The organism is Kriegella aquimaris (assembly GCF_900103215.1).
GTDB lineage: Bacteria > Bacteroidota > Bacteroidia > Flavobacteriales > Flavobacteriaceae > Kriegella > Kriegella aquimaris.
This window is the reverse complement of sequence record NZ_FNGV01000011.1, coordinates 1-57,671: the sequence shown is the minus strand read 5'-3', so window position 1 is coordinate 57,671 and position 57,671 is coordinate 1. Positions and strand designations below refer to the sequence as shown.

Sequence of the window (57,671 nt, the reverse complement as noted above, 5' to 3'; positions counted from 1 at the left end):
CCTGGAATATCGATTTTTTTTCCATTCTCAAAAAGAAAAGGTGGATAAAACCCATGGCAGCGCAAGTGGTCATAATAGCCAAAATGATGGTCCCAACCGTGGCGTTGCATACGTTCTGGGGTTGTAGCGAAACCCCACTCCAATTTTCCGAACTGAGCCGTAATATACCCCGCCTTTTGGGCGACCTCTCCGAGGAAAATTTCGTCGTTCTCGGCAGGCAAAGCAACGGTGTGAATCTTCGACTTAATTTCGTCAAGGGTCAGGCCATTGTCCAGTTCTTTGTATATACCAGCTTTCACAATGGTCATGGCATCGCCACCATGGCAATCATGCATACCGGTCAGCAGGCTGGCCCTCGCCGGAGCGCAATACATGGCGCCATAGGCCCTATCAAAACGTATGCCTTCGGTGGCTAATTTGTCAATATTGGGGGTAGTAAACAGTTTCTGACCGTAGGTACCCAACATACCACGACCCATATCATCAGCGTAGATGAGAACCACATTGGGTTTTTCCGTTTTCTCTTTTTGCGCAAATACCGCCACGGGTACAGTTAATAATATAAAACCAAGTATTACTTTTTTCATTTTTATAGTTTCAAATCAAATGCGAGAAAAATTCAGGATAAAGTCGCCTCAGAGTCTAAGACCATAAATTTAGTGGACATCAATAAAATCATGTATTCCAGCATAAATTTTATGTGTCTAGAAGTACAACCCATTGAAACACAAAGTAGATATGAGTACGCTCTAGGCGGAAACTATTTTTATCAACGTTTTACTGAATACCCCTGTTCTTGGTATTTTTTCAAAGTCGTCTCCATTTCCTTAATAACATCGGGATGTTTCTCATAGATACTATTTTTTTGAGCTGCATCTATATTCATATCGAATAATAGGGCAGGCGTTTCAAAATCTTTATATCCCCTTAATTTTTTAAAGGAATCGGGCATATTGGTATGTTGCCCTGAAGGTTTGTTTATGTAGAGCCATCGACCTTTTCGAAGGCCCCATACACCGTCAAAAGTATTATGCACCGTTGCTTCTCGTAGCGGTGACTTATACTTCTTGCCACTTACAAGTGGTAAAAGATTATAACTATCAGGCGCTGCTTTTTTAGGTAATTCTGTATTTGTAATTGCGGCAAGTGTGGCCATAATGTCTACTTGAGAAATAACTTCTTTAGAAACGGTTCCGGCTTTGATTTTTCCAGGCCATTTAATAATAAAAGGAACATGATGACCGCCTTCCCAAACGTCTCGTTTCAAACCTCTAAAATCACCCATGCTAAAATGGCCATATTTCTCGCCGCGTTCAAACGCATACTTCTCTGGCCCGTTATCGGCCGTAAATATGACAATGGTGTTTTCTTCAAGACCTTTTTCCTTTAGTGCTTTCATGACCTGACCAACTACCCAATCAGTCTGATAAACAAAATCACCGTAAGGACCTGCTTCCGATTTACCTATAAATTCTTCATTTGGAATTATGGGTGCATGAGGCGCGGGCAATGCGAAATAGAGAAAGAAAGGCTTGTTTGTTTCCTGCTGTTTAATATACTCTACTGTTTTTTCGGTAAGTGTTGGAAGTACCTTATATGGATTCCAACCTTCGACCTTCGGTCCGGGCCGGAATTCCCATTCGCCTTCATTGATGTCAAAACCTACTTTATGTACATCCATAACCGCAGTTGGCAACTCAATAAACCTATCATTTTCCATCCATGCGTAGGGAGGGAAATTAATAGTACCATCCCCGAAATAATAATCGAAACCTCTGTCTAACGGTCCACCAGAGATGGGCTGGCTCCAATCTATATCTTCGGGCCGGTAAAATTTTCGCTTTTTATTCCATTGAAATACTTCGCCGGTGGGTTCGTTCTTGAATTTCCAATTCCAGCCCAAATGCCACTTTCCAATGCTAGCGGTTTTATAACCGTTGTTTTTTAAGACTTGAGGAAGCGTAATATCCGATTCATCAAAAAAAGGTTCGCCAAAAGAGTTTACGATACCGTGCTGTCTACGCCAGTGATAGGTACCTGTCAACAATGCATATCTGCTGGGCGAGCAAATACCCGAAGAACTGTGGGCATCTGTAAACCGCATACCTTCGGAAGCCAATTGATTCAGATTAGGGGTAGGTATTTTAGAAGCATCGTTCTGACATTGCAAGTCGCCGTACCCCATGTCATCGGCATAAATAATAACGATATTAGGTCGTTGAGAATAGACTTGGGCAATTGACACTACAAGCAATGTAATTGTCAAAAGATAGAATTTTGCGATAAATGTCTTCATATTATTATTCTAAAATGGGTGTTGAAAATACTATAAATTTATAGCAATACCCTATAAAAAACTAGAAGACCTAGGTCTCGCTACAATCTGAAAAACCACCATGATATGTAGAAATATAGAAAGCGTTGCACGAACAGTTTAAAGCGCCGCTAAGACTATAATCTGGCTCCTATACTGGCCTCAAACTTTCAGTTAAATAGACCAAGCTTTGCCGCCAGACATTTCATTCAGGTCTCCACAGGCTATATATTGTCCTGGGATTGGATCATATGCCAAAACCTCTTCCCCTACATATTCCGTGCATTTGTAGCCCCAAATGGTCAAGTCCCTAATATTTTTGGCAAATGGCACACCTTCTGCAGTATTGCCAGTTAATGCCTTTCTCATTTCAGGAGCTAAGTCATCTGCGGTCAATTCGCTTATTACCTCCTTATTGGAACCTTTTAGCGCATTGGCCGCCAACTGGTTCAAAGTTGCTTTGAATTGATCCTTTTGCTTCGGAGGCATCACCTCCTTCGCAAAACTGTCTAAAAAAATATGCACGTTTACTTCCGACGCCGATAAAGTATTGGTTTTCGGAAGTATTGCGTCTACCAACCCCCTAAGTACCGTGCCCTGGTCTAGGCTAAGAAATTGTGGCACCCAGACATTAGCTTTGGGGTCATTACAACTTTGTAAAACGCTCATAAATGTCGGTGCAGCTACTACATAGCCCATAGACATTCCTATTTGCATCAATGCTTTTCTTCTATCCATTATATGTTTCCTTTTTTAAGTTCTTGCGCCGCATGATTGGCCGCCCTTGCAGAGAAGGCCATATAGGTCAAAGAAGGGTTGACACAGCTTGAAGAGGCCATAAAAGCACCATCGGTAACGTATACATTGGGTACTTCATGCACTTGATTATGACCGTTCAGTACCGAGGTTTTGCGATCTCTACCCATACGGGCGGTACCCATTTCGTGAATACCATGTCCTATATTGTATTTGCTGTTGTTCGTTTTGATATCCTTAAATCCAGCATTTTTCAACATTTCCGCTGCCTGAACCACAATATCTTCACGCATTTTGAATTCATTGTCCCTGATTTCGGCATCAAAGGTAACCGTCGGCAATCCCCAGCCATCTAAATTGTCATAGTCCAAAATCATACGATTGTCTTGGTAGGGTAAAATTTCTCCAAAACCACCCACACCCATCGTCCAACCGCCAGGTTTGAGAATCGCATCTTTAAGCTCTGCCCCCATGGACAGTTCGGCTACGGCATCTTTCCAATTTTTACGGCTTGCCCCTCCTTGATACCCGAAGCCTCGAATGTAATCTTTGCTTTTTGAATTGGCATCTATATTCTTAAAACGGGGAATATATATTCCGCCCGGCCTACGGCCTTTATAATATTTGTCATCAAAATCTTCGATTTTCCCATTTGCACCCGCACCCAAATGGTGATCCATAATGTTTCTACCTATTTGGTCGGAATCGTTCCCCATTCCATTGGAGAAACGGTCTGATTTCGATTGCAATAGGATAGAGGCTGATGCAATTGCAGAGGCACACAAGAAGATAACTTTGGCGTTGAACACCAGCTCTTCTTTGGTCAATTGGTCAATTACTTTAACGCCCGTAGCTTTTTTAGTATCGGGGTCATAAATGACCTCAGTTACAATGGAATCAGGTCTTAGGGTAAGGTTACCGGTACGTTCGGCCGCTGGTAATGTAGAAGAGTTGCTGCTAAAATAACCACCAAAGGGACACCCCCTGGAGCAGCGATTTCTGAACTGGCATTTTGTACGCCCTTCAAACTCCTTATCTCCCGTGATATGGGCTATTCGGCCCGATGTAACGATTCTCCCGTCCAAGTTTTCATAAACCTTATCCCTAAAGTGTTGTTCTACACAGTTCAACTCCATCATTGGAAGAAACTGCCCGTCAGGCAGTTGCCTTAGTCCCATTTTCTCTCCCGAAACCCCAATATAACTTTCTACTTTATCATACCATGGGGCGATATCTTTATATCGTACAGGCCAATCAACACCATGGCCATCATTTTTGTTGGCCTCAAAATCAATATCGCTCCAACGGTAGCTGTGACGCCCCCAAGTTATAGAACGTCCTCCAACATGGTAGCCGCGCATCCAATTAAAAGGTTTGGTTTCATTATAAGGGTGCTCAAGGTCATTCACAAACCACTTATAAGAATCGGCACTCCTTCCTTTGTTTGTTCTACTTTGCTTGGGTCGTTTCGCTTTTTCCGCAATAGAAATTTCGTTGCCATGGGGAAAGTCCCAATCATCCATGTGGGCCGTAGTGTAATCTTTAATGTGCTCGACCATTCTGCCCCGCTCGAGCATCAAAGTTTTTAGTCCGTTCTCACACAATTCTTTGGCTGCCCAGCCTCCGCTGACACCGGTACCTACCACAATGGCATCATAGGAACTTTGTTCCTCGTTGAAATAAAACTTCCCCATTTTTTGTTTACTATTTTTATGCGTTAGAGATTTGAAATATATGTGCGATCCTATTTCTTTTTTTTCTTTTTCACCCTTAAACCAATATCGGGCCTAGAAACTTTTTGTGTCGCTTTGCGCATCACATAGGGTTCCCATTTGGCACGCACTTCCTCCCATTTTTGTAAAGTACGGGTCGGGTACCATGCCGGCCATCCTACCCTATTAAAATCATAATTTTCCTGATTTTTGATTACCCATTCATCTACGGTCGAATACGGATTCTTTTCTGGGAAAATACCCGTTGCCCGAAATTCTTCGGAGACCCCTTGATCCTTGATTACATTCATGCGCCAATTTTCCAATTCGGCCAACAGCTCTTTTTTAACCGCTGCATATTCGGGATTATTAGCGACGTTATGTACCTCATATGGGTCATTCTGTAGGTCAAATAACTCAATTTCAGGTTTAGAAGGCGCGAAAAACAAAGCTTGTTCTGGAGAGAGTTCTCCTTTAAGGTTCATAATATTCATTTCGGCCAACACCGGGTAAGCACCCTCTTTATATTCATTGTATTGTAGATAAGGTCGCTCGGGCATTAAATTTAGAATGAGTTTGTATTCTTTTGAACGGATAGACCGCATAGCATCATGGGTCTCATCCATTTTATCTCGAGCGGCAAAGGTGTATTTTCTAACTTTTATTTCTTCCCCCAAAAGATCTTGACCGTGCAAGGGAACAGGTGGAGTGATCCCAGCAGCTTCAAGAATAGTAGCATCTATATCAATTGACATCACCATATCGTCATTTACCTGCCCTGGTTCAACCTTGCCCGGCCAGCGCATAATCATCGGAATTCGTGTACCACCATCGTACAAAAACTGCTTGCCCCGAATGTGGCAACGGCCATGATCACCAATAAAAAAGACGATGGTATTTTCTGCCAAGCCTTCTTCCTCCAAACGTTTGAGTAACGCTCCCACTTCTCGGTCTACCAATTGCATCTGCTCAAGACCGTTGGCCCAATCACGACGGATAAAAGGAGTATCTGCATAATACGGGGGCAACGCTACATCTTTTATATCGATGGGCCGTTGCGGATCACGATTCCAAGACCGGTGCGTACCGCCAAACGTTATACGGGCAAAAAAGGGTTGGCCCTGTTTTCGGTCAGACCAGTCATTGGTGTTCATAAACAGCTCTTCTTTCGTGTCAGGAAGAAAGTTCATATCAGTTTTATAACTCATTAAAGTCGTAAAATAGCCAGCCTCTTCAAACAGTTTGGGAACCGGTTTGATACCATACGGCAATGGTTTTTTATGATGTTCCCTGTGTTGGTTGGCACCAATATAATTTTGATAAAAACCGGTCATCATAGCCGATCTCGAAGTAGAGCATACCGGGGAAGTAGTAAAGGCCCTATTGTAGCGAATGCCTTCGGAAGCCAGTTTATCAACATTTGGCGTATAAATTCCTTTGGTTCCGTAACATGAAAGATCCGGACTCCAATCTTCAATGGTAATCCATAGAATATTTGGTCTATTATCTTGCGCCTCAACGTTGGTATTCTTGAAAAAAAACAAGACAAATAGTGCTATAAAAAATTTAAACCCCAAGTAGTTCATTTTGCTTTACGTAATTATTTTATTGAAATATTTTTATGATGGGACAAGGAAACAATTTTAAACAAAAGGAATGTATTTATAGGTACATGAAATGTATTCATAAATAAAAAGGTTTTCCAATCTATAATTATGATTTCAGGCCCGACTTTTATGTTCACACAAATCTTATTCAAAAAAAGGAATCATGGATTCACCCGAACTGTCAATGGGATATAGTGCATCTTCCTTTTTTAAACGAGTCTTCATCTGCTTTACCATATTTTTAAGTTTGGCGGGTTCAACAGCTGCCAAATTCTTTTGTTCATAGGGGTCTTTGGAAAGATTAAAAAGTTCATACTTCACTTTTTCTACGTTCATTTCTGGGTAGTAATGATATACCAACTTCCAATCGCCATTGCGATAACTTGTAAAATAACTGCTTCGATGTTGATGCGGAAAATGCATGAGAAACATTTCAGGTTTCTTCGTATTTCTATTCCCTTTTAAATTCTCACCTAAAGAAAAACCATCTACGGCATATTTTTTAGGAGTTTCGATGCTTAACAAATCTAAAATGGTAGGATAAATATCCATAATGGTTCCCATTTGTTCTTGAATGGCATTTTGTACAATGGGCAGTTTTTTCTGCCAAATATTATTCACATCCGGTTTTGCCCAAGCCGCGATAAACGGTACGCGCATGCCGCCTTCATAATGTGTTCCTTTTTTGCCCCGTAATGGGGCCGAACTCCCTACTTGGTACATATTTCCAATCGGGGCATCGGACCCGTTGTCACCAACAAATAACACCAGCGTATTCTCTGCAATTCCCACTTCGTTCAAAACATCTAAAAGGTCTCCCAAAGATTTATCCATACCTTCTACGAGTGCCGAGAACCGCTGTTCCGTTTCACCGTATTTCATGGAAGTATAATTTTCAATGAACCGCGAATCGGTCATAAAGGGAGCGTGCAGCGCATAATGGGACATTTCTAGAAAAAAGGGTTCTTTGCTTTTGATCGCCTTCTTAATCTCCTCTTTCGCCTCTAGCGTTAAAGCTTCGGTGAGAAAGGTTTCGGTGCCATGATATTTCTCCAAATTCGGAACCTGATAATCTAAAATCCCGGGTTTTATTTTCGTTCTTTTGTAATTGTCCATACCCAAATAGCTCCCTGGTTGTCCCCAAGACCCGCCTCCTACATTGACATCGAACCCAAGGTTTAATGGGTTTTCCCCTTCTGACCCCAAAGGACCGAAATGGGCTTTACCCAAGAAAATAGTACGATAACCATCCGCCTTTAAAACTTTGGGCAGTGTGGCGTTATCGGCAGCTTTCAACCCTTTCCAATTCCAGTCCATGGGGCCAAACTCTCCTCGATTATTTTCGCTGGGCTTGATCCATTGTGTGGTTCTATGCCTTGCCGCATTTTGACCCGTCAAAAGGCTAGCGCGAGAAGGAGAGCATACACTTTGTGCATAAAAAGTAGAAAAGCGCGTACCCAGTTTAGCCAACCGCTCCATATTCGGCGTTCTATACCAATCATTGAGCGGGTGCTTTTGCGGATTTCCATTTTTGTCGGTCAAAAAAGGTACAGAAGTATCCATCAGCCCCATATCATCTACCAAAAAAAGTAAAATATTCGGTTTTTTCTGAGCGGTACCGTATATAGGTAATATGACTAGGGCTATAAGACAAATTCGGAAGTAAATCGATTTTAGTTTCATTTGTGCCATGTTTTTAAACTGAACTTTTTCTATTGATTCATACCAAGAAACCCTTTGTTCCCTTTTAATTTCAAACGTTTATTGGAATAAGGGTCTGAATTTAAGGTATTGGTATGGTTCCCATTGTAACTATTTCTTAAAATCTCAACATCCTTACAATTTTGAAAATCGAAAATAGGCGCATTTGGGTAGAGCGAGGGAGCATCAGTTGTTTTCTTGATCGTATTACCTGAAATAAGCAATCCGTCTACCCGATCGGCCCAAACGATACGATTATCAAACGTCTCAATGGTATTATTCTCAAAACGGATATTTCGGTCGTACAATTCTGTTTTATCAAAAGTTTTTCCCAAACGGGGCGTAATATATAAAATGGCGTGCTCCATACCACTATAAGCACAATATTTAAAATGGTTGTTACGAATGACAACGTCTTCGACCGCTCCTGATTCGTACCAGAAATAAGTTTCGCCTCGAAAAAAGATGGAAGACATCATCGATGAAAATTCGTTGTTCTCTATTACCGTTTTCTTGGGTGTTTTTAAAACTACATTTCTGGCTCGATGGTCTTTTATGGTACAGTTTCGCATAGTAAAGGTAGGGTTCCATGTTTTGTTTTCAAGCACATCACCACTGGTCAAACCATCGGGTAGTTTATTTTTGAATCGGAGTTCTGTAAACCGGTCATTAAGAACAGATACGGCGACCACTACATTTTCAGCAGCCCTTTTTGGGCTCGGATTTTGAATAAACCATATATCATCGCCCACACCTGCAAACTCAAAACCCATTTGTTCGAAGTGCTTTAAAGCGACACGAACCGTATGGTCATCTAATATTTCATCGACTTCTACATAGGTACCATGCACGTTGGTGCCATCATCCAACATATGTTTAAAAGTACAGTTCTCGACCAAAATATCACCTTTGCAATTGCAAAAATGGGTGGCATCGGCAATGGTAGAGACTACTCGATCAGAACCTTCACGTACATAGATACCACAATCTAATATCGTGACGTTTTCAGTGCGCTCCATTAAAAATCCCATGCCCAGGGCATGGTGGATCGTGATTCCCTCAAAATGAATATTCTTCGACGATTTAACATGAAAGGCTGGCGCATATCGGTTATGGTCGTGATCACCTTTGGAATGCAAGACGGAACCGACTGGGGGATAGTGCTTTAATTTTTCATGGAAACGAAGTGTCCCATTCAGTCGTTGCTCCACCCATCTCGGCCGACTCGTCATATCCCACGCTCCATGCGATACACGTTTATGCAAAGGATCAAAGGCAAGGGTACTACCCAATTCTGGAAATGTGAATCCGTCTATATTCGGGAACTGCACTCGACCATTTTTCAGTTCCCAAGAATAGCCTTTGGTAAAAGGTTTGATATCACGCCAACCCTCTTCTTCGTTTACGGCCAGGACTTCGCCCTGAAAACTAAAGGGGATGTCCCAATCCAGAGTCAAATTTTTGACGGTCACTTTCCCACAGTTATTGAATTGAAACGGAGCGACCTGACCATGAAAGATAAACTCGGCACCATTACCTACAATTTCTACAGAATCAAAGTCTTCAAATAAAAAAACAATATTCTTTAGACCATTGCCATGGTTGGTGATATACGTATACTTTTGTCTGGCATAATCAGGTAAAAAAGTGTATTTCGCCTTTTCAAACACAAGCTTTACTTCCTTTTCTGAAATGTCCTTTAAGGCCGTTTGAATGACTGGTGTCATATCGCCCACCTGATACGGGATTTCTATGGTTTTTTGAGCATATCCGTTTACTGCGTTCAAAGCTATCGTCAAAAATAGAAGTAGGTATCTTTGTTGTTTATGAATCATTTTTTATTTCACTTAAGTTCTATGTATATTCTATGCTTTAATCTAGGGTATCATAAATCAACACCTGTGCCTTGTAGGGAAGAATCATGATCCCACATGATAAGCCAAGGATCAGAAGTATCTTTTTGAAATGTTTTCATTTTTTGCTTCATCGATTCCAGTACCTCCCCATAATCTTCATCATAGGCCAAGTTCACAATTTCACCAGGATCGGTATCAAGGTTATATAATTCGTATTCAGGCCGGAAAAGATAATCTTGTAACTTCCGTTCACCGAAATATTCCCCATGCTTGCGATAAACACTCTGCCAGGTAGACGACGCCCATAAATCGGAAGCAAAAGGATACTCTAAACGCCAGGCAATATTCCAAATGAGTTTGTAATTCTTATTGCGAATTACCCGCATAGGGTAGTACATGGTAATTTCGTGAAAGGTATGGGAGGCTTTTACTTCATCCCATCCCAGAGGAGATCGTTCACCCACAATTTCTTTGAACGACCGACCGTGAAACGCAACATCGGTAGTTTCGATATCGGCCATATCCAAAATTGTCGGCGTAAGGTCAGCCCATGAAATCATGGCCTCGTTAACCGTTCCTTTCGTCTTTGCAGAAGGATCTTTGATAATACAAGGAAGTTTTATACCCGGTTCATAAACGGTGGTTTTTGCTCCCGGAAAGGCCATTCCATTATCGGAAATATAAATAACAATGGTGTTATCGGCTTTCCCGGCTGCTTTTAACATTCCCATTAATTTGCCGAAACCGTGGTCAATTCTCGAAATACTCTGATAGTATTGGGCTATTTCTTCACGCGTTTCTTGGGTATCGGGCAAAAAGGAAGGTACTACCACATCTTTCGGGTCATAAGTCACTGTCTCCACACCGGCATACCCTTCAGCCTTATTTCCAAAACTATTGGGTTCGTTCCATGGTTCTGACTGAAAGGGTGCTCCACGATGCGGATCATCAGTACAGAAATATAGAAAAAAGGGGTTGTCCGATGACAAAACGTCTTTACACTTTTCTGCCATTTCCACAGTATTTCTAGGGTCAGCCTCCAAAACTTTCTGAAAATGGTAGACCTTTTCCGGTGCTACATGGTATTTACCGATACGGGCAGTTTCATACCCCTCTTTTTCGAGCAATACCGGCAACGAACGCACATTGTCATATGTACTAAAATGATGATAGTCGTGCACATGTCCGTACGAACCTGTTGCATGACCGTACATTCCAGTTAATATTACCGACCTACTTGCCGCGCAACTGGCGCTCGTACAATAGGCATTGGTGAAGCGCACACCTTCTTCCGCCAGCTTGTCTAAATTGGGTGTTTTGATAACCTTATTTCCGTAAGACCCCAGTGCATCTGTACCGTGGTCATCTGAAACAAAAAGAATAATATTTGGTTTGGCAGCCTGGCCCTCCGGTGCTTTTTCTTCGTTTTTATCTACACAACTAAAAATCGACAATACCGAAAACACAGTAATGGCTATCTGCGGAATACGCATATACTTTTTTAATACTAACATTTTGTTTGCAATTTTTATAATAATCAAGGTTTGCAATTTTGCTGGAGCAAATCAATTCAATTATGATGAAAGACATGTTGGCGTGAATTTATAAAATGTATCTAAGGGTTCACAAAATGGAATTTTCGCCTTAGACCCAAAATGATTGTGTTCAATTTCTAAAACTTGATCTATTACAGCCCGTTTTCTGAAATGATATTTGTAAAGGCAATAACCCAATGAATCTTAAAATTTAATAACTACACCAGCAGCATATTTACAGCACCTCTTGTTATTTCAAAGGCACAAACCCGGGATTCTCCGCTTTAGGTATCGGGGCATCGGTTCGTGTCCTCCACTCTTCTAACATAGTGAATAGCTCTTTTGCTTTTTCAGGCTGTGTATTGACCAAATTGTGCTGCTCACCTAAATCTTCATCGAGATTGTAAAGTTCCAAACCATCATCTTCAAAATAATGGTGTAGTTTCCATTTGCCATAGCGCACCATTGAACCGGGTCGTGTTCTAAATTTTGGATCCCGATTCTCATTTTTAGCCGCAACTGCCTGTAGATAAATTGGAAAGTGCCAAAACAAGGGTCGATCATCCCATTTTTTACCTTCTACCAAGATAGGCAGTAAGCTTTTTCCATCATTTTCTTCATCGGGTATTTTGATTCCGGCGACTTCCAAGAGGGTTGGAAAGATATCTAAATTGGAAATGGGAGTTTTATCTTGTTTGCTTTCCTGAATTTTTCCTTCCCAAACAAAAAAGAACGGAACGCGAATACCTCCTTCGTAATAACTTCCCTTTCCCGCTCTAAGCGGATGCTGATTGCTGACGGCGAAAAGCCCTCCATTATCGGAAGTAAATACAATAAAGGTGTTCTTTAATTTATCGGTATCCTTTAAAACATTGATCAAGCGCCCGATATTATCATCAAGATTCTCGATCATCGTAGCATAGTCTACATTACTTTGACCTATGGAAGCCCTCTTTTTCTTGTATTTTTCGACCAGTGAAGGCACTGGTTGAATTGGAGTATGCACAGCGTATGGGGAATAATTGATAAAAAATGGTTCTTTTACTTTGCTAATAAAATCAATTGCGCCGTTCATAACCACATCGGTTAATCGCTCGCCCTCGGCCGCCTTCAAGTCTACATTTTTATAGGGGGGATAATAACTGGAGGGGTGCCCTGCATGGCTACCGCCAATATTTACATCAAAACCTTTTTCTAACGGATTTTCAGAAATGTGCCATTTTCCGGCATGACAAGTGGCATAGCCGTTGGACTTGAAAATTTGGGGGAGCACTAAGAAATTATCAGGCAGAATGGTGGTATTGGCAATGGGAATTAGTTTTCTATCCTTAGATTTCCCTCTGTCTGAGTTTCCGACCGTAAAAATACCATGGCGCTGTGTCCACTTTCCGGTCATCAAACTGGCCCTACTTGGCGCACAGTTGGCCGCCGAGGCATACCCATTAACAAACCACGTTCCCTTCTCTGACAGGGCATCGATATTGGGAGTTTCATAAAACGGAGCATCGGCAAAGGAAACATCCTTCCAACCCATATCATCGATATTGATGATTAGAATATTCGGTTTTGTGGAAATAACCTCCATTTTTTGATTATCCTCTTTACAGGCATATAAAAGCAAACTTAGGATGAGTATGGAAAGGGAATGTCGTATTGCTCGCATTACATTATGAATTTGGCGGTATTCGTTTTTAGTACATTGAAATATTCAACATGTGTCTTTAATAGCCGTCTTATCAAACCGAAAAATCGACCTTGATAATCTTCTTATTTCGTTCTTTTGCCTTAATCTTTTCATAGGATTTTTTTACTTTCCTATCCGTATCTTCTACAACAATGGTGTACTTGCCTGGTGCAAACACCTTAGGTTTAAAACTGCTAGTGGCCAACCGAACGCAATAGACCAACGTGGCATTAGCATCATAAATCGAAACTACAGGTGTCGTTTCGTTCGCTATTTGTAGTTTGGGCAACCATGCAACAGGTTTACGTGCATAATTATCTTCTTGTTTTATGGTAATGGGCCAACCGGCATTTTGAACGGCTTCGCCCTGCGTCGGGTCTACAAATCTCGACCAACAATCAGTTTTAATGGTTCTATCGGTTTTGTTGAAAGTTACCATGCCATAGCCCGTTGCCCTATCGTGAAGTATTTCGGGCTGATGTCCTGTTTTATATGGATTAGCAACAGCCTTAACCGTCATTTTATTACCAAATCCATCAACATGGTTTCCCGTGTAGGCGGGATTTTGATAAGTATGTTCGGCACTATTTACCGCTGGCCAAAACCTTCTAGGCCAAATATTATTGAGTGCGGGACCGGCAAATGCATGGCCGCTATCCCCATGCTCGTCAACGCCGTATTGAATGAAACTGCCTAAATGTTGATCACCCGCAATATGAAAAGCAAAACACTTTCTTATTATTGTTACCGCTTCATCGCGCTTATTCGCAGGCCATCCATTCGAATCCATATCTGCCGTAGGCTTATCACCCAGCACATATTCCCCTTTTTGAGGAATATGTAGAGAAGGCACCACCTCATCTGTTTGGGCCTCCTTGGGCAGTGTCGCAACCGTCGCAAAATTAGTCTGTGACAACACTACTTTCATTTGTGCGTCATTACCCCAGTCTTCTACCCATTCTTCTAGAAACTTCTGCTGCCGTTCCCCGAGCAGTTCGGCCTTCAAATTTTTATGCTCCTTTATATCAAAATCCGGATTTTTTATAAACCCGTTCCATACATCAGCTTCTTCTGGCAGCACATGCTTTGGGGCCGATTTAAATTTTCTGTCCTCTAAAATGGCAAAACTGATTCCTCCGTAGTTCCATTGGGTATAGTACACCCCAATACCCTGTTTTACCGGTGTAGCATCAAAAGGATCCGGCAAATGACTAGTTTGTGTGAACTGTACCATGTTTACCCAATCGGCAGCCATTTTATACCCGCCCGAGTCTTGGGCCGATGCCCCAAACCCTTCACTGACATCAGCTTGTTTACCTTCTTCACCCCACACATTACCGTGATACACATCGTGGTCATCGGGAATAATCGCACAGGGCCGGTGTCTAAAAACATCGCGATACGACCATCCGAACATATACCATTTACGTAGATAATCAAGACATGTTTTATCAAAATCACCACGGTACATAGCTCCAAAACCGCCTGTGGCTTCATAGAATTGATCACCAAGAAATAGAATAATATCAGGGTCCAGTTTTTTTGTATTCGATGGAATATCGTTGTCAGGGAAGCCGTAGTGAAAATTGCAACTGAATACCGCCGTTTTTATTTTGTTTTTGGCTTGGGGCTCTTGGGCGATGGTTCCATGATAATAATAGGTTTCAATTCTATTTCTTAATGGAAGTTTTACCCGAATTCGATACGGAACATCTTGGTCTTTAGTCCAATCGTTGATGGAAAAATTTACTGCCCTACCAATATGTTCAACTTGAGCCGTAGCCAAAGTTTTCCATGCACTTCCTTCCTTAATTTGAAAATCTACGCCATGGTCTCTGATAGCCTCTATAGGAGCCATTTGGGATGTCAACTTTAATTTTCGGTTGTTAAGCGTATATTGAGCGAAGCATATGGGACCAAAAGATTGCTCTTCATTCAAGCGAAGTTCTTCGGAAGTGATGGTCCAATCGCCAAAGGTTACCGATGGGGCCAAATCTTCGGCATTCTTTTTTTCTTGGGGACAATGGGCCAATAACGCAAAATTACCCGTTAATTCGGATGAAGAAATATTGATTGCCGCACTTTCGAAATAAATTTCTTTGGTTTCAATGGCCGTAAGCCAAATTTTAAGGGAACAGGTATCTCTATCGGGATTTGCCTCAATCAGTAATCCGAACTTCTCAGGAAGTGAATTCAATTTTGTTTTTAAAATAGTCTCCCCTACTTGAAGATTTCCGTTCGGTTTAAGGCCTATATCCAGCCCCTTACCAAATACGGCTGCCGACCGATAGTCATCAAAAGGCCCTTTTGCCCCCAAACGAATACCCAGGCATCCATCTTCAAGCGAAGCAAATTTTCCATTTATAATCTCAACCGCCACCGAAGTAGTGAAAGCAATATTTTGTTCAGGTTTTTGTACAGCTAACAAATGTAGGTTTCTATTGGCCGCGGTAACATCGCATGTAACTTTTCCATCTTTAAGAAGCCAATCTTGCAATCTGTTCCCCCAATATTGAGGACCGACCCATTTCATATCAGGCCAGTTTTGCCAATCACTTTTAAAACTGACACCTCTTGAAAATGGCCATACTTGAAATTTACTATTGGTCAATACGGAAGGTGAAACGCAGGGTACGATAGCACCCAACATTATTTTTTTGAGGGAATCTCTTCTTTTCATGGTCATAAATTTAGCCCAAAAAAAGCGCAAGAGCCAGTAACTTATAAAATAACAATTGGAATAACCCGATGTGACTTATGAAGCGTTTGTTGTTGAACAACGAGATTGTACTTGCTGCAGCCCTCTTTGATGCCATGATTGACTTCAGGAAGAACTAGGTTCATGGGTGGTGTCAGCCATGCTTTGTTCATTTGACGTCTATAAATTTTTATCGTGATATCTTTAATCAAACCGACTCTCGGTGAAAATACTTTATTATATTTGCCACACTTTTTACGTTTGCCCACGTGGTGAAATTGGTAGACACGCTACCTTGAGGGGGTAGTGTTCGCAAGGACGTGCTAGTTCGAATCTAGTCGTGGGCACCAGGCCTCCTAATTTTTAGGAGGCTTTTTTATGGTCTTTATAATCCATCATTGTAGGGCATAGTAAAACGCTATTTTTCTTTAAATTTAGGTTCGCAAAGTACTTTTAGATTTGCATCCACTGAAATAGCAGCCTTATTAACATAATTACAAACTCTGCAACATTTCACGCAATTGTATTATAATTCTTCCGTTTTCCTGTATTCTATCGTAACTATTGTTATTTTTATGTGCTAAGGTTGGATTGCTAAAGCCTAGCGTATTTTTCATGATCAAGGCTTCAATTAAATTTTTCAAACAAGATGGTTAAGAAAATTACTCTAAAAATTAACGTTTCTAAATGATTACCACTCGTATTTTAGTGTATTTTTGTTTAATGTTTTATAAAAATAGATGAACACTGTAAAGACAAGTTTCAGCATTCGCGACTTGGAACACCTATCGGGAATCAAGGCCCATACCATACGTATATGGGAAAAACGATATGGTCTGTTGCAACCCGAAAGAACTGACACTAACATACGCACCTATGGCTTGACTAGCCTTCAAAAATTGCTGAACATCGTTTATTTATACAATGATGGATATAAAATATCGAAGATTGCAAAAATTTCGGAAGAGGAAATTCCTGCTTTGGTCAATGAAATACAACTTAATAAAAATAGCGATAATCAAATCATAAATGAATTCAAGTTCGCCATGGTGAATTATGATCAAGCTTTGTTCATGAACACCTACAATACACTTTTATTGAACAAAGACTTTCATACTATTTTTTATGATATTTTTATCCCATTATTTAACGAAATGGGGTTGTTGTGGCAAACGGATACGATAACACCAGCTCAAGAGCACTTTATTACGGAATTGATTAAACAAAAAATTCTAATCAATACCGAAAAATTCCAACAACTCGAACCTTTTAAAACAGATAAGGTATTTGTACTGTTCTTACCTGAAAATGAAATTCATGATATTGGGCTACTTTTTATAAATTACGAGATAGTAAGAAGAGGCTACCAAACAATATTTCTTGGGCCAGCGGTTCCTTTAGAGAATCTCGCGGGCTTAATGGAACATTTTCAGAATGCATGCTTCGTTTCCTACTTCACATTACAACCTTCCGAGGATAAGATTGAAAAGTATATTCATGATTTTGTGCAAATGGGAAATAATTATAATAATCCTAATTTCTGGATTCTAGGAAGGCAAGTACAATTTTTGCAAAAAGAAAAATTACCCGAAACAATATCTGTTTTCACCTCAATTGAACAACTTGTAGATGAAATGTAAATCAGTAAGGTCATAAAAAATGAGTAAAAAAGTCGTCGTCATCGGCTCAGGGTTTTCATCACTTTCCGCGGCATGTTATCTTGCCAAAAAGGGTTTTGATGTTTCCGTATACGAAAAAAACAGTACCGTAGGTGGCAGGGCAAGGCAATTGGTGATAGATGGCTTTACATTTGACATGGGACCAAGTTGGTATTGGATGCCCGACATTTTCGAAAAGTTTTTCAATGATTTCAACAAAAAAGCTTCGGATTATTACGAATTAAAAAAATTAGACCCCGCCTATAAAATTTTCTTTGCCGACAATACGATTTCGATTGGAGATACATTGGAGAAAATAAGTGTAGAATTTGAGCGTATCGAAACCGGAAGTGCCGATCACCTCATGAGGTTTATGGCCAAGGCACAAAAAAATTATGAAATAGCCATTAACAAAGTAGTGTTAAAGCCAGGTATTTCGCCATTTGAATTGATTACTAAAGATACCATTGTAAATGTTGATCAGTTCTTTAAATCTATCAGTTCCGAGGTACGAAGAAAATTTAAGAATCCGATGTTAATATCCGCCTTGGAATTTCCGGTGCTTTTTCTTGGTGCAAAACCCAGCAATACGCCATCGTTCTATAATTTTATGAACTATGCCGATTTCGGATTGGGAACTTGGCACCCTAAAGGCGGAATGTATGAAATAATCAAAGCCCTTCAAAGTCTTGCCGAAGAATTGGGCGTTTCGATTTATACAGATCATTCCGTGGAAAAAATTAATGTAGAAAACGGAAAAACAGTCGGTATAGTAACCAATGGAAAAACAGTAGCTGCCGATGTGGTGCTCAGCGGCGCAGATTACCACCATTCCGAGACGTTGTTGGATAAGGAGTACAGACAATATTCAGAAAGTTATTGGCAAAAAAAGACCTTTGCCCCTTCTTCTTTGCTTTTTTACATTGGTTTTGACAAGAAGCTAAGGAATGTTAATCACCATAATCTTTTCTTCGACACAGACTTTGATGCCCATGCCAAGGAAATTTATGACAATCCCCAATGGCCTTCCGATCCCTTGTTTTATGCCAATTTTCCTTCGGTTACCGATAAAAGTATGGCACCAGCGAACTGTGAAACAGGTTTTTTTCTAGTACCCATAGCGCCTGGTCTAGATGATACTCCGGAATTAAGGAAACAATATTTTGATATTGTTATGAAAAGATTTGAAGAAAAGACAAATCAAAAAGTAGGCAACCATATTCTTTTTAAACAGTCATTTTGCGTTAACGATTTTGTAGAAGAATACAATGCATATAAGGGAAATGCCTACGGCTTGGCCAACACACTTGACCAAACAGCCTTTCTGAGGCCCAAGTTGAAAAGTAAAAAAGTAAAAAACCTGTATTTTACAGGCCAACTAACGGTACCTGGACCCGGTGTTCCACCTGCTTTGATATCGGGTAAGCTAGTTTCTGAATTAATCGCGAAAAATAATTTATAAAAGAATGAAGTCGATTTTTGATACGGTGTCCTACGATTGCAGCAAACTGGTTACAAAAACCTATAGTACTTCGTTCGCTTTGGCCACAAAAATGCTAGGCACCTCAATTCGGTCCGATATTTACAATATTTATGGTTTTGTTCGATTTGCCGATGAAATAGTCGACTCTTTTCATGATTATGACAAAGAAAAACTATTTGATAAATTTGAGGATGATTTAAAAGAAGCATTAGAGGAAAGAATAAGTTTAAATCCGATCCTAAACGCTTTTCAGCATACCTATCACGCTTACGGTATTCCATATCATCTTGTAGATGCGTTTATGAAAAGTATGCGCATGGATCTCACTAAAAATGTGTATGCAACCGACGAGGAGTATCGTGAATATATCTATGGTTCAGCCGATGTCGTGGGGCTGATGTGCCTTCAGGTATTTGTAAATGGAAATCAAGAAACCTATGAAGAATTAAAAGATTCGGCCATGGCGCTAGGTTCAGCTTTTCAGAAAGTCAATTTTTTGAGAGATTTAAAAGCTGACTTCGAAAGCCTTAACCGCTCGTATTTTCCATCTACGAATTTAGCTCAACTTGACGAAGCCTCTAAAAATCAAATAATTGAAGAAATAAAAAATGATTTTAAACTGGGATATTCTGGAATCCTACAATTACCGACTGAAGCTAAATTTGGAGTTTATACAGCTTATCGCTATTACTATTCCTTATTACGAAAATTACAGAAAACACCTCCGCTAGAAATTATGAACACCAGAATTAGAGTGTCCAATCATCATAAAATAGGACTATTGGCCCATTCATACGTCCACTATAAACTAAATTTGGTCTAACATGACAACAGGGTACTGGATATTAATTTTTTTCCTGACATTCTGCGCAATGGAGTTTATGGCGTGGTTTACCCATAAATACATTATGCACGGTTTTTTATGGAGTCTTCATAAAGACCATCATAAAAAAGATCACGATTCATGGTTCGAAAGAAATGACACTTTCTTTATCTTCTATGCTATAGTAAGCATGTCTTTCTTCAGTGCGGCCGTCTACAAAGGCTTTTGGTTCGGATGGCCTATTGGTTTCGGTATAATGGCCTACGGTGCCATATATTTTTTAGTACACGATATATTTATACACCAACGCTTCAAGATATTTAGGGATGCACCCAATCGATATGCCAAGGGTGTTCGCCGCGCACATAAAATGCATCATAAACATGCAGGTAAGGAAGAAGGAGAATGCTTCGGAATGTTGATGGTACCCTTCAAATATTTTAAGAAGGGCTGATGAAGTATCTTTATCTGCTATTAGATTTAAGCTCGTTATCGGTTCCTTTTTTGTATAGTTTTCATCCTAAACTAAAGTTATACAAAGACTGGAAATCCATAGGTTTGGCGCTTTTTAGTACCATGTTCATTTTTATCCCTTGGGATGCTATTTTTACCAGCAATGGTTTCTGGGGATTCAACGAAGCCTATTATCTAGACTATCGTCTTCTTGGGCTTCCGATTGAAGAATGGCTATTTTTTATCTGCATTCCTTATGCGTGTATTTTTACCTTTTATGCGCTCTTATACTATTTCCCTAATTTAGGCCTCTCTGCGAAGAATACTAAAATAATAAGCCTTCTCATAGCCTTCTTCCTAGTTGTGCTGGGAATTGTCTACCATGATAGATGGTACACTTTTACAGTTTCGGTTTATGCACTTTTTTGTACGTTGGCAGCACAAAAATGGAATCCGGGATTACTCGCCAAATTTTATCCGATTTTCGTAGTGATTCTTTTGCCTTTCTTTCTTATCAACGGTACGCTGACAGGAAGTTTTATTGTAGATGAAGTCGTATGGTACAATAATGATGAGAACATAGGGTTACGGCTTTTTACTATTCCCGTAGAAGACACAATTTATGCCTTTGCCCTATTATTGACCAACCTGTTTCTTGTCGAATTTTTTAAAAAGCGACTATTCCGAAAGTAGGGAATCTAGTAATGTGGTTACTTTCTTATTGTCCCAATCTGATATGGCCGTTTGGTGAACAACAATGAAGCCATTCTTGTCTAAAATGTAAGACCCCGAAGGCTTGAGCAGTGTAATCGGGCTGCTTTCTCCTATAATTTGATACGTTATCGGAAAGGTGTAATCATTTTTTTCCATAAATTCCACTACAGGAGTATTTTCTTCATCCGTAATAATATAGAAATCCACCTTGTCACGATACCGGTCATATAACTCTTGAATGTCATTCAATTGTGCCACGGAAGGCAGCTGCCAAGTCGCCCAAAAATTTATAAAAACGACCTTTCCTTGAGATTTTTTAAAATTGAAGTAATCTGAACTCTCATCTCTTAATTTCCAATCATAATCGGTAATGCGATTTCTATTGGTCGACTGAATAATCGTGGGCTCCGTTGCGAATATTCTATTAAGCAGCACCTTTCCATAATAGCCTAAAGGCGTAACAAAAAATGCAAGTACTACCAAAATAGGTAATATATTAAGTACTTTCTTTTTTGTTATTATCACAAGACTGGATTTTACTAATTAACTGGATATATATTCATTTCAATAAAAAACTGATTAACATCCCAGAGCGACATATATCTTCATACCAAAAATATATCCCTAAAAAATAAAAAAACTCCCAATGATGACCATTGGGAGTTTTTTATAACTTCACGGCATCTTTTTATGCATTCTCCCTTTGAATAACATTCAAGGCAGATCCTTCATTAAACCAACCGATCTGCGCATCGTTATAGGTATGCAACGCTATAATGGTGTCTTTACTACCATCAGCATGAACCACCTCAATGGTCAATGGTTTGTTCGGTGCAAAATCTGCAATATCAACAAAGTTAAACGTATCGTCCTCTTGAATGAGGTCATAATCGTTTTCATTTTTGAAGGTAAGCCCAAGCATTCCCTGTTTCTTGAGGTTCGTTTCGTGAATACGGGCAAAAGACTTAACCAATACAACCGCAACACCCAAATGTCTGGGCTGCATGGCCGCATGCTCTCTTGAAGAACCTTCACCATAATTATGGTCTCCCACTACAATGGTCTTGATCCCTTTAGCCTTGTACGCCCTTTGTGTATCAGGAACTCCACCATATTCGCCAGTAAGTTGATTTTTTACAAAGTTTGTTTTCTTATTAAAAGCATTTACCGCACCGATTAGGGTGTTATTGGCAATATTATCTAAATGTCCTCTAAAACGCAACCATGGACCCGCCATTGAAATGTGGTCAGTGGTACACTTGCCAAAGGCCTTTATCAATAATTTTACACCTTGTAGCTCTTCAGGTTTGATAGGCACAAAGGGACTTAATAATTGTAATCGTTCCGAAGTCGGACTAACCTTTACTTCAACACTAGAACCGTCTTCTGTAGGTGCTAAATAACCAGCGTCTTCTACATCAAACCCTTGTGGAGGTAATTCAATACCTTTTGGTTCCTCCAATTTCACCTCTTGGCCATCTTCGTTAAGAAGTGTATCGTTCATTGGGTCAAAATCCAACCTTCCTGATATGGCGATAGCAGCTACCATTTCCGGTGAGCCTACAAAAGCATGGGTATTCGGGTTACCATCCGCTCTTTTCGAGAAGTTACGGTTAAAAGAATGCACAATGGTATTCTTTTCATCCCCTTTTAAATCACTTCTATCCCATTGCCCAATACAAGGACCACAAGCATTAGTAAAAATTGTTGCTCCAAGGTTTTCAAAGATTTGGAGAAGACCATCCCTTTCCGCTGTAAAGCGTATTTGTTCAGAACCAGGATTAATTCCGAAATCTGATTTTGGTTTAATTTTCTTATCGACCGCTTGTTGTGCAATTGAAGCTGCACGGGTCAAATCTTCGTATGAAGAATTGGTACATGAACCGATTAACCCCCAATCAACTTGAATAGGCCAGCCATTTTCTCTTGCCTTGGCTCCCAGTTGACCTACAGGAGTAGCCAAATCTGGAGTGAAAGGTCCATTAAGGTGTGGTCGCAACTCATCAAGGTTGATTTCAATTATTTCATCAAAATAAGCCTCTGGGTTCGCATATACTTCTGGATCAGCAGTTAAATGTTTCCTAACCTCATTTGCGGCATCTGCGATATCACTTCGATCGGTAGCCCTTAGGTAGCGCTCCATAGAATCGTCATAACCAAAAGTAGAGGTTGTTGCACCTACTTCCGCTCCCATATTACAAATGGTTCCTTTACCGGTACACGATAGATTCTTTGCACCCTCACCAAAGTATTCTACGATGGCTCCGGTTCCTCCCTTTACCGTAAGTATTCCGGCAACCTTTAAAATAACGTCTTTTGCAGAGGTCCAACCTGAAATATTACCGGTCAATTTTACTCCGATCAATTTGGGGAATTTCAATTCCCAGGCCATTCCGGCCATTACATCTACGGCATCCGCACCACCGACCCCGATGGCTACCATACCCAACCCACCGGCATTAACCGTATGTGAGTCGGTACCGATCATCATACCTCCGGGAAATGCATAATTTTCCAAAACCACTTGGTGTATGATACCTGCACCGGGTCTCCAAAAACCAATTCCGTATTTATTAGATACAGATTCCAAGAAATCAAAGACCTCTGCGCTCGTACTGTTGGCAGAAATCAAATCGGCCGCGGCACCACTCTTTGCTTGAATCAAATGATCGCAATGCACGGTAGTAGGAACAGCAACCTTTTGCTTGCCAGCCTGCATAAACTGCAATAGGGCCATCTGCGCTGTAGCATCTTGACATGCGATACGATCGGGAGCAAAATCCACATAGTCCTTACCCCGTTCAAATTTCTTTGTAGGGTTTCCTTCCCACAAGTGGGAATATAGAATTTTTTCGGAAAGTGTTAGCGGCTTACCAACGATATCGCGAGCCATATCAACCCGCTTGGCCATATTTGCGTAAACCTCCCTAATCATGTCAATATCAAATGCCATTATCTTATAAGTTTTTGGTTACTAAAATTCTTTAAAATTAATAAAATCCAAGGGGCAAATAAAATTTTTCCAAAGTATTACCGCTATTTTGAGGAATTATTGAATTGAACCCTGTTCTATTATTAAAAATTCAGCATAAAGCCCAACCAATGGCGACGATAATCTTACGAACGAAATCTTTTGTACTACATTAGTTTATTGATAATATCTTCTTCGGATATACCCTCTGCTTCTGCCTTGTAATTTTTTATAATCCGATGTCTTAAAATCTCCATGGCAACCGCTTGAACATCTTCGATATCTGGAGAAAACTTACCGTTGACAGCTGCATTGGCCTTGGCACCCAACACCAAGTTTTGGGAAGCTCTTGGTCCCGCTCCCCAATCAATGAATTGCTTTACAAAATCGGACGCATCAGGTTGATTGGGCCTGGTGCTGTTCACCAATTTTACGGCGTACTCAACTACATTGTCCGGTACTGGAATTCTTCGTACCAAGTGTTGCACTTCCAAGATTTCCGATGCACTGAAAAGTACATTGACTTGCGGTTTTTCGTCATTGGTAGTACGCTTTACAACTTGCATCTCTTCGGCTACCGATGGATACTTAAGTTCTATAGCAAACATAAAGCGGTCAAGCTGCGCTTCGGGCAAGGGGTATGTACCTTCTTGCTCAATAGGGTTTTGTGTAGCGAGAACAAAATACGGTAATTTTAAGTCATGACGCTTTCCGGCGATGGTCACCGAGCGCTCTTGCATCGCCTCTAAAAGTGCTGCCTGGGTTTTTGGAGGAGTACGATTGATCTCATCCGCCAAAATAATATTGGAAAAAATAGGACCTTGAATAAACTTGAAATTCCTATTTTGATCCAATACCTCGCTCCCAAGAATATCGCTGGGCATAAGGTCTGGGGTAAACTGAATACGTTTGAAATCGAGCCCCAAGGTCTGGGCAATAGTATTTACCATTAAGGTTTTAGCGAGCCCCGGAACTCCGATCAGCAGGGAGTGTCCACCGACGTAGATTGAAAGTAAAATACGGTTTACGACCTCATCTTGTCCAATGATGACCTTGGCAATTTCTTTCTTGAGGTCAGCATGCTTTTGTACAAGATTGGTAATTGCAGCTACATCTGACATACTTAATCTTTGACCCAGTTATTGGCGAAATCACATTCTTGATTGCTTTCGCTGACACTAATGTACGTATCGTCAATATGTTCGTCCATCCACTTTTTAATAGCCTTAAATTGCTTTTCGGTCAATGCCAGTTTCTGAATTTTAAGATAATCTTTCGCGAAATCGGCTACATGCTCATCATAGCGATTGGTCACTTTTAAAATTTTGTATTTTGGACCACCTCCCCTAGGGTCTTGCTCTAAAATAGGATAGGAAATATCGTTGTCTTTTAAACTACGAACCTGATTGTAAAGGGTTGGATCCATGTTGGTAAGCTCAAATCTAGATCCATAATCGATAGGGTTACGCAACAGACCACCATCGAACTTTGTTTCCTTTTCATCAGAGAAATTCATAGCGGCCTCTGCGAAGGTAAACTTGCCCTCAATAATATTCTTTCGAATGCTGTCAAGTTCTTTCTTTGCTTCGTCCAATTTGTCTTGAGAAATTTCCGGTTGCATCAAAATATGGCGTAAATCGATTTCTTGACCCCTTATTTTCTCAACATAAATAATATGATATCCGAACATGGTCTCAAAAGGCTCTGAAATCTCACCTTCCCTTAAGCTAAAGGCGGTATCCTTAAATTCCTTTACATAACCCGATTGTTTTGTAACACTTCCGATAAAACCGCCATTGGGTTTTGACCCCGGATCTTTAGAATACAAAATCGCCTTAACACTAAAACTCGCATCATTATCTTCTATGTCTGCTTTAATGCCATTCAATTTATCGATGACTTTTTGCTTTTCTTCCTCCGAAGCTTTAGGTTGCTTTACGATTTGCGCAATTTCCATCTCGGCTCCGAATACGGGACGTTCGTCTTCCGGAATTTTATTGAAGAACTGTCTTACCTCTTCAGGCGTAATCTCAATCTCGGAAATAATACTCTGCTGCATTTTCTCGGAAAGCATGCGCAGTTTATTGATTTTATTGATGTCTTCGCGAAGACTTACCTCATCTTCCTTTCGGTAAAACTTCAATAGTTTCTCCATAGAACCTATCTGACCGACGAAGCCTTGAATTTGTCTATCTGTAGTGGCACTTACCTCATCGTCGGAAACCAAAAGACTATCTTGAACCGCTTGGTGAGCGTATAGACGATCTTCCATCAATTTGCCCAACAAAGAACACTTGGTTACGTTTTCGACCGAAGCACCTTGACTTTTTAAATCGATCAAAGTTTTTTCGATATCCGAATCCAGAATGACATAATCGCCAACAACTGCGGCTATGCCGTCAAGCTTTATTTTCTCATAAGTTTTGGAAGTATCCTTCACAACCCCCATGTCTGCTTCAAGTACAGGTTCTTGTGGTTCCACTTGGGTATCTGGAATTTGATCGGACTCCTGCCCCATAACAAATCCAGAAACGGCCAAACAACACATCAAAAAACTAGTTCTCCTCATCATATGTATATACTTCAAATTCATTTTTCCTTGTAGCTTCATCAATGATTTCTGTTTCCAATCTTCGCATATAATTCAATTTCCTTCGACTCAACAAAACTTGTTCAATCGTTGGCTGTATAAATGACAAAGGGGCAATTTCATTGACCTCACGAACATCGATAATCTTCCCCAAATATACCCCTAATGAATCCTCCAATTCAAAAAATTGTGATTTTTTTAAGTATCGCCCTTCGTTTTCCAGCGTCAATGGCGGCACTTCTTCTAGCACTCTAGACATCCCTATCCAAATCGAATCGTTAAAATTCAGCTTTTTAAATTGAACGCCTATCGAGTCTAAATATGAAACGTCATCTTCATCGAATCGCTTCATTTTTTCAATTACCGTACTCTTGTCCATAAATTGAACAGGCAATTCGATAAAGCGCAACTTCACCAATTTTTCTTTGAGCTTAAAGTTTTCCTTCTCTTGTTCATAAAAACTTTGCAGCTGTGCATCGGTCACTACAGAATCACTTCCTTGCCCTACTAATGCCTCTGCATAGGCCCTGGTGTAAAGATCTGTACGGTAATCGGATACCAAAGCATCGAATTCGGTCAGTTTCTCTTCCGGAAGATTGATTTTGGCTTTGGCAAGCAATAATTGCTTTGAAGCCCAATTGTTGATATAGTTGACTACCAATGAGGCACTATCTTCCTTAGACATACCCTTGCCCAGAAAAGGCGATACATCTTTCTTGTATAAATAGGCATCTCCTACACGAGCCAAAGGCTGGTCATCTACCCTTTCTTTCCATAAAGAATTGCACGAAACGATTATGCCAGTAGTCAATACTGCTACTACTATGCTACGCACTTTAAAGAAATCTATAATTTGAAATGGAAAAAACATCGGGCAAAAATACTAATTAGAATATCGTGTACAAGCAATATAGACTTTCATTAACACATTTTTGACGGCCATGGGCTTAATTTACTACATTAGTGTGACAAACTAGAAAAAATTAGCACTGAACAAGATTAATTTCTTTTGTGCATGTTCGCAAAATGCTTTGCCAGATATACCGGATCCGACTTAATAGTGCAATCATTGCCACTCAAAAACTTATAAACCACCAACTTTGTAATGCTTGTATCGTAACAATTAATGAAATTTGCCATTTAATAGCGTTTGTTCAACATGTTTGGCATAGAAACAGAATAAGATGCTCAAGCGCAAGCCGATTGCATCAATAAATCTCAGCAATAGAAGATTATGAGTACGAACAGGAAAATTAAATTGATTTGGGACTTTAGAGGTATTGCAGCGCGGAATACAGCGGAACACCATGAAAAACACCTTAAAGAGTTCATTGCCATTGAACAAATGGAATTGAACATTACAGGTTTCCAACATGTGAGCGAAATGCACAGTTTAGCCTTTATGGTCATCGAAGAAGACCAAATGATATCCATTCGGGATACCCTGAAACCACATCGCGCAGAAGTTTATCAAAGTTGATACACACAAGCAGATTTTATGTTGATTAAGCGTCTATTATTTTATTGCCTTTGTTTTTGCCTAGTTTCTTGCGCAACGGAAACGTCAATTATTAATCCGTTGGAACACGTTCTTCGTTCACAAGATTTTAGAATAAAAAGGGTGATGGATAGTGTCGGCCAATATGAAATTCAAATTAGATATACACAAATCGACCGTATTAATGGGGAAGTTATCTTTACCGACTATGACTTTCAAGTCGATGATGAAAAATATTTCTATCCCGCCAGTACTATCAAACTACCTATTGCAGCCCTTACGCTAGAAAAAATAAATGAACTTGGCACGTTGACCACAGACACTCGTTTTTATGTGGAGGGAGATTCGCTCGAAACTACCTTCGCAACCGAAATCTCAAAAATTTTCGCAGTTAGTGATAACGATGCCAACAATAGATTGATGGAGTTTTTAGGCCAAGATGACATTAACGACAGGTTAACCAAAAAAGGAATTAGCCATGCACGTATTTCACATCGCCTCGGAATGAAAGATGCCGACGAAGTAACCACAAAACCCTTGGTCATCTATCTTAATGACAGCACCGTCACCATTTTAGAGAGCACTATAAACACACCTCCCGATTCATTGAAAATTCATGGGATGAAGAAAGGTATCGGTTTTTATCAGGATGATTTACTTGTTGACGCGCCCTTTGACTTTGGGCTTAAAAATTATTATTCCATTGACGCCCAACACGGTGTTTTAGAGCGTGTACTATTCCCCGAACAATTTTCAAAGGAAAAGCGGTTCAACATAAGTGAGGCACAGCGAAAATTCTTGATGAATACAATGCAAACCTTACCTAGAAACGCTGGATATGACGAGAACACCTACTATGACGCATATGGCAAATTTTTTATGTACGGCGACACCAAAACTCACATTCCCGATCATATAAAAATATACAACAAGGTAGGCTTTGCCTATGGTACACTAACCGATTGCGCATATATTACCGACTCGAAAAACGATATTGACTTTCTATTAACGGCTACCATTTTGGTAAATCAAAATGGTATTTTCAATGATGATACCTATGAATTTGAAGAAGTAGGCATTCCTTTTCTTTCTGCACTGGGCAGCGGTCTGTACCAATATGAGCTGAAACGAAAAAGCCCGTAATTATAGAATGGTTTTTTTAAGAACCACTTTTTTCGGCAGTCGACTTGTATGTGGATAATTATCATATCTGTAGTTTCCCTATCGAGGTAGTTTATTTTAAAAATTTTAGGGAAAAGGTAGATTTTTATGCCAAGTAGATAGAATCCCCTAAATTTGCACCATCCAAAAAAAGAACGTGCAAGATTCCGAAAAGACCCGTATCAATAAATACCTTAGTGAAGTAGGTTACTGCTCACGTAGGGCGGCTGACAAGCTTATCGAACAAGGTAGGGTGACCATCAATGGCAAAGTGCCGGAAATGGGCACTAAAATTGTGGCCGGAGACGAAGTAAGAGTAGATGGTGAGCCCGTTTCTAAAGTTAATGAAAAACCCGTATATCTTGCCTTCAACAAACCCATAGGAATTGTCTGCACTACCGACACCGGTGTTGAAAAAGATAACATCATCGACTTCATCAACTACCCTAAACGTATTTTTCCTATCGGCCGTTTAGATAAGCCTAGCGAGGGCCTTATTTTTATGACCAACGATGGTGATATCGTCAATAAAATTTTGCGCGCAAGAAACCACCACGAGAAAGAATATTTGGTAACTATAGATAAACCTATCACGCCGCTATTTTTAAAAAAAATGCGTAGCGGCGTTCCTATTTTAGATACCGTTACCCGAAAATGTGAAGTCGAGGAAGTCAGTGCCTATCAATTTAAAATTGTTCTTACACAGGGGTTGAATAGACAAATTCGCCGTATGTGCGAGCACTTGGGCTACCGTGTGAAAAAACTAAGACGCATTCGTATCATGAACATTAAACTTGATGTTCCCGTCGGCAAGTGGCGAAATCTCACCGAAGCGGAACTTAAAGAAATTAACCGTTTGGTCTCAACATCTTCAAAAACGCACAAAGACGCTTAAAACTTTGTAAAATACTGCCATAAAAATCTTTCTGGGGAGCTCGTTTTATTACCGTTACTTTAACAGTATATGTGATTAAAAATCACTAACTTAGGATGAAACAACTCATATAAACACTCGGACCATGATACACACAATATTTAAAATACCCAAAAAACAACTTGTCTCCCTGCTCTTGCTTTCAATGCTTTTAGGAGTAGCGGGAATTCCACAGGCCTCAGCTTTCTTTCAAGACAACTTACAGGAAGATGATATAGCATTCACAGAGTACAAAGGTGAAGTCGTCGATGCAGATACGAAAAAACCATTGGTCTTTGCCACATTGACCGTTGTGGGCACCAACATTAGCACCATATCGAATACAGAAGGAACATTTCTTTTAAAAGTTCCCTCTTCGATGAAGGAAGCGAATGTGCTGATTTCTTTCTTGGGATATAAAGACTTGTCCTTACCCCTATCCGATTTTAAGGATGGAAAGAACCGAATAGCAATGGATGTTTCCATTACTGAACTTTCAGAGGTCAACATTGCCATCCCAAAAGATGCAGGTGCACTGGTCAGGGAAACCTTGAAAAAGAAGGGCGAGAACTATTTTGAAGACCCGACCTTAATGACTGCCTTTTATCGTGAAACGATTAAGAAAAGGAGAAAAAACGTTTCGCTTTCCGAGGCTGTAGTAAATATATACAAAGCCCCGTATACCTCATTGCGTAAAGATGCGGTGCAATTGTACAAGGCTAGAAAAAGCACAGACTACGATAAACTTGACACCATAGCCCTGAAATTACAGGGCGGACCTTTCAATGCGTTATTTGTGGATATTATGAAATATCCGGAATATATTTTTGCGGAAGAATCACTTGACAACTACATTTTTGAATTTGACCGTTCGACACAGGTAAACGGCAAACTTATCTATGTAATTAATTTCAAGCAGCGTGAAGATATTATTGATCCTTTGTATCAGGGAAAGTTATACATCGATGCCGACAAGAAAATTTTGACTAGTGCCATATATTCCCTCAACATCACCGACCGTGATATGGCCGCGAGATTATTCGTTCGTAAAAAGCCCAGAAATGCGAATGTATGGCCCACAGATGTTGCTTACAGAGTCGATTATCGAGAGAAAAACGGGCGTTGGTATTATGGCTATAGTAATGTTTTACTCGAATTTAAAATAAATTGGGACAGACGACTGTTCAATTCAGTATATAGCATGACCTGCGAAATGGCGGTTACCGATTGGGAAAAGAATGATTCTGACGGATTTCCCAAATCCAAGCAGCGAATCAAATCATCTATAATTCTAGCAGATGCTGCCACTGGTTTTACAGATCCTGACTTTTGGGGAGAATACAACATTATCGAACCTGAGAAATCTATAGAATCGGCTATTAAGAAAATTCAACGCCAATTAAAGCGTACGAAATCTACTGGCGGGGCAGCAGGACGTTAATACGCTTCATCTAAAAAAATATTAAAAAGAACCGGTTTGAAAAAATCGGTTCTTTTATTTTACCCTATTTTCTAAGCATAAAGAATTTGATGGGAACTTTGATTTTATCTGCCTTCCGTATGAAATTATCATTCAATACTTCCGTCTGTGACATAATTATTGAGCAATCAAATGAAGCGGTGTAGCTACATTCGATAATGTACTCGATAGACAAATACCTTCTCAAAAAAGTTTATTAAATTATTTTTTTGCTAATAAAGTGTTAAACTTTCCCTCAAAAAATTATCTTTAGCCTATGAAATCTGTTGTTTATATCATTGACGATAACATGGTATCGGAATTTGCTACAAAAATGGTACTACAACAGTCATCAATAGCATGCGATATTTTCTCATTTGATAATGCTGAAATAGGTTTGGAAAACTTTGTGGATTCAATTAAAAAAGGTAAAAATATTCCGGATGTCATTCTATTGGACCTGAATATGCCTGGGATGGATGGATGGGATTTTCTAGCGCAGCTCAAAACGATAGCATACCCGAAAAATAAGATTGCAATCTATGTGCTTTCTACTTTCACAAGTGCAAAAACCCGCGAGAAAGCACGCTCACATGAGTTGGTAGCCGGTCTTTTTGAAAGGCCTCTTTCTAAAATTAATGCTGAATCTATTTTATCCGAAAAGACTGATTAGATTTGAGCATTGCAATCAATCTGCAACGGTAAAGACGAATTTTGAGCCTTTGCCAATTTCAGACTCAACAAAAATTTCACCACCTAAATTTCCGACAACTTTTTTGACCGTCGCGAGGCCTATACCATTCCCAGACCGCCCCAATCTATCTTTATGGGAAAGTGTTTCAAATATTTGGAATATTTTTTCTTGATCTTTCTTTAAAATACCTGAGCCGTTATCTTTTACAGATATTTGATATCCGACCATCACTTTCTTGATTTCCAACTCAACTTCAGTAAGTTCTTTATCGCTATACTTAAGAGCGTTTGCCAAAAGATTTATTAAAATCTGTTCTATGGCGGTTTTATTCGCAATGATGTATTCTAAATCAGATTTGAGTATAATATCACATTTAAATTCGGCAGAAAAAAGCCCCGCAATATCATCTCTCAAAATTTTCAGATCAATTTTAGAATCATTTTCTTTACCAAGCTGACTCGATTTGCTATACTCAAGTAGCCCCACAATTAACTTTTTGAGGGTCTCTGAGGAATTTTTGATCAACCTAATAAGGGTGCGTCCGTTAGCATCGATCTTTGCCCCGTAATCTTTGTCCAAATACTCTGCCAAAGCCGAGATATTATTTAATGGTGATTTTAAGTCATGGGCTGCGACATGTGCAAATCGTTCCAATTCGATATTATTCTCCTTAAGCTCTCTATTCGCTTTTTCCAGTTCAATCTTATTCTTTCTTAACTCCAAGAGGATCATTACCTGATCAGATAGAATTGTCAAGGCATTGATTTGGCTCTTACTCAGTTTATTGGGTTTGTTGTCTATAACACACAAAGTACCAATAGGTAATCCCTCAGAATTTTTAAGGGGTACACCAGCATAAAAAACTACATGGGGGTCATTTGTTACCAAGGGGTTATCATTGAACCGCTCGTCTTTTCTCGCATCTTCAATCATAAAGACTTCATCTGATGAAGAATTTATAGCATGGCCACAAAAGGCATACTCTTTAGGAGTTTCTGTAGCATCAACACCAAAATGTGACTTGAACCATTGACGTTTGTCATCGAGAAGACTGACAAGTGAAATTGGCATATTGCATATTTCGGACGCCAGGGCAGTCAAGTTATCATACTCCGTTTCGGGTAGGGTATCGAGAATGGAATATGATTCTAAAAGCTTTAGCCTTTCAGATTCTCTATCATGATTTTTGGGGGGTTTCATAATACTGTATTTCGGGAATTCACTATTGTCAGGAAGCAGTTATATAACAACAGCGTTATTTCTTACAAAACCACGACCTCATTTGATGACCATAACGATTTCGGATAGAAAAAAGTATTAAAAGCCCATCATATATTAATAATTAACAAATGTAAAACCATTTTTTTACGAATTGAACAAGGTTCCACTCTTTTTGAGTCCCAATACAGTGATATGAAATGATTGAAAATTATTATTACTTTACATGAATAAAAACCCACAAATTCTTCACTATACCAAAAATAAAAAGTAAACTAAAAACAAGAACTAGCTGCTATGTTAATAGAAAGAAGACGATTTATTGCTACATCACTGGGGCTGTCCTTTGCGACCTTAATTTCCGGAAATACCAATATATATAATGGAGGAAATCCAATTCATGATACAATACTTCCCAAAAAATTAAAAAAGGGGGATACCATTGGTTTGATTGCTCCTGGCTACGCTATTGAAAGTACCGTTTTGGAAGAGGCGAAGCAAACACTTAAAACCATGGGGTTTATCCCATTTCATACAGACCGTATTTTATCAAATTACGGATATTTCAGCAGTACGGATACCGAGAGGGCCAAAGATCTTGACGAGATGTTCAGTAACGACAGAGTTGACGGTATTCTCTGTGCTCGCGGTGGTTATGGTTGTACCCGAATTATGCATATGATCAACTATGAAAACATTCGAAAAAATCCAAAGGCATTAATAGGGTTTAGCGATATTACGGCCCTTTTAAATGGAATACACCAAAAAACAGGGCTAGTCACTTTTCACGGCCCTGTGGGAAGCACCTTGAACGATCCTTATAGCATCGGGCAACTACAGCAGGTTGTCATGCATCCGCAAAATCAACAAATTATTCAAAATTCAATTCTTACGGATGACAATTTGAAAACAAACCCCGAATACGAGCGTTATACGATTACCAAAGGAAACGCTAGTGGAAAATTGGTCGGGGGTAGCCTCACACTGATCAATGCCCTGATCGGCACTCCCCACGAAATAGATTTTACCGACGCCCTCGTATGCATTGAAGATGTTGAAGAGGCGCCCTATCGTATCGATCGTATGCTTACCCAATTGATTGCGGGCCGCACATTTTCAAAAGCCAAGGGCATAATCTTTGGGGTCTGCGCTGGTTGTAACACTTCTACAAATCCGATTTCTTTTAATTTAAAGGAAGTAATTCTAGATCGAATTAAGCCTTTGAATATTCCTGCGGTATATGGAATGAGCTTTGGTCATATTAAAAGCAGTTTCACCTTCCCCATTGGCATTTCTGCCAGACTGAATGCGGATCAAATGATATTACAATTATTAGAAAAACCTGTGCGCTAGAAGTTGCTATTGGCAACGATGCGTACACAGGCCTTAGCTGTATTTAGTCGGCAAACCCGAGGCAATCGTTTAATGTTAGAATATCAGTTAGCCACCTCACTAATAAATTTCAAGCGGTATAATCGCAGCTCTTCATCTTCATAATCTCCGTCAAATTCTTTTAGGGCATCTTCAATGTCATCGGTTTCCGCTTCCAAGAAATATTCATGTATTTCATCTTGCTGGTCTTCATCGAGTACTTCATCGACCCAGTAGCCTAAATTCAGTTTAGTACCACTGAATACAATTTGCTCCATTTCTTTTATCAGTTCAGAAATATTCAAGCCTTTGGCAGATGCAATATCATCCAATGGCAGTTTTCTGTCCACATTTTGTATGATGTACAATTTCAATGCTGAATTGGCCCCCGTACTCTTTACGACCAAATCGTCAGGACGTATAATCTCGTTCTCTTCAACATAAGTAGAAATTAGCGCTACAAATGGCTTTCCATACTTTTTAGCTTTGCCTTCACCTACCCCATGAATATTAATTAGCTCATCCATGGAAATAGGATATTTTAACGCCATGTCTTCCAACGATGGATCCTGAAAAACCACGAAAGGCGGTACTCCCAATTTCTTTGCCTGTGCTTTACGAAGATCCTTTAATTGTTTCAGTAATTTTTCATCGGAAACGCCACCTGATGCCGCGCCGAACGCTACATTTTTATCACCGGAATAAGAGTGATCTTTAGTCATCATAAAAGAATGCGGCTTCTTCAAAAACTCATGCCCTTTTGGAGTTACATGTAAAATACCGTACTGTTCTATCTCCTTTTTCAAGAGCCCAGCTACCAATACCTGACGAATCAGGGCCATCCAATAATGCTTGTCGTGATCGGCACCCGAACCAAAAACTTCCTTTGTATCCGTTTTATGGGATGAAATAAGGGCATTTACCTTTCCGGTAAGTGTTTTTACAATTTCTTTCGATTTAAATTTTTCACTGGTATCCTTTACTACCTTGATCAGCTTAACAACATTACCTTCGGCTTCTTCCTTCGCTTTAGGATTTCTGGTATTATCGTCCATTTTCGCCCCATCTCCATTAATCTCGTCAAATTCTTCCCCAAAATAATGTAACATGAATTTTCTACGAGACATTGAAGTTTCGGCATAGGCCACCACTTCCTGTAACAAGGCATTGCCGATTTCTTGTTCGGCAACAGGCTTTCCTGACATAAATTTTTCCAGCTTCTCTATATCCTTATAGGCATAAAAAGCAAGACAGTGACCCTCACCTCCATCTCTACCGGCCCTACCCGTTTCTTGATAGTAGCTCTCAATGCTCTTAGGTATGTCATGATGAATGACGAAGCGCACATCAGGTTTGTCAATACCCATGCCGAATGCAATCGTTGCGACAACGACGTCAACATCTTCCATCAAAAACATGTCCTGGTATTTCGATCTAGTTTTCGCATCAAAACCGGCATGATAAGGCACAGCGCTTACGCCATTGACCTGAAGTACTTGTGCCAACTCTTCGACCCGCTTTCGACTCAAACAGTAAATAATACCCGACTTACCGGCATTTTGTTTGACAAACCGAATGATATCACTATCTACGGCCGCAGTTTTTGGTTGAATCTCATAATACAAGTTTGGCCTATTGAACGACGCTTTAAAAACCTTGGCATCGGTAATACCTAAATTCTTAATAATATCTTCTTGCACTTTGGGTGTTGCCGTAGCTGTTAACCCGATGATAGGAATATTGTCGCCCAATCGGTTTACAATATTCTTTAAGTTTCTATATTCAGGTCTAAAATCGTGCCCCCATTCTGAAATACAATGGGCTTCGTCAACCGCTACAAAAGACACCGTTTGTGCTTGTAAAAATTCAACGTATTCGTCTTTGGTCAAAGATTCGGGGGCGACATATAATAGTTTTGTTATGCCGTTAAGAATATCTTCCTTTACTTGTCTTATTTCGGTTTTAGTAAGGGAAGAATTCAATACGTGCGCCACACCATTTTCTGAAGATATGCCTCGAATCGCATCGACTTGGTTCTTCATGAGTGCAATTAGCGGGGAAACTATTATGGCCGTACCTGGCTGCATTAATGCAGGAAGTTGATAGCAAAGTGATTTGCCGCCGCCCGTAGGCATTATAACAAAAGTATTATTACCCTCTAATGTGTTTTTTATTACATCTTCTTGAAGACCTTTGAATTGAGAAAACCCAAAATATTTTTTTAACGAGGCGTGCAGATCAATCTCTTCCAACTCCATTCCGTTTAATATCATTTAAAATTATATGCTCATCATGGCATGGGGCCACACTTAGTAATTATACAATAAGATAAGGAATCTTAGACTTCCAAACCACAAATTGTACCAAAATAAATTCCTAAAACTTAAAATATTATTTAAAATTAACTTTACGTAGTTTTGTAAACTTAAATATAAGACATTCTTTTAGTATTGCAATTCATAACTCAACAATTACATTGAACGATAGCAAAACAATTCTTGCCCTGGCACAGCAAACCTTTGATATGGAAAGCAAAGCTATCGGCAATTTAGCGTCGCTATTGACGAACGATTTCGCCAATGCGGTCAACTGCATTCTAGAGTCTAAAGGTAGGGTTATTATTTCAGGTATTGGCAAAAGCGCGATTGTAGCTACTAAGATTGTAGCAACATTGAATTCGACCGGCACCCCTGCCATTTTTATGCATGCGGGCGATGCCATTCATGGTGATCTCGGCACTATTCAAGAAAACGATGTTGTAATTTGTGTCTCAAAAAGTGGTAGCACACCAGAGATAAAGATGTTGGTTCCCTTAATTAAAAGGGGAACGAACAAGTTAATAGGAATGACCGGAAATACCGATTCATTTTTGGCGCATCAAGCCGATTTTGTACTAAATACGTTCGTGGAAAAAGAAGCTTGTCCGAATAATCTGGCCCCTACCACCAGTACCACAGCTCAGCTGGTTATGGGCGATGCCCTGGCCATCAGCCTGTTAAAGCTGAGAGGGTTCACGAGTCAAGATTTCGCAAAGTACCATCCTGGCGGAGCTTTGGGCAAACGACTTTACCTACGCGTCGCAGATATTGCCCAAAACAATCAAAAACCTAGCGTAGGGTTAAAAACAGACGTAAAACAGGTCATCGTTGAGATTTCAGAAAAAATGTTGGGGGTCGCGGCAGTTTTAGATAACAATAAAATTGTGGGGGTCATTACTGATGGCGATATTCGCAGAATGTTGAACAAATATGACGACATTCGCACGTTGACTGCACACGATATTATGACATCCAATCCGAAGACCATATCCATCGAGGAACTCGCCGTAAGCGCACTGGAACTCATGCAAGATAGCGGCATTTCACAATTATTGGCCGTTGAGGGCACAACATACAAGGGAGTAGTACATCTACATAATTTAATAAATGAAGGCATATTATAATGGCGAAGACAAAAAACACCAAGCCTCATAACGAAATGTCGTTCTTAGACCATCTGGAAGAACTTCGATGGCACCTGATACGATCCGTTTTTGCAGTAGTAATCATAGGAAGTGGGGCTTTTTTAATGAAGAGCTTTATTTTCGATACGGTTATCTTCGGGCCGTCAAAAATGGATTTCCCCACATATCGTCTATTTTGCGATATTGCCACGTGGTTGGGGTTTGATTCTGCTTTTTGCGCCGATAAACTTCCCTTTACTATACAAAGTCGTCAGATGGGGGCACAGTTTTCGATGCATATTTGGACATCAATTTGGGCAGGTGTTATCCTTGGGTTCCCTTATATTCTTTATGAATTATGGAAATTCATCAGTCCCGGACTTTACGAGAAGGAACGACAAAACTCAAGAGGTTTCATACTAATTGCATCGTTTTTGTTTTTCACGGGTGTTCTTTTCGGATATTATGTAGTGGCACCACTTTCAATTAACTTTTTGAGTACCTACCAAGTCAGCGAAATTATATCGAATGAATTCGATATTGATTCCTATGTCGGCAATATAAAGACATCTGTTTTAGCATGTGGCGTACTTTTCGAACTACCTATCATTATTTTCTTTTTAACGAAGGTCGGCATAGTCACCCCTGATATCCTCAAAAAATATCGAAAAATCGCATTGGTAGTCGTTCTTATTCTTTCTGCGGTAATTACTCCTCCCGATGTAACAAGCCAAATCATAGTTGCTGTGCCCGTGATACTATTGTATCAGGTGAGCATCTATATTTCGGGCCTCGTTTTGCGTAAGGAAGCCAAAAAAGAAAGAAAGAAAAAAGGGTTAAAGAAAATGTAAATAGCATAAAGTGTCAAAAGTTTCTTGTTTCTTTAGTCTTTATCTGTTCAATGAAGTTATAGAGCTGTAATCAAAGAAACCCGAAACCAGAAGCCTAAAAAATGAAATTAAGCGCTACAAATATTATGAAGTCCTACCGAGGTAGGCAAGTGGTCAAGGGAATTTCGCTGGAGGTCAACCAAGGCGAAATTGTCGGGTTACTAGGCCCCAATGGTGCCGGTAAGACGACCTCTTTCTATATGATTGTAGGGCTCATCAAGCCCAATGGAGGCAAAATCTTTCTGGATGATATGGAGATTACCAATTTCCCCATGTACAAGAGAGCTCAAAATGGCATTGGATATTTAGCACAAGAAGCATCTGTATTTCGTAAATTAAGTATCGAAAAGAATATTTTAAGTGTTCTGCAGCTCACTAAGTTGAGTAAGAAAGAACAGCATATGAAAATGGAGTCGCTTATCGAAGAGTTCGGACTAGGTCATATTCGAAAAAGCAGGGGAGATTTACTTTCTGGTGGCGAACGCAGACGTACGGAAATTGCCCGTGCCTTGGCTACAGACCCTAGTTTTATTCTATTGGACGAACCTTTTGCCGGGGTAGATCCCGTGGCGGTCGAAGATATTCAACGTATTGTTGCCCAATTGAAAAATAAAAATATTGGTATACTTATTACCGATCATAATGTTCAGGAAACCCTCGCGATAACCGAACGATCTTATCTTATGTTCGAAGGCGGAATTCTTAAATCGGGTATTCCCGAAGACTTGGCGGCCGATGAAATGGTTCGAAAAGTATATTTGGGACAGAACTTTGAACTCAGAAAAAAGAAACTGGATTTTTAGTACAATTCGACAGAACCAATACTTCAAGTTCAAAAACTTCTTTCAAACATTTCCCATTCAATACTATTTATGCCTGCTTCTTCTTAGCAGAACTGTCGACGACCGAACCCAAAATATAAAATCCAATAATAATGGGGACCGCTAAAAACTGCATGGTCACCAGAAGTGCAAGGCTAACAATAAGAAAAATATAGCGAAGGGTATTATCCTTAAAACTCCAGTTTTTAAATTTCAAGGCAAAAAGTGCGATTTTTGAATTTAACAGGTAGGCACTGAGTACTGTCATCCCTATCAAAAACCATTGGTTTAGAATAATCGAATTCAGCGCATCATTGTTATGGTACAACAAAATTAAGGGAAACGACAAAATCAATAAAGCATTCGCGGGAGTCGGAAGTCCAATGAAAGAAGACACCTGATTCTCATCTAAATTAAATTTAGCCAATCGGTACGCCGAGGCCATAGTAATCAGAAATCCGAAAAAGGGAAGTATCGATATCTGTGACCCTTCGGCAAAGGTAGCGTTGTCAAAAGCATTCCATCCACCGCTTTGCGACATATCCAACAACTGAAACATGACAATACCGGGAACCAATCCGCTTGTAATTACATCTGCCAAAGAATCAAGTTGCAACCCCAATTCACTTTGCACATTTAAAACTCTAGCAGCCAATCCATCAAAGAAATCAAAAAATATTCCTAAAAAAACAAAAAGTGCCGCCAGCTCAAGTTGGTTCATTACCGCGAAAACGGTGGCTACACAGCCACAGAAAACATTGAGCAGGGTTATTAGATTTGGAATATACTGTTTCATCTTAAAGAAAGTTAGGTGTTTGACCGGTTTGGTGCACAAAAATCACTTTCGTAAAAATAAGACAATTTTTCAGTAACCCTTTAGTCCATTATTTATTCGGATATTTGCCCTCAATTATATGTACCGTCTTTCAATGTTATCAAAAAACATCATTTTTCTTTTTTTTCTGACCTTGGTTACCCTTGGTTTTTCCCAGAAAATCGAACTTTCGCCCTTATCAGAGATAAGCGTTTTGACCTGTGGTCCGGGTGACGACCTTTACACCTCGTTCGGTCATAGTGCTTTTCGGGTTCAAGATCGAACACTGGGTATAGATGCAGTCTACAATTACGGAACTTTTGATTTCAATCCTCCGTGGTTTTATCTGGAGTTCACACAAGGCAAACTCATCTATTCATTAGGCAGACAACATATGGAACGTTTTCTTGCCGAGTATAAATATTATAACCGATGGGTGAGTGAAAATACGTTAAACCTAACTTTAGAAGAACGCAATGAGCTGTTTGGTTTTTTAGAAAACAATTATTTACCTGAAAATAGAGATTACCGCTACGATTTCTTTTATGACAATTGTGCTACTAAAATATGGGACGTTCTTAAAGAAAACTTTGAAGATCAATTGACATTCGACCCTAACTACCTAGAAAAACAATATACATTTCGTGAATTGATCCATCAGAACTTGGAGTTCAATTCATGGGCGGCCTTTGGCATCGATCTGGCGCTTGGGTCGGTGATAGACAAGGTGGCTACCCCCCAAGAACACATGTATTTGCCCGTTTATGTGATGAAGCAGCTAACGCATGCCACATTGAACGATAAACCGTTGTCCGGTAAAACTACGGCGGTGTATAAACCTGTCAACAAAATCAAAGATTCAAACTTTTTTGCTTCTCCCCTATTTTGGCTAACCGTTGTGCTTATACTTGTTCTTGTGGTCACGTACAAAGACTTCAAAAAACAAAGGCGAACCAAATGGCTCGATTTTTCATTATTCTTTATCACCGGGCTGGCCGGGCTGTTATTGTTTCATCTTTGGTTTCTGACCGAGCATACAACAACTGTCGGCAATTTTAATCTTCTTTGGGTATTTCCATTGAATTTGATAGTTGCTTTTTATATGATTTCCAAGAAAACCTTACCTGCTTGGATTTCGAAATACCTAGTGTTCTTGCTTGTGCTTCTTGGAGCAACCGTTTTGGTTGGGATATTAAAAGTACAGGTATTTTCCCCAATGATTATTCCACTATTAATACTTCTAGCCGTTCGATATCTGTTCTTATTTCGGTTATCGGCACATATAAAAAATATTCAATAACATTCCCATATAAATGAATTTAGTAACTGTTGAAAATATAGCCAAATCATATGGCGAACGCGTTCTTTTTCAAGACCTATCCTTTGGCATCAACAAAGACCAAAAGATTGCCCTTATCGCTAAGAATGGGACTGGAAAAACATCCATTTTAAATATTCTATCGGGTAAGGATGCCGCCGATTCTGGACAAGTAAATTTTCGAAAGGGAATTCGGGTTTCCTTCTTAGAACAAGAACCTGACCTCAACCCCGAGCTGACCATAGAAGAGACTATTTTCGCTTCTGATAACGAGGTGCTTAGGGTAATACTTAGCTACGAAAAAGCATTGATCAACCCCGACGATGCCGAAGCGTATCAAAAAGCCTTTGAGGCTATGGAACGTTTTGACGCTTGGGATTTTGAAACTCAGTACAAACAAATTCTTTTCAAACTAAAGCTTGAAGACCTTAACGTAAAGGTCGGTAAGTTGTCTGGTGGTCAAAAGAAACGTTTGGCTTTAGCGAATGCTTTGATCAATCGTCCAGAGTTATTGATTTTAGATGAGCCTACCAACCACTTGGATCTTGAAATGATCGAATGGTTAGAGCAGTATTTCGCCAAAGAAAAGTTTACACTATTTATGGTTACCCACGACCGTTTCTTTTTAGAGCGCGTATGTAATGAAATCTTGGAGCTGGACAATGGTATTATGTATTCGTACAAAGGAAACTATTCGTACTATCTAGAAAAGAAAGAAGCGCGTATCGAATCGGAAAGTGTCGAACAACATAAGTCGGAACGTCTTTTCAAGAAAGAACTGGAATGGATGCGCCGCCAACCCAAAGCACGAACCACAAAATCAAAGTCGCGTATCGATGACTTCAGTACTATAAAAGAAAAGGCCAACCAGCGCCGAAAAGATCATGAGGTGCAACTGGAGATCAATATGGAACGCTTGGGCAGTAAAATTCTGGAGCTTCATAAAATATCGAAATCCTACCCCGGCAAACCTATTCTAGACAAATTCGAATACACCTTTACAAAAGGGGAACGTATAGGAATCATTGGCAAGAACGGAACCGGAAAATCTACTTTTCTTAATATCCTCACAGGTGCTGACCAGCCAGATTCAGGTAAAGTTGTCGCGGGAGAGACCCTTAAATTTGGTTATTACACACAAAATGGCATCGATATAAAAGAAGGACAGAAGGTCATAGACGTAATTCGCGAATTCGGCGATTATATTCCCTTGAAAAAAGGGCGACAGATTTCGGCCCAGCAGCTTCTTGAGCGTTTTCTGTTCGACCGTAAAAAACAATATGACTTTGTAGACAAGTTAAGTGGTGGGGAACGCAAAAGACTCTATTTGTGTACCGTGCTTATTCAGAATCCTAATTTCTTGATTTTAGATGAACCAACCAACGATTTAGACATTGTTACGTTGAATGTTTTGGAAAATTTCTTGTTGGATTTCCCAGGATGCCTTATCGTTGTTTCTCACGACCGTTATTTTATGGATAAGATAGTTGATCACCTCTTTGTTTTTAGAGGTGAAGGAGAGATACAGGATTTTCCTGGAAACTATTCCGATTTCCGAGTTTACGAAGACAGTGCCATTGATGAAAAAAGAAACGCGAAGGAAAATGACTCTGAACAAAAAAACGTTAAAAATGACTGGAAAAGTGAAGAAAAAGTACCAAAACTGTCTTATTTAGAACAAAAAGAATACAAAACCTTAGAAAAGGACATTAAAAAATTGGAAGCAAAAAAGGGGGAAGTCCAACACAAATTCGCCGATAGTTCATTATCAGGGGAAGAAATCGACGCCCTTTCCATTCAACTTAAAGAAATCACCGATGCCATTGACACCAAAACCGAACGTTGGTTTGAACTTTCTGCACTCATGGAGTAGCCAAGAGGTACAGGGGAAAAATTCAGATACCAATGCAGCTAGCCCAGTACAATTGCCATGCATCAATTAATCGCATATTTTAAGTTTCTGTTGTCATCTACCAATCAGTACGGGGTACACTCCCCTTTTGTATATGATTATCTTACAAAATGTCTTTATAAAAAATCAAAATACAGGACAGGGAAAACGGAAAAGGTATTATTCAAGAGTATTTCCTACTTTAAATGCAAAACAATATGGATTGCCCCCGCCAATGAAAACTTAAAACAAAAAATAAAGAAAGCCTTTCCTTTCGTTGAATTCAATGCGCCAACTTATGATCTTATCTATATCGGAGCTCCACACTTAGAGGAATATCTTGATATTATATCAAACAAGACACATAACGATGCTATGATACTTATCGATGCTATACAGAAAAACAAAGAAAATATGGCTCTTTGGGAAAGCTATAAACAACTTGAAATTAGTAGGGTTACCCTAGATATGTTTTACTGTGGCGTAATTTTTCCGAGAAGCGAACAGGTAAAAGAGCATTTTAAGATTAGAATATAAACCCGTAACTTTAAATTACAGTATTTACAATTATGGACTATACAATTTTTTACGTTTTAGGCGGAGTTTTATTGGCCTATCTGTTAATATCCATGAACAGCAGAAGAAAATCAAAAGATCGAAAATCAAGAAAATTCATGGAGGGTTACCGCAGTACGGAAAGAAAAAATGATGGTGATAAAAAAGCTGAAAACTGATAATAAATCGAATGGTGGTCTCAAAGGCTAAATCCTCACCAAAGTCTTCAAAACACAAAGTAACACATGAAAATTTATACCAAGACCGGTGACGATGGTACAACCTCCCTATTTGGGGGAACACGGGTAAAAAAACATCATATTCGTATTGAAAGCTACGGCACCATCGATGAATTAAATTCTTGGTTAGGGCTGGTTCGCGATCAAAAAATCGACTTGCATACCAAAGAGACCCTACAGCTAATTCAAAACAGGTTGTTTACAGTTGGCGCCGTTTTGGCGACCGATCCCGAAAAAGCACAATTGAAGAATGGAAAACAACGTCTGAATATTGAAAAAATAAAGACGCAGGATATCGAGCTTTTGGAACAAGAAATAGACACCATGGAAGCTTCTCTTACACCCATGACACATTTTATACTTCCCGGAGGGCATCAAACCGTGTCATACTGTCATATTTCCCGAACCGTATGTCGCAGGGCCGAACGCATGGCAACGCATCTCTACGAACAAGAACCTTTCGAAGAAAATGTATTGTTATTTATCAATAGGTTATCAGACTATTTATTCGTGTTGGCACGGAAGTTGTCAATGGATCTAAAGGCGAAAGAAATAAAGTGGATTCCTACTAAAGAATAGCAAACACTGCGATAAGCATTAAAAATTGAATTTACAGCGGTTTAATTTGGTATTCTCTAATAAATTCGTTATTTCTTCGTTATGAAAATTATTAAAACAAGAATAATAACATAAAAAAGTCGAAATACTTTAAAAATAGCTTGGCTATTTAAGTTTAAAAATTATTTTTGCAAAAATTTAAAATCAAACTATTACCATGTACTGGACATTAGAACTAGCATCTTACTTGAGCGATGCACCCTGGCCTGCCACAAAAGATGAATTGATCGATTATTCAATCCGCACCGGTGCGCCTTTGGAAGTCGTTGAAAATCTTCAATCAATGGAAGAGGAAGGTGGTGAGATATATGAGTCCATTGAAGAAATATGGCCAGACTATCCTACAGAAGAAGACTACCTCTGGAACGAGGATGAATATTAATAATATTAACGTATTTGCAACAAAAAAGTCTCTTCCGAGGCTTTTTTTTTATGTAATTTTGGCAGAGGGTTAAAGTCTTTTACCCTAAAATCATGAACTGGAATGCCTTTTGCTTTAACAATGGCATCAGAAATCGATTTTAAACTGATTCCGATAACAAAACAAATGGCACAATAAACTAATTGGCCAGGTTTTCAATATAAAAAGAATAGTATGAGTTTTTTAAATTCCGTCTTAAAGGCATTCGTAGGAGATAAATCGAAAAAGGATGTAAAGGAGTTGCAGCCTTTGGTAGTTCAGATAAAATCTTTCGAAGCAGCATTGGAAAAATTGAGCCATGACGAACTTCGAGACAAGACCGCTGAATTCAGGGCAAAAATTACGGAGGCATGCAAATCGCTTAACGATCAAATAGAAGAACTCACCGCCGAAGTGAATGCTTCAAAAGATATTGACAAAAACGAAGAGATTTACGGAGAAATCGACAAACTGAAAGAAGAAATCTACAAGATTACCGAAGATACACTTAATGATATTTTACCAGAAGCTTTCGCTGTAGTCAAAGAAACTGCCAAGCGTTTTGTAAACAACGAAACAATTACGGTTAGCGCTTCGGAATATGACAGACAACTTTCTGGAAACAAAGATTATGTAACCCTGGATGGTGACAGTGCCATCTGGAAGAACTCCTGGGACGCTGCCGGCAAGGAAGTTACATGGGACATGGTACACTATGATGTACAGCTGATCGGTGGTATAGCATTACACCAAGGCAAAATCGCAGAAATGCATACAGGTGAGGGTAAAACCCTTGTGGCGACCTTACCACTTTATCTCAACGCCCTTTCAGGCCATGGTGCCCATTTGGTAACCGTAAACGATTATTTGGCGAAAAGGGATAGCGCATGGATGGCCCCTATTTTTGAGTTTCATGGTCTTTCAGTCGACTGTATTGACAAGCACAGGCCAAACTCTGAAGGTAGAAGAGCTGCCTATAATGCAGATATCACCTATGGTACGAATAATGAATTTGGATTCGATTACCTACGCGACAATATGGCGCATACGCCGAAAGATTTAGTTCAACGCCCCCATCACTATGCTATTGTAGATGAGGTCGATTCGGTGTTGGTAGATGATGCCCGAACCCCTTTGATCATATCCGGACCGGTACCGGAAGGAGACCGTCATGAATTTAATGAGCTTAAACCCAAAGTAGGTGATATTGTTCAGAAACAGCGCCAATATTTGACCGGAGTTCTAGCAGAAGCCAAAAAGTTGATTAGTGAAGGAGACACTAAAGAAGGTGGCTTTTTATTATTGCGTGTGCATCGAGGCCTACCAAAAAATAAGGCACTTATAAAGTTCTTGAGCGAAGAGGGCATAAAACAACTACTTCAGAAGACCGAGAATTTCTATATGCAAGACAACAATCGCGAAATGCCCAAAGTGGATGAAGAGCTTTTGTTCGTTATTGATGAGAAAAACAATCAGATCGAGCTTACCGATAAAGGTGTTGAATATATATCAGGAGAACAGGACAAAGACTTTTTTGTCATGCCCGATATCGGAGGTGAAATCGCCAAAATTGAAAATCAAAATCTTGAAATAGAGAAAGAAGCCGAACTTAAGGAAGAGCTTTTTAAAGATTTTTCAATTAAAAGTGAGCGTATTCATACCATGAGCCAATTGTTGAAAGCATATACCCTCTTCGAAAAAGATGTGGAATATGTAGTAATGGACAACAAGGTGATGATCGTAGATGAGCAAACTGGCCGTATTATGGATGGCAGAAGATACTCCGATGGATTGCATCAGGCCATTGAAGCTAAAGAAAATGTAAAAATCGAGGCCTTGACACAGACCTTCGCCACGGTTACACTTCAGAATTATTTTAGAATGTACCAAAAATTGTCAGGTATGACGGGTACCGCCGTTACCGAGGCAGGCGAATTCTGGGAAATTTATAAGTTAGACGTGATGGAAATACCTACCAATAGGCCCATTGCACGTGACGACAGAAACGATTTGATCTACAAGACCAAACGTGAAAAATACAACGCGATTATTGATGAAGTCACCAAGTTGTCTCAAGAAGGCCGACCAGTGTTAATCGGTACTACTTCAGTTGAAATTTCCGAATTACTTTCAAGAATGTTGACCATTCGTAAGGTTCCACATAATGTACTGAATGCTAAACTGCATAAAAAAGAAGCCGATGTTGTTGCAGAAGCCGGAAATCCGGGTGTAGTAACGATTGCAACGAACATGGCTGGCCGGGGTACCGATATCAAGTTGACCGACGCGGTCAAAAAAGCGGGCGGTCTTGCGATCGTAGGTACCGAGCGCCATGATTCCCGTAGGGTAGATAGGCAGCTAAGAGGTCGTTCAGGCCGTCAAGGAGACCCAGGAAGCTCGCAGTTCTATGTTTCCTTGGAAGATAACCTGATGCGTTTGTTCGGGTCGGAAAGGGTTGCCAAAATGATGGATAAAATGGGCTTGGAAGATGGCGAAGTCATTCAGCATTCCATGATGACCAAATCAATAGAGCGCGCCCAGAAGAAAGTAGAGGAAAATAACTTTGGAGTACGTAAACGATTATTGGAGTACGATGATGTCATGAACGCCCAACGTGAAGTAGTCTACAAAAGAAGGCGCCATGCCCTGCAAGGCGAACGTCTGAAGGTAGACATTGCCAATATGATCTATGATACGTGTGAGGTTGTTGTAGAGACAAACAAAGGCGCTAGCGACTATAAGAACTTCGAATTCGAGCTGATTAAATATTTCTCCATTACGTCTCCCATTTCCGAAGAGGAGTTTTCAAAAATGGGAGTTCAAGAGATTGCCACCAAAATATACACGGCAACATACGAACATTACCAAAATAAAATGGAACGTAACGCTGAAACGGCGTTTCCGGTTATAAAGAAAGTATACGAGGATAGTGCCAATAAATTTGAACGTATCGTAGTACCCTTTACCGATGGGATAAAAAGTTTGAACGTCGTTACCAATTTAAAAGATGCCTACGAAAGTGACGGCAAGCAATTGGTAACCGATTTTGAAAAGAATATTACCTTGGCCATTATCGACGATGCATGGAAAACGCATTTGCGAAAAATGGATGAATTAAAGCAGTCTGTACAATTGGCCGTACACGAACAGAAAGACCCCTTGTTAATCTATAAATTTGAGGCTTTTGAACTCTTTAAGGAAATGATCGAGAAGGTGAACAAAGAAGTAGTATCCTTTTTATTCAAGGGGGAACTACCAAGTGGCAACCCTAACGAAATACAAGAAGAAAAAAACATTCGACGACCAAAAGAGCAACTTCAAACACAAAAGGACGAAATTCCAAACAGTGATGAGTTAGCTGCCCGAAGCCGTGCGGCGGGGCAAACACAAGGTCAACGTCCGCAAATTACCGAAACTATTGTTCGCGAAAGACCCAAGATTGGGCGAAATGATCGCGTAACGATTAAAAATGTTATTTCAGGTGAAAATAAAACCGTAAAATACAAACAAGCCGAACCTCTAATTGACAAGGGAGATTGGGTTTTAACAGAAGATTAGTTTAAAATTAATCACTGCATTTAATTTACGAACGGCAATCGCAACGATTGCCGTTTTTTTTATGACCATTCCCCTCCATGCCCTCTCCGCTTTTCAAATTTTCAAAAGGCTAAAAACGATTTTTTTAAAATAAAATAAGTAAAAAGTATATTTTAAAAGAAAATACAATCTTGCTTTAACGATTTTTTTTACGTAATTGTAAGAAAATACTATAAAAAATGAATGGATTTACAAAAATGCATTTGTATGAAGCAACTTTTCAAAAGACATAATAGCTTACAAAAGAGTACTTTTCAACGACTAATTCGATTGCCCTGACGAAAAAACAGTGTCTTATGCAAAAAACCAGGTAAATTTTAACATATATTTTCAAACAGAAAATGGTGGGAATTACAAATACGTATGAAAGTAGGACTGAGGACAAAACTCGATTGCTCTTAAAATTCAATTATGTTTCATCGATCCTGAGTGTATTGTTCGCTTTTTTATGCATTTACTTTTTAAATATCCATGGTCCCATTCCTTACGTATTCTTCCTTTATTCGATTTTTAATCTACTCAACTCTTTAGTCTTTAAAAAGCATGGTAATTTGACCGTAATGGCCCTTACCACCACCTTATTGTCATTAGTAAGTACTTTTATAATAACTATTTATAGCGGAGGTATAAATAGTCCCTTTATTTTCATTCTCTCCATTATTGTCTTGGCGGGGTATGTCTCTACTCGTTTCTTCGGCAAGGTTTATCTGTACATTGTTCTCATGATTATTATTTTGATTTATGTCATGGGATTTTTTCAGTTAGATTTCATTACAAATCAAATACCTTCGGAATCGCAGAATATTTTTAGCTTGGCAAGCGTACTCTTCGGAGTCTACCTGTTGGGCAATATATTTGGAAGAGATTTAATTAAGGCCCATCATAAATTATACAAATCAAAATCTGAACTTGAAAATCGCATAGTGGAAAAGGAAATGTTGTTGCGGGAAGTACACCATAGGGTCAAAAACAACTTACAAACCATTTCAAGCCTACTTAACCTTCAATCAAAATATTCGGCAAACGAGCAAGTAAAGGAATTGTTGGGCAGTTGCCAAACAAGGGTACTCTCCATGGCTATGATTCATGAAATGCTCTATATGAAAGATAATCTTTCAAAAATCGATTTTAAACCCTATGTACAAGAATTGGTAAAATACCTGATGAAATCGGCAAATAAAAAAAATGTGAATATTTCGGTAAATATAGATATACCGGATATCATGTTGGGAATTGATACTGCCATTCCCCTAGGCCTTTTAATTAACGAAGCGGTTACCAATTCCCTTAAATACGGTTATGATAAAAATGATGTAGGACAAATAGATATTATTCTTAAGAAACAGGAAGACATGGGCATGTACACCCTAGAAATTAGTGATGATGGCGTAGGTTTTTCGCATAAGTTAGATTTCAAGAAAGCCAATTCGTTGGGTCTAAAGCTAATTCATAACCTTGCCAGACAATTAAGAAGTTCCATAGAACGTGATTTCTCTAAAAAAGGAACCAACTATAGCATCTCATTTCAAGACAAGGACAAGCATTTTAAGCCAACCACTTAGAACTACCTTTTCATTTTAAAATTGCTTATTACTTAATAAGCGTATCAAGATAAAACCTAGAAATCTTTCGAATTCAATCTACCTGAAATAGAAAAGAGTTGGTACGCTATACTAAAATTTAGTCGACCCCTTTCGTTTCTACCATACGCTGACTCCAACTTTAGCTATATGTTGCGCTTTTTTGTAAGACTATTATTTTATTTATCTTTCCTATTAGTAAGGTTAACGAACTATTCCCGCTATACCAACTAAAATGCTGAAGTTATGGGCTTATTTGTCAAAGACACCTATCGATTAAAAGATAAAGTTCAACTCACACTGCGTGTCAATTACTTTTCCTCCATTATTTCGGTGGTTTTAGGGTTAATGTGTTTATATACCTTAGATATCTATCGTATTTTACCTTTTGCTTTTTTTGCATATAGTGTGATTAATATCATCAATACCCTGGCATATTATAAACACAAAAACCTTGTTATAACTTATAACATCACATCGATAGTCGCTCTAATTTGTGCCGTAATTATAACACTTTTTAGTGGCGGCATTAACAGCCCTTTCATTTTCGTTTTGGCCCTTATTGTTTTGACAGGATATGCAACTACAAGACTTTATGGAAAAGTGTACCTGTATCTCAACATGTTGATCGTTATTATACTCTATATTGAGTCTACCACAGATTTGTCATTTACCGAAAATATGGTCCCCGAATCATCCCGGAATTTATTCAGTTTCCTTAGTGTTTTTTTTTCAGTGTATCTCATGGGAGATGTTCTGGGAAAAAATTTACTTAAAGCCCATCATAATCTCTATAAATCTAGAAATGAAGTGGAGTTGCGCATCAAGGAAAAGGAAACTTTGTTAAAAGAAATACATCATAGGGTCAAAAATAATTTACAGACCGTTTCAAGTTTGTTGAACTTACAATCTAGAAGTATTGAAGATGAAAACATAAAGAGTCTTATTAAAAGTAGTCAAAACAGAGTTATTTCAATGGCCATGGTTCATGAGATGCTTTATATGCGTAATGATCTTGCAAAAATTGAATACCGGTCTTACGTAAAAGATTTGGCAGAATATCTTATTAATTCGATCAAGGGTGCGAACAATAATGTAAAACTAAAAATAGAAATTCCAGAAATTAAGTTAGATATCGATACGGCCATTCCCCTTGGGCTCCTAATCAATGAAGTAATTACGAACTCTTTAAAATACGGAATTAAAGATGACAGTCAAGGGGTTATCCACATTGAAATGGAGCACCATAATAATAAAGATTATAAGTTAAATATTGGCGATAATGGAATTGGCTTCCCAGAAGCAGCATCGCCAACCACCAGGAAATCACTTGGTTTAAAATTAATTTATAATCTTGCCCGACAATTGAAAGGAACGGTAGATAGAGATTACACGAAGAAAGGAACCCATTACATTATAACTTTTAAAGAAGTGAGTGAACAAATTCACTCTGTAGACTAATAGCTACTATACTCCTCAAAAAGGTACAGTCAATAGTAGAATCTTTTTAACGCCTCTTTGCGCGTACTCTAATTAAGCACAATTGTTTTTTCCGTTTGGAAAATGAAATTACTATATAAAACAAAACTACGGGCAATAAAAGTATTGTTATCATAAATCTATGAATTAGGCCATTTTGGCTTTGTTTCTTTTGGTAGTAAAGGTCAACGCTTTCTTTACTCTTGAATTTTTGAACTTGTAAAGGCGCGCCACTTGATCCTGTTCTGATTTCGTAATTTCGATACCAGGGACAATAGTAGTAGTGCTACTATCCAAAACAAGATCCATTTTAAAAGTTTCCACGTCAACATTGTTTTCTATATTTTGGGCTAGAGCCGTCGCTCCAAAAAGAAGAACTATTAGTAGGGTCAAAAATGCTTTCATCTGTAGGTTTTTACTTATGATCTGGTTACATAAAGATAACCTCGAAAGCAGGCCCCAATTGATTACATATCGCTGAAACCCCCTTATTTTAGGCGACTGACAAAAATATCCATAAAGTGTAAAAAAGGTTCGATAAACGTTTGAAGTACAAAATTCACGCTATCGAAAAACTTTGCTTTTAGTCGATGTTTTAGAAGTATTTCCTAATGGTAAGAATTGTTAAAAGGTCGAAATATCCTTCTTTTAAATAAGAATTTTAAAGAATATATCTTTCAGATTTTTTTTGAAAGGAATTCGCATTAATACATGAAAGAATAATCTCTTAAGGACTTAAGAGATAATTTAGTAGTACTTATCCAAAAATGTATGCAAAAGTACCTAACTCCCTTCTTTTCGGAGCACCTCCAAGGGAGGACTGTTCAATACGCTACGGCTATTCCCCAAACCAATGAGCAGTACCAATATCGTAATACCCGGCAATAATAATCCAAAGGGAACCCAAGACGGTACGAAAGTCGTTTCAAAAACCCACTTGGCCAGCAACAGACTGCTTATTAAAGACAATAAAATACCTATGCCGCTGCCCAAAACCCCTAAATAAAGATATTCTAACGCGGTGATTTTCAGAATTTGTGCACTTTTCGCTCCTAACGTTCGTAATAAGACACTCTCTTTAATGCGCTGATATTTACTGGTTCGTACCGAACCGATCAAAACAATAATACCGGTTAAAATACTGAAGAAGGCCATAAAATTGATGACCCAAGAAATTTTATCGAGAATACCTTCTATAATGACCAGCACTTGACGAAGGTCGATTATGGTCACATTAGGAAATTTACCTACAAGCTCGCGCTGCAATTCTGCTGAAGCCGTCCTATTTGGCACATTAGTCGAAAGCACATGAAACTGCGGTGCATTTTCTAATACCCCTGATGGAAAAACAATCGAGAAATTAGGTTGCATGCGACTCCAATCAACAGCTCGAATACTTGCCACTCTGGTATTCATCAATACACCTTGAACATTAAATACAAGAGAATCACCTACGACAACCTGTGAATCACCGGCCACGTTCTCGGCCACAGAAATAGGAATAAGTGTATTGGGAGATGCCGAACCGATCCATTCACCAGCGACCAAATTTTCAGACGATACCAAAGAGTCTCTATAGGTCACCCGAAACTCATGGTTCAATATCCATTGATTGATTGTAGAAGTCGAGTCTAATCGAATGTCGTCTACCGAACGGCCATTGATACGCTGCATGCGCATAGCGATAATCGGTATATTATCAAGTATTGGTAACCCCTTCAGGGTAATACTTTTGGCTACGGATTCCTTTTGCGCGGTCTGCACATCAAGCAATATTAGATTCGGACTTTGATCTTGCTTTTCCAAGGTTGCTTTCGCCAACAAAATGTCTTTTGTAAAATATAAGGTACTGATTAGAAAAGCCCCTACACCTATTGCCAATATCAATACCATTGTCTGGTTATTGGGCCGAAAAAGATTCAACAAACTCTGACGGGCCAGAAAGCCCCAAGAAGAAGGAAAATATCTTTTAATCCCTTTCATAAAAAGGACGGCAATTCCCCCCAAAATGGAAAAAGTAACCAAAATACCTGCCACAAAGGCAAGAGCAAACCGCAAATTATCCAACAACCAGTAAGAGAATGCAAAAATGAACAACATAATAGCAGAAAGCACCAAGACCGTGGCCTTACGTGACCGCAGAGAGGCATCTTCCTGAACGCGTAATACTTGAAGGGGAGATACATACCAAGTACCAAGAAGCGGTAGCAGTGCAAATAGCACCGACATAAAAACACCAAGCAAAAGTCCCATAATTATCGGTTGAACTGCAAACGATAGTTGCACCTCAAAAGGTAGAAACGATTGTAAAAACAATGGAAAAACCTGTTGTAATAACAATCCTGCTATCGTTCCTATAATCCCACCAATAAGTCCCATTCCTGCTATCTGTATCAGATAAATCAAAAAGGTTTGCTTTCTGGTTGCCCCCAGACATTTGAGCACGGCAACCGATCTTAATTTCTCTTTGATATAAATATGAACAGAACTAGCGATGCCAACGCACCCTAATAACAAAGCAATAAAAGCTACTAGATTCAAAAATTTACCTACATTCTCATATCTGCGGCCTAAGCGCTGACTGGTCGAAGTATGGGTATCTAAATCGGCATTTTCAGCATCGAGAATCGGATCAATTGTTTTATCCAATTTATTAAGATCCGTATTGGCATCCGCCACAAAATAATAATTGTACTCTAGACGGCTTCCTTTTTGCAGCAGTCCCGTTCCCTGAACAAGTCCATAATCTACGATGACCGAGGGCGCTACCGAACTGGAGATGGCATTATCTCCCGGTGCGGATTCCAAAGCTCCTAAAATGGGCAGCGTTATCTCACCAACCTTTATAGAATCACCTACATTGAGGTCAAATTGCAGCATCACCGTGGCATCCACGAGAGCACCTCCCCCATCTTGATATTTTTTTGCAGCGGATAAGGGTTCCGTTTCCAATTTTCCATAAAAAGGAAAACCTCCTTCGATACCCCGAACGCGAACCAACTTAGTAGCACCACTTTTTGGAAAAGCGACCATAGAAGCGAAATTCACCTCCCTACCGTCTGCCCCACCCAGCGAATCAATGATTTCCACGACTCTTTCATTAGCCGGTTGCCTGCTATCAATGATAAAGTCGGCCCCCATCAACGCCTTTGATTGTAGTGCGATATTTTGTTTGAGATTATCACTAAATGACTGAATAGAGACCACTGCGGCAATGCCTAGAACAATCGATGCCATGAAAAGAAAGAGTCGTCGACCACTGGCCTTACCATCACGCCATGCCATCTTTAACAGCCACCTCACACCCGCCTTTGAAAATACACCAAGGTTATTGCTCACGATACCAAGGTGTTTTCATCGACCAAAATTTTACCACCCTTTAGTCTCAAGATGTGTTGATTTCGCTTTGCAAGGTCAAGGTCGTGTGTAACAATAACCAAAGTAGTACCGGCGTCTTTGTTTAGATCAAACAACAACTGCACAACCTTCTCCCCTGTTTCTTCATCTAAATTTCCTGTAGGCTCATCTGCAAATAATATGGCCGGTGTGTTCGAGAAAGCTCGTGCAAGGGCTACCCGCTGCTGTTCCCCGCCCGAAAGTTGTGAGGGATAATGATGACGGCGGTCTGCCAAACCTACTTTATCCAAGAGTTCGATGGCAATTTTGCTTGCATTTTTCGACCCTTGCAATTCCATAGGTACGCTTACATTTTCCAAAGCTGTCAGTGTGGGCAACAATTGAAAATCTTGAAAAATAAATCCTACTTTCTGATTTCGCAACACGGCTCTTTCATCTTCGCTCAAACTAGTTAGTGACACACCGCATAGTTCAATAGAACCTGAGTCGGGTCGGTCGAGTCCGGCACAAAGACCCAGCAAGGTGGTTTTACCGCTACCAGAAGGTCCAACAATAGCAAATGTATCACCTTCGGTGATGTCAAAAGAAATATCATCCAATACTGTAAGTTTCTTTGATCCGCTCGTATAGATCTTCCCAAGATTGCGAACGTTTAATATCTTTGTCATATAATTTTTTTAATCCTATTTCTTGAACACAGGGAAAAATAAGGAAATGATTTTGATTTTAAGACCATAGTATTATGCGCAACCTATTAAAGTTTTGTTATTTTTTGATATTTATGGTTATCGTAAGCTGTGGGGATACCGCATCGAAAAAACCAAAAAGTACCGATGTAAAAGATTCCAACTTGCAGGTGGAAGCCACACCAGTTTCGGAAAGTAAAGTGATTTTGTTCTTTGGAAATAGTTTGACAGCGGGAATGGGACTGAATCCTGAAAATGCTTTTCCTGCGCTGATACAAAAAAGATTGGATTCGCTACAACTCGATTACACCGTAGTAAATGCGGGTTTGAGTGGCGAAACAACTTCGGGAGGAAAGAATAGGTTGGACTGGGTACTGAATCAACGCACCGCTATCTTTGTATTGGAATTAGGAGCCAATGACGGTCTTCGCGGAATACCGTTACACGAAACCAGAAGCAATCTTCAAACCATTATCGATATGGTACGAAAGAAAAATCCAAAAACACAAATAGTTCTTGCCGGTATGCAGATTCCCCCTAACATGGGCGAGGCGTATACTTCAGAATTTAGAAATATTTTTCCCGATCTGGCTAAAAAGAATAATGCGGCATTAATTCCCTTTTTATTGGAAGATGTAGCCGGGGTTCCTGATTTGAATCAAACCGATGGCATACACCCCACCGTTGAAGGACACAAAATTTTGGCGCAAAATGTATGGGATGTTCTAAAGGATATCGTTCAGCAAGAATAAAACAGTTAAGCGGTGAAGAAAAGGATTAAGCCATTTTAGCTTTGTTTCTTTTAGTGGTAAAGGCCAAAGCTTTTTTTACCCTTGAATTCTTAAACTTGTACAAACGGGCAACTTCAGTCTTGCTCTCCAACTTAACTTCTTTGGTATCGGCCATTTCAACCTCAGCTATATTGGTATCGATTTTAGCTTCTTGGGCTTGGGCGGCCATTCCGATAAAAAGAACAAAAGTGATAGTTAAGATAGTTTTCATGACTTGCGTTTTATATAAATAAAACGCCACAGGCCCCATTCTAAGGGGTTTCCATTCGTTCAAAAACCTTTTAAACTCGTTAAGTTGCCCAACTTCGGATTAAAGGCAAAAAA

The 57,671-nt window shown here is 39.5% G+C and carries 48 protein-coding genes and 1 tRNA gene (1 of these 49 running past the window's edge); 25 read left to right on the top strand and 24 right to left on the bottom strand.

Annotated features, from left to right (window positions below; all coding sequences use genetic code 11):
- The 11 genes from BLS33_RS18120 to BLS33_RS24915 form a co-directional block, all read right to left on the bottom strand.
- Window positions 1-587 carry the 5' end (the start) of an arylsulfatase gene (locus BLS33_RS18120; protein WP_089892915.1) on the bottom strand. Its footprint begins 970 nt before the window's first position, so 587 of the gene's 1,557 nt are visible here — the first part of the coding sequence; it begins with the start codon at window positions 585-587; its stop codon lies off the left edge, out of view.
- Window positions 588-769: 182 nt separating this feature from the next.
- Entirely contained in the window at window positions 770-2,296 is a 1,527-nt protein-coding gene (locus BLS33_RS18115) for a sulfatase family protein (RefSeq protein WP_089892912.1), read from the bottom strand.
- 192 nt (window positions 2,297-2,488) lie between these two features.
- Window positions 2,489-3,052: a gluconate 2-dehydrogenase subunit 3 family protein gene (locus BLS33_RS18110; RefSeq protein WP_089892910.1), complete on the bottom strand. Its 564-nt coding sequence runs from the start codon at window positions 3,050-3,052 to the stop codon at window positions 2,489-2,491.
- Window positions 3,052-4,764, bottom strand: coding sequence for a GMC oxidoreductase (locus BLS33_RS18105; protein ID WP_089892907.1), 1,713 nt, complete (start codon window positions 4,762-4,764; stop codon window positions 3,052-3,054). The genes BLS33_RS18110 and BLS33_RS18105 overlap by 1 nt, the downstream gene beginning before the upstream one ends.
- A gap of 50 nt (window positions 4,765-4,814) precedes the next feature.
- Window positions 4,815-6,359, bottom strand: coding sequence for a sulfatase family protein (locus tag BLS33_RS18100; RefSeq protein WP_218129596.1), 1,545 nt, complete (start codon window positions 6,357-6,359; stop codon window positions 4,815-4,817).
- Between the two features lie 174 nt (window positions 6,360-6,533).
- Window positions 6,534-8,072, bottom strand: coding sequence for a sulfatase (locus BLS33_RS18095; RefSeq protein WP_089893167.1), 1,539 nt, complete (start codon window positions 8,070-8,072; stop codon window positions 6,534-6,536).
- 29 nt (window positions 8,073-8,101) lie between these two features.
- The gene (locus tag BLS33_RS18090) at window positions 8,102-9,925 is read right to left on the bottom strand and encodes an alpha-1,3-galactosidase-related protein (protein ID WP_089892901.1); all 1,824 of its coding nucleotides are present in this window, start codon (window positions 9,923-9,925) and stop codon (window positions 8,102-8,104) included.
- 50 nt (window positions 9,926-9,975) lie between these two features.
- A complete protein-coding gene (locus BLS33_RS18085) occupies window positions 9,976-11,460 on the bottom strand; it encodes a sulfatase family protein (RefSeq protein ID WP_245731537.1) in 1,485 nt (494 codons plus the stop codon).
- A 271-nt stretch (window positions 11,461-11,731) separates the two neighbouring features.
- Window positions 11,732-13,144, bottom strand: a complete 1,413-nt coding sequence (locus BLS33_RS18080; protein WP_218129595.1) for a sulfatase — start codon at window positions 13,142-13,144, stop codon at window positions 11,732-11,734.
- A 73-nt stretch (window positions 13,145-13,217) separates the two neighbouring features.
- Window positions 13,218-15,845, bottom strand: coding sequence for an alkaline phosphatase D family protein (locus tag BLS33_RS18075; RefSeq protein WP_089892897.1), 2,628 nt, complete (start codon window positions 15,843-15,845; stop codon window positions 13,218-13,220).
- 41 nt (window positions 15,846-15,886) lie between these two features.
- On the bottom strand, window positions 15,887-16,036 hold the full coding sequence (locus BLS33_RS24915) for a hypothetical protein (RefSeq protein ID WP_176801439.1): 150 nt from the start codon (window positions 16,034-16,036) through the stop codon (window positions 15,887-15,889).
- A 90-nt stretch (window positions 16,037-16,126) separates the two neighbouring features.
- Between BLS33_RS24915 and BLS33_RS18070 the strand changes: the two genes are divergently transcribed.
- Window positions 16,127-16,213, top strand: a tRNA-Leu gene (locus tag BLS33_RS18070).
- A 144-nt stretch (window positions 16,214-16,357) separates the two neighbouring features.
- Here the strand turns inward: BLS33_RS18070 and BLS33_RS25315 are convergent.
- A complete protein-coding gene (locus BLS33_RS25315) occupies window positions 16,358-16,480 on the bottom strand; it encodes a hypothetical protein (RefSeq protein WP_262495085.1) in 123 nt (40 codons plus the stop codon).
- Window positions 16,481-16,603: 123 nt separating this feature from the next.
- On the opposite strand from BLS33_RS25315, the gene BLS33_RS18065 reads away from it, so the two are divergent.
- Genes BLS33_RS18065 through BLS33_RS18045 form a run of 5 tightly spaced genes read left to right on the top strand, consistent with a single transcriptional unit; the run spans window position 16,604 to window position 20,973 of the window.
- Complete coding sequence (locus BLS33_RS18065) at window positions 16,604-17,503, top strand: MerR family transcriptional regulator (RefSeq protein ID WP_089892894.1); 900 nt, start codon at window positions 16,604-16,606, stop codon at window positions 17,501-17,503.
- Between the two features lie 19 nt (window positions 17,504-17,522).
- Entirely contained in the window at window positions 17,523-18,983 is a 1,461-nt protein-coding gene (locus tag BLS33_RS18060; RefSeq protein WP_089892892.1) for a phytoene desaturase family protein, read from the top strand.
- Window positions 18,984-18,987: 4 nt separating this feature from the next.
- Window positions 18,988-19,827, top strand: coding sequence for a phytoene/squalene synthase family protein (locus BLS33_RS18055; RefSeq protein ID WP_089892889.1), 840 nt, complete (start codon window positions 18,988-18,990; stop codon window positions 19,825-19,827).
- A gap of 1 nt (window position 19,828) precedes the next feature.
- On the top strand, window positions 19,829-20,281 hold the full coding sequence (locus BLS33_RS18050; protein WP_089892885.1) for a sterol desaturase family protein: 453 nt from the start codon (window positions 19,829-19,831) through the stop codon (window positions 20,279-20,281).
- The gene (locus BLS33_RS18045) at window positions 20,281-20,973 is read left to right on the top strand and encodes a lycopene cyclase domain-containing protein (protein WP_089892882.1); all 693 of its coding nucleotides are present in this window, start codon (window positions 20,281-20,283) and stop codon (window positions 20,971-20,973) included. The genes BLS33_RS18050 and BLS33_RS18045 overlap by 1 nt, the downstream gene beginning before the upstream one ends.
- Here the strand turns inward: BLS33_RS18045 and BLS33_RS18040 are convergent.
- From BLS33_RS18040 to BLS33_RS18020, 5 genes are all read right to left on the bottom strand, one after another.
- A complete protein-coding gene (locus tag BLS33_RS18040; protein WP_089892880.1) occupies window positions 20,959-21,519 on the bottom strand; it encodes a TlpA family protein disulfide reductase in 561 nt (186 codons plus the stop codon). The genes BLS33_RS18045 and BLS33_RS18040 overlap by 15 nt on opposite strands.
- Before the next feature lie 163 nt (window positions 21,520-21,682).
- The gene (locus tag BLS33_RS18035; protein ID WP_089892877.1) at window positions 21,683-23,947 is read right to left on the bottom strand and encodes an aconitate hydratase; all 2,265 of its coding nucleotides are present in this window, start codon (window positions 23,945-23,947) and stop codon (window positions 21,683-21,685) included.
- Between the two features lie 185 nt (window positions 23,948-24,132).
- Entirely contained in the window at window positions 24,133-25,086 is a 954-nt protein-coding gene (locus BLS33_RS18030; protein ID WP_089892875.1) for an AAA family ATPase, read from the bottom strand.
- 2 nt (window positions 25,087-25,088) lie between these two features.
- The gene (locus BLS33_RS18025; RefSeq protein ID WP_245731536.1) at window positions 25,089-26,537 is read right to left on the bottom strand and encodes a peptidylprolyl isomerase; all 1,449 of its coding nucleotides are present in this window, start codon (window positions 26,535-26,537) and stop codon (window positions 25,089-25,091) included.
- Window positions 26,521-27,426, bottom strand: coding sequence for a hypothetical protein (locus BLS33_RS18020; protein WP_089892869.1), 906 nt, complete (start codon window positions 27,424-27,426; stop codon window positions 26,521-26,523). Before BLS33_RS18020 ends, BLS33_RS18025 begins: the two co-directional genes overlap by 17 nt.
- A 363-nt stretch (window positions 27,427-27,789) precedes the next feature.
- Between BLS33_RS18020 and BLS33_RS18015 the strand changes: the two genes are divergently transcribed.
- The 5 genes from BLS33_RS18015 to BLS33_RS17995 all read left to right on the top strand — a co-directional run bounded on the left by BLS33_RS18015 (window position 27,790) and on the right by BLS33_RS17995 (window position 32,259).
- Entirely contained in the window at window positions 27,790-28,035 is a 246-nt protein-coding gene (locus BLS33_RS18015) for a hypothetical protein (RefSeq protein WP_089892866.1), read from the top strand.
- Window positions 28,036-28,134: 99 nt separating this feature from the next.
- Entirely contained in the window at window positions 28,135-29,196 is a 1,062-nt protein-coding gene (locus BLS33_RS18010) for a serine hydrolase (protein WP_245731534.1), read from the top strand.
- A 175-nt stretch (window positions 29,197-29,371) separates the two neighbouring features.
- On the top strand, window positions 29,372-30,109 hold the full coding sequence (gene rluF, locus BLS33_RS18005; protein WP_089892860.1) for a 23S rRNA pseudouridine(2604) synthase RluF: 738 nt from the start codon (window positions 29,372-29,374) through the stop codon (window positions 30,107-30,109).
- 124 nt (window positions 30,110-30,233) lie between these two features.
- A complete protein-coding gene (locus tag BLS33_RS18000; RefSeq protein WP_089892857.1) occupies window positions 30,234-31,568 on the top strand; it encodes a carboxypeptidase-like regulatory domain-containing protein in 1,335 nt (444 codons plus the stop codon).
- Between the two features lie 295 nt (window positions 31,569-31,863).
- Window positions 31,864-32,259, top strand: coding sequence for a response regulator (locus BLS33_RS17995; RefSeq protein ID WP_089892854.1), 396 nt, complete (start codon window positions 31,864-31,866; stop codon window positions 32,257-32,259).
- A 15-nt stretch (window positions 32,260-32,274) separates the two neighbouring features.
- On the opposite strand, the gene BLS33_RS17990 is transcribed toward BLS33_RS17995, so the two are convergent.
- A complete protein-coding gene (locus BLS33_RS17990) occupies window positions 32,275-33,480 on the bottom strand; it encodes a sensor histidine kinase (RefSeq protein WP_089892851.1) in 1,206 nt (401 codons plus the stop codon).
- 315 nt (window positions 33,481-33,795) lie between these two features.
- Between BLS33_RS17990 and BLS33_RS17985 the strand changes: the two genes are divergently transcribed.
- Window positions 33,796-34,851 (top strand): S66 peptidase family protein, encoded by a 1,056-nt coding sequence (locus BLS33_RS17985; RefSeq protein ID WP_089892848.1) that lies wholly within the window; start codon window positions 33,796-33,798, stop codon window positions 34,849-34,851.
- 83 nt (window positions 34,852-34,934) lie between these two features.
- Here BLS33_RS17985 and BLS33_RS17980 read toward each other — a convergent pair whose 3' ends face one another.
- The gene (locus BLS33_RS17980) at window positions 34,935-37,127 is read right to left on the bottom strand and encodes a RecQ family ATP-dependent DNA helicase (RefSeq protein WP_089893162.1); all 2,193 of its coding nucleotides are present in this window, start codon (window positions 37,125-37,127) and stop codon (window positions 34,935-34,937) included.
- A 218-nt stretch (window positions 37,128-37,345) separates the two neighbouring features.
- Here BLS33_RS17980 and BLS33_RS17975 point away from each other — a divergent pair, with 218 nt between their 5' ends.
- The 3 genes from BLS33_RS17975 to lptB all read left to right on the top strand — a co-directional run bounded on the left by BLS33_RS17975 (window position 37,346) and on the right by lptB (window position 40,004).
- Window positions 37,346-38,311 (top strand): KpsF/GutQ family sugar-phosphate isomerase, encoded by a 966-nt coding sequence (locus tag BLS33_RS17975; protein WP_089892845.1) that lies wholly within the window; start codon window positions 37,346-37,348, stop codon window positions 38,309-38,311.
- Window positions 38,311-39,162: a twin-arginine translocase subunit TatC gene (gene tatC / locus BLS33_RS17970; protein ID WP_089892843.1), complete on the top strand. Its 852-nt coding sequence runs from the start codon at window positions 38,311-38,313 to the stop codon at window positions 39,160-39,162. The genes BLS33_RS17975 and tatC overlap by 1 nt, the downstream gene beginning before the upstream one ends.
- A 101-nt stretch (window positions 39,163-39,263) precedes the next feature.
- Window positions 39,264-40,004, top strand: coding sequence for an LPS export ABC transporter ATP-binding protein (gene lptB / locus BLS33_RS17965; protein WP_089892840.1), 741 nt, complete (start codon window positions 39,264-39,266; stop codon window positions 40,002-40,004).
- Between the two features lie 67 nt (window positions 40,005-40,071).
- Here the strand turns inward: lptB and BLS33_RS17960 are convergent, their stop codons facing one another.
- Window positions 40,072-40,818: a CDP-alcohol phosphatidyltransferase family protein gene (locus tag BLS33_RS17960; RefSeq protein WP_089892837.1), complete on the bottom strand. Its 747-nt coding sequence runs from the start codon at window positions 40,816-40,818 to the stop codon at window positions 40,072-40,074.
- Between the two features lie 133 nt (window positions 40,819-40,951).
- On the opposite strand from BLS33_RS17960, the gene BLS33_RS17955 reads away from it, so the two are divergent.
- The 9 genes from BLS33_RS17955 to BLS33_RS17920 all read left to right on the top strand — a co-directional run bounded on the left by BLS33_RS17955 (window position 40,952) and on the right by BLS33_RS17920 (window position 52,495).
- Window positions 40,952-42,136: a lipoprotein N-acyltransferase Lnb domain-containing protein gene (locus BLS33_RS17955; RefSeq protein WP_089892834.1), complete on the top strand. Its 1,185-nt coding sequence runs from the start codon at window positions 40,952-40,954 to the stop codon at window positions 42,134-42,136.
- Between the two features lie 13 nt (window positions 42,137-42,149).
- Window positions 42,150-44,027, top strand: a complete 1,878-nt coding sequence (locus tag BLS33_RS17950; RefSeq protein ID WP_089892831.1) for an ABC-F family ATP-binding cassette domain-containing protein — start codon at window positions 42,150-42,152, stop codon at window positions 44,025-44,027.
- Between the two features lie 57 nt (window positions 44,028-44,084).
- Window positions 44,085-44,582, top strand: coding sequence for a hypothetical protein (locus tag BLS33_RS17945; RefSeq protein ID WP_089892828.1), 498 nt, complete (start codon window positions 44,085-44,087; stop codon window positions 44,580-44,582).
- 32 nt (window positions 44,583-44,614) lie between these two features.
- Window positions 44,615-44,779: a hypothetical protein gene (locus BLS33_RS24910; RefSeq protein WP_176801438.1), complete on the top strand. Its 165-nt coding sequence runs from the start codon at window positions 44,615-44,617 to the stop codon at window positions 44,777-44,779.
- Between the two features lie 66 nt (window positions 44,780-44,845).
- Window positions 44,846-45,418, top strand: coding sequence for a cob(I)yrinic acid a,c-diamide adenosyltransferase (locus tag BLS33_RS17940; protein WP_089892825.1), 573 nt, complete (start codon window positions 44,846-44,848; stop codon window positions 45,416-45,418).
- Window positions 45,419-45,614: 196 nt separating this feature from the next.
- Window positions 45,615-45,839: a DUF2795 domain-containing protein gene (locus BLS33_RS17935; protein WP_013994285.1), complete on the top strand. Its 225-nt coding sequence runs from the start codon at window positions 45,615-45,617 to the stop codon at window positions 45,837-45,839.
- 213 nt (window positions 45,840-46,052) lie between these two features.
- Window positions 46,053-49,415 carry a preprotein translocase subunit SecA gene (secA, locus tag BLS33_RS17930; RefSeq protein ID WP_089892822.1) on the top strand — a complete coding sequence of 1,121 codons (3,363 nt, stop codon included), beginning with the start codon at window positions 46,053-46,055 and terminating at the stop codon, window positions 49,413-49,415.
- A 599-nt stretch (window positions 49,416-50,014) separates the two neighbouring features.
- The gene (locus tag BLS33_RS17925; RefSeq protein ID WP_245731532.1) at window positions 50,015-51,016 is read left to right on the top strand and encodes a sensor histidine kinase; all 1,002 of its coding nucleotides are present in this window, start codon (window positions 50,015-50,017) and stop codon (window positions 51,014-51,016) included.
- A 264-nt stretch (window positions 51,017-51,280) separates the two neighbouring features.
- Window positions 51,281-52,495, top strand: a complete 1,215-nt coding sequence (locus BLS33_RS17920) for a sensor histidine kinase (protein WP_089892816.1) — start codon at window positions 51,281-51,283, stop codon at window positions 52,493-52,495.
- Between the two features lie 165 nt (window positions 52,496-52,660).
- On the opposite strand, the gene BLS33_RS17915 is transcribed toward BLS33_RS17920, so the two are convergent.
- The 3 genes from BLS33_RS17915 to BLS33_RS17905 form a co-directional block, all read right to left on the bottom strand.
- On the bottom strand, window positions 52,661-52,918 hold the full coding sequence (locus tag BLS33_RS17915; protein WP_089892813.1) for a hypothetical protein: 258 nt from the start codon (window positions 52,916-52,918) through the stop codon (window positions 52,661-52,663).
- Between the two features lie 378 nt (window positions 52,919-53,296).
- Complete coding sequence (locus BLS33_RS17910) at window positions 53,297-55,798, bottom strand: ABC transporter permease (protein WP_089893159.1); 2,502 nt, start codon at window positions 55,796-55,798, stop codon at window positions 53,297-53,299.
- Between the two features lie 50 nt (window positions 55,799-55,848).
- A complete protein-coding gene (locus BLS33_RS17905) occupies window positions 55,849-56,538 on the bottom strand; it encodes an ABC transporter ATP-binding protein (RefSeq protein WP_089892810.1) in 690 nt (229 codons plus the stop codon).
- A 74-nt stretch (window positions 56,539-56,612) separates the two neighbouring features.
- Between BLS33_RS17905 and BLS33_RS17900 the strand changes: the two genes are divergently transcribed.
- Entirely contained in the window at window positions 56,613-57,308 is a 696-nt protein-coding gene (locus tag BLS33_RS17900) for an arylesterase (RefSeq protein WP_089892808.1), read from the top strand.
- A gap of 25 nt (window positions 57,309-57,333) precedes the next feature.
- On the opposite strand, the gene BLS33_RS17895 is transcribed toward BLS33_RS17900, so the two are convergent.
- Window positions 57,334-57,558, bottom strand: coding sequence for a hypothetical protein (locus tag BLS33_RS17895; protein WP_089893156.1), 225 nt, complete (start codon window positions 57,556-57,558; stop codon window positions 57,334-57,336).
- Window positions 57,559-57,671 lie beyond the last annotated feature (113 nt).

Excerpts from the sequence above, each read along its gene's own strand:
- BLS33_RS17955 (WP_089892834.1), top strand. The coding sequence starts at position 40,952 with ATGTTATCAAAAAACATCATTTTTCTTTTTTTTCTGACCTTGGTTACC.
- BLS33_RS18055 (WP_089892889.1), top strand. The coding sequence starts at position 18,988 with ATGAAGTCGATTTTTGATACGGTGTCCTACGATTGCAGCAAACTGGTT.
- BLS33_RS17980 (WP_089893162.1), bottom strand. The coding sequence starts at position 37,127 with ATGGAGTTGGAAGAGATTGATCTGCACGCCTCGTTAAAAAAATATTTT.
- BLS33_RS17905 (WP_089892810.1), bottom strand. The coding sequence starts at position 56,538 with ATGACAAAGATATTAAACGTTCGCAATCTTGGGAAGATCTATACGAGC.
- BLS33_RS18085 (WP_245731537.1), bottom strand. The coding sequence starts at position 11,460 with ATGTTAGTATTAAAAAAGTATATGCGTATTCCGCAGATAGCCATTACT.
- BLS33_RS18020 (WP_089892869.1), bottom strand. The coding sequence starts at position 27,426 with ATGTTTTTTCCATTTCAAATTATAGATTTCTTTAAAGTGCGTAGCATA.
- BLS33_RS17915 (WP_089892813.1), bottom strand. The coding sequence starts at position 52,918 with ATGAAAGCATTTTTGACCCTACTAATAGTTCTTCTTTTTGGAGCGACG.
- BLS33_RS18115 (WP_089892912.1), bottom strand. The coding sequence starts at position 2,296 with ATGAAGACATTTATCGCAAAATTCTATCTTTTGACAATTACATTGCTT.
- lptB (WP_089892840.1), top strand. The coding sequence starts at position 39,264 with ATGAAATTAAGCGCTACAAATATTATGAAGTCCTACCGAGGTAGGCAA.
- BLS33_RS18110 (WP_089892910.1), bottom strand. The coding sequence starts at position 3,052 with ATGGATAGAAGAAAAGCATTGATGCAAATAGGAATGTCTATGGGCTAT.
- BLS33_RS24915 (WP_176801439.1), bottom strand. The coding sequence starts at position 16,036 with ATGAACAAAGCATGGCTGACACCACCCATGAACCTAGTTCTTCCTGAA.
- BLS33_RS18075 (WP_089892897.1), bottom strand. The coding sequence starts at position 15,845 with ATGAAAAGAAGAGATTCCCTCAAAAAAATAATGTTGGGTGCTATCGTA.
- BLS33_RS18090 (WP_089892901.1), bottom strand. The coding sequence starts at position 9,925 with ATGATTCATAAACAACAAAGATACCTACTTCTATTTTTGACGATAGCT.
- BLS33_RS18025 (WP_245731536.1), bottom strand. The coding sequence starts at position 26,537 with ATGATGAGGAGAACTAGTTTTTTGATGTGTTGTTTGGCCGTTTCTGGA.
- BLS33_RS25315 (WP_262495085.1), bottom strand. The coding sequence starts at position 16,480 with ATGAAAAATACGCTAGGCTTTAGCAATCCAACCTTAGCACATAAAAAT.
- BLS33_RS18035 (WP_089892877.1), bottom strand. The coding sequence starts at position 23,947 with ATGGCATTTGATATTGACATGATTAGGGAGGTTTACGCAAATATGGCC.
- BLS33_RS17895 (WP_089893156.1), bottom strand. The coding sequence starts at position 57,558 with ATGAAAACTATCTTAACTATCACTTTTGTTCTTTTTATCGGAATGGCC.
- BLS33_RS18045 (WP_089892882.1), top strand. The coding sequence starts at position 20,281 with ATGAAGTATCTTTATCTGCTATTAGATTTAAGCTCGTTATCGGTTCCT.
- tatC (WP_089892843.1), top strand. The coding sequence starts at position 38,311 with ATGGCGAAGACAAAAAACACCAAGCCTCATAACGAAATGTCGTTCTTA.
- BLS33_RS18080 (WP_218129595.1), bottom strand. The coding sequence starts at position 13,144 with ATGCGAGCAATACGACATTCCCTTTCCATACTCATCCTAAGTTTGCTT.
- BLS33_RS17960 (WP_089892837.1), bottom strand. The coding sequence starts at position 40,818 with ATGAAACAGTATATTCCAAATCTAATAACCCTGCTCAATGTTTTCTGT.
- BLS33_RS18015 (WP_089892866.1), top strand. The coding sequence starts at position 27,790 with ATGAGTACGAACAGGAAAATTAAATTGATTTGGGACTTTAGAGGTATT.
- BLS33_RS17945 (WP_089892828.1), top strand. The coding sequence starts at position 44,085 with ATGCATCAATTAATCGCATATTTTAAGTTTCTGTTGTCATCTACCAAT.
- BLS33_RS18105 (WP_089892907.1), bottom strand. The coding sequence starts at position 4,764 with ATGGGGAAGTTTTATTTCAACGAGGAACAAAGTTCCTATGATGCCATT.
- BLS33_RS18095 (WP_089893167.1), bottom strand. The coding sequence starts at position 8,072 with ATGAAACTAAAATCGATTTACTTCCGAATTTGTCTTATAGCCCTAGTC.
- BLS33_RS17910 (WP_089893159.1), bottom strand. The coding sequence starts at position 55,798 with ATGGCATGGCGTGATGGTAAGGCCAGTGGTCGACGACTCTTTCTTTTC.
- BLS33_RS18050 (WP_089892885.1), top strand. The coding sequence starts at position 19,829 with ATGACAACAGGGTACTGGATATTAATTTTTTTCCTGACATTCTGCGCA.
- secA (WP_089892822.1), top strand. The coding sequence starts at position 46,053 with ATGAGTTTTTTAAATTCCGTCTTAAAGGCATTCGTAGGAGATAAATCG.
- BLS33_RS17995 (WP_089892854.1), top strand. The coding sequence starts at position 31,864 with ATGAAATCTGTTGTTTATATCATTGACGATAACATGGTATCGGAATTT.
- BLS33_RS24910 (WP_176801438.1), top strand. The coding sequence starts at position 44,615 with ATGGACTATACAATTTTTTACGTTTTAGGCGGAGTTTTATTGGCCTAT.
- BLS33_RS18065 (WP_089892894.1), top strand. The coding sequence starts at position 16,604 with ATGAACACTGTAAAGACAAGTTTCAGCATTCGCGACTTGGAACACCTA.
- BLS33_RS17985 (WP_089892848.1), top strand. The coding sequence starts at position 33,796 with ATGTTAATAGAAAGAAGACGATTTATTGCTACATCACTGGGGCTGTCC.
- BLS33_RS17920 (WP_089892816.1), top strand. The coding sequence starts at position 51,281 with ATGGGCTTATTTGTCAAAGACACCTATCGATTAAAAGATAAAGTTCAA.
- BLS33_RS18000 (WP_089892857.1), top strand. The coding sequence starts at position 30,234 with ATGATACACACAATATTTAAAATACCCAAAAAACAACTTGTCTCCCTG.
- BLS33_RS18060 (WP_089892892.1), top strand. The coding sequence starts at position 17,523 with ATGAGTAAAAAAGTCGTCGTCATCGGCTCAGGGTTTTCATCACTTTCC.
- BLS33_RS17950 (WP_089892831.1), top strand. The coding sequence starts at position 42,150 with ATGAATTTAGTAACTGTTGAAAATATAGCCAAATCATATGGCGAACGC.
- BLS33_RS18030 (WP_089892875.1), bottom strand. The coding sequence starts at position 25,086 with ATGTCAGATGTAGCTGCAATTACCAATCTTGTACAAAAGCATGCTGAC.
- BLS33_RS17990 (WP_089892851.1), bottom strand. The coding sequence starts at position 33,480 with ATGAAACCCCCCAAAAATCATGATAGAGAATCTGAAAGGCTAAAGCTT.
- BLS33_RS17900 (WP_089892808.1), top strand. The coding sequence starts at position 56,613 with ATGCGCAACCTATTAAAGTTTTGTTATTTTTTGATATTTATGGTTATC.
- BLS33_RS17935 (WP_013994285.1), top strand. The coding sequence starts at position 45,615 with ATGTACTGGACATTAGAACTAGCATCTTACTTGAGCGATGCACCCTGG.
- BLS33_RS17925 (WP_245731532.1), top strand. The coding sequence starts at position 50,015 with ATGGCCCTTACCACCACCTTATTGTCATTAGTAAGTACTTTTATAATA.
- BLS33_RS17940 (WP_089892825.1), top strand. The coding sequence starts at position 44,846 with ATGAAAATTTATACCAAGACCGGTGACGATGGTACAACCTCCCTATTT.